The sequence below is a fragment of the Prevotella sp. P4-119 genome, from assembly GCF_002251345.1.
GTDB lineage: Bacteria > Bacteroidota > Bacteroidia > Bacteroidales > Bacteroidaceae > Prevotella.
On the sequence record NZ_NPJB01000087.1, the window covers coordinates 1 to 51109 of the forward strand.

Consider the following 51109-nt stretch of genomic DNA (forward strand, 5'->3'; position numbering starts at 1 on the left):
TTTTGTTCAATCTCCCCATTGACAGAATGGTAAGTGTGGAACCGATAGATATACCATTCCGAGAGAACCCGGAATTTGACTCCGAACATTTCTTTGATGATGTCATAGGAGTCAGCAAGAATATTCACGAGAGAGCAGAGCGTGTCAAGTTTTGGGCAAATGCAGAGCAGAGCAGGTATATCAAAACAAAGCCTCTGCATTCCTCTCAGTGCATATTAAGTGAGAATCCTACGGACGGAAGTTGTATTTTCTATATTGATGTGGTGATAAATTTCGAGATGTATTCTGTGTTTATGTCCTATGGTGCGGGAGTAAAAATCTTATCCCCACGTAAGTGCTTGAACCATATGAGCCAAGTGCTGAAAGCTGCCGCCTCTTTGTACGACCAACGTGTATAACGTTATTAACTATACGAATAGGAAGATTAGCATGGATTATATTTGCTACTTTTGTAAGCGAAAAATTTCGAAATAAGTAATGAAGAAGAAAATCTTGTATAGAAACGATATAAGTAACAACTTTGCTGAATAAGAAAATGACCGAGCAAGAACTGCAAAACAAGATAGGTGCAATGCACTTGAGATTTTTGGATGATCAAGTACATTATGAAGAGTTTGTAAATGTTCTGATGTGCTACTCTGAGTCATCAGACAATTATGGACAATCTGTAACTGCTGCACTGCGAGACGGATTGACTAATAGTGAACACTATTTCAGAATGGAGAGTGCCATCTCTCCACGATCCATCGTGATTGAGAAAAAGAGTAAAGGCTTGAACGTTTCTAAGGCAGACATAGAAGGCTGTTATTCTCTATGTTTTATCCTCGATGACGAAAGAAAACTAAAGATGCACTTCGATAGGAAACTTAGTCATTTGCTCTACATTCTCATTCTCCTCTGTTCTTTAAAAAACGGCTTTTTGGCCGATTTCTTTCTGTCAGAGGACAATTTGCGCACTGTTATACAGTTAATCAAGTTGATTTATCCTCATATGGATGAGAAATCTGCCAGGCTGATGGCCAAGGAACTTGCTTCCGATCGTTCTTTTTCTGATATCCTGCAGAAAATGAAGGCTCCGCTGGGTGATTGCCTTCGGCAGGCGCAGATAGTAGATGACTTGTATTGGTATATGCCTTATGCTGTCAAACTGAAAAAGAAAAGGCTGTATAAAGTTCATATCCCACAGCCCCAGATAGTCTGTCCACCAGAATTTCTTTCCATCATAGATGCCCTTCCTGATGCCTCTGAGTTTGTTTCAGAAGGATTAGACATAGAGGAACGAGATATGGAGAACGACTTTGCTTGGGCTAAGGTAGCTGCGGCGCAAGGTAAGGCAGATGGGTTGTATAAATTAGGTGTGTATTATGGAACTGGCGATGTGGTATCTCAAGACTACAAGAAGTCAAAATACTATTTTGAGTTGGCTGACCAAAGAGGCTGCTTAGATGCCACTTTCGAGTTAGGTGTTTACCACATGTTTGGCTTTGGTGTCAAGAAGGATATCCGCAAGGCACTCGCCTATTTTGAGCGTGCTGCCGCTAACGGTCATGCAGAAGCTGCTGCCTACGCAGGACAAATCTACAAGTGTGGTACGAATGGTGTGAAGGTGAATCACCAGAAAGCATTCAACCTATATATGATTGCAGCAGAGCGCAATCAGGAAGAAGGTATGATGTACGTGATACTTGGATATCTGCTTGGTGAGGGAGTAAAAGCAGACATTGACAAGGCCTACGAATGGTTTCTGAAGGCAGAAGCCTTAGGGTACGAAAGGATTAAGACAATTTATGGCATACATTATTTCAACCAAGGTGATAAAGAGTCGCTCGACAGGGCACGCCAACTGTTTAGTGACGGTTGCAAAGCCGGCATTCCCCAAGCGTTCTTTTTTATGGGGAAAATGATTCATATGGGTTGTTGCAAGACGGACAATGTCAAAGAAGAAATGAAAAAATGGTTTTTGAAAGGTGCATTGTGTGGTGAACAGATGAGCATTTTGGCGGTGAAGAAGTGTTTTCCTGTTGAATATGCCAAATGCCAGGATAGTCTTGAGAATCAGTTGTCCATGCGCGATATCTTCATCAGTCAGGTGCAGTTGATGGGCAATATGTTTTGGGACACCTTCATCCAGTTGGTCGATGCTTACAGGGAACGATGGCATGAGCACTATCTTGCTGAGATTTGCAAACAGTTGAACATCCACAAAAAACCTGACGGTAACGATAATAACAGGGTACCAGAGCGACGTATTACTATCAGGAAGTCTAAAGGAGGCAAACTTCCTTATGAGATTGTTTTAACCCTGTTCAATGGTGACGAGATTGTCATTGATAAGATCAATCCCAAATGTCTCACCCTATTCTTACTAACTATCATCTGTTCCTACAAGAACGGCTATACTACTATGATGGCTACAGACAAAAACTGCAGGCCGATATTGAAGGAACTGGTGTATTTGGTCAATGGTAATAGTATCAGCAATCTCGATGACTATGTGGAAGGTATGATGGGGTATGAGAAGGATGAAGAGAAAAAAATAAACGAGGACTACTATAAGCAATATTCTAATATGACTAAAAAAGCCATTAAAAATGCTGTAGGAGATCGTGATGATGCCAATTACTACCTTTTCAGGTTTGACAGAATTTCAGGAAGGAAGATCTTGAGGCATATTTTTCTTGATACTCATAATATCGATATTCCGCACGAACTCATGCACCTGGCAGTTAGAATGCCAGATGCTCTTGATGTTGTACAACATGCAGAATATCAGATTATTAAATAATAAACCATAGCAGAAAATCCTTAAGTTTATACCTATACAGTTTGCCGTTTTCTTAGGAATGCGGCTACTCTTTTACTACCTTTGCAGCACGAAATCCAAGGACATTCTGAGGATACATATTAATAAAAATGAATTCATGATAGAGGAGATTAAGAAAACGATTGACGCAATGACAACAGACGAGATGAAGCAGCGTCTAACTGAATACATGGCCGCAGACCAGCAGTTGATTCCTCGTCCTGTTGCGGTTGAAGTCAGACCCAGTGTCGCCAACAGTAGCAGGTGTCGTTACGACGTACTGTTTATTAATGAGAACGGTCAGGAGACTGAGGTGAAATTTCATGACCGATATTCGCGTCTTCTTTATATTTACACCTTACTCCACCCACAAGGCTATCAGCGTCGTATGGCAGCTGCCAACAACTATAAGGAACTGCAACAACTCTACAGCTTGCTCTATTTCAAGGATAGTGATGCTCTGGTGAAGACAGTCGAAAGTACCGATTTCGACCACTTCTTCAGTCATTATATCGCCCAATCGCGCAATGCCATCCGCCAGGCTACACCTCATGCCTCAGACTTTGCCATTGACCGTCCGCAGTCGCACGACGGAAAGGTACTTATCCCATTCGTGGCACAGGGTGGCACAGTCATCCTTGCCAGTTCGCTTCGTAACCAAATGTCTAATCTTTAATTATTATCACACCATGTATCAGAACGGCAGAAACATTACATTTACCGACCGCAGCAACAGTTGTGTTGACATGTTCCTTAAGGACATCAGAAAATCACAGCCCCTTACTAACAAACAGGAATACGACCTTTGGCTTCTCATGCGTCAGGGCAACAAACAGGCTCGTGACAAGTTCGTCCTTGCCAATCTGCGCTATGTGGTGACTGTTGCCAAGAAGTATCTTGCCTCTGGCACATCCTTCGAAGACCTTATCATGGCAGGCTCGTTGGGCATTACAAAAGCAGCAGACAAGTTTGATGCTAACAGGGGAGTTCGTTTCATAAGCTTTGCAAAATGGGACATCGAGAGCGAGATACAGAAGGTGGCATACAACCACTTCAAACACAAGAGTGCTACCCTGTCCTTGGACGAACCAATAAATTCTGATAAGGATGACTCATATAGTCTGATGAACAGTCTGGCTTCGCCTTCAAATGTTCAGCCTGACTGGCAACTCCGCTATGACGATTCTCTCTTTGCGCTAAAGATGAGGCTTGACACCCATTGGCAGGGCGCAGGTGAGATGTTGGACGATTACCTTTCCATGATGGATAAGGGATTCACCGCTTCTGACTTTGCTCGTAAGTATCATTTGAACGACCGACAAAAGCGCTGTTTCCTTGATATTGTGCATACCGAGGGTCGTCGTTTAAGGCTTGTAGCATAAGACAGTACTCAGTTGTTATAGGTATAAATGAAAGGGGAGTATTGAATATATTTCCTATCTTTGCACCAGAATATTAAAAATTGTTTGATATGGCTATTAGAAAGAAACCGGCACGCAGACTTAAATCAGAAATCGGAGGTCATGGAGATTTCTCAGAGGAGACTATGGACAAGTATAAGGAACCTGACATTTGGACCGTCATCACAGCACTCGATAGAATTCTCGACATGGCTCAGCACTCTCAATTGTCTGACGAATTTTGGGAGTCTGTTAAGAATCCATTGGCTTTCCTCAATAAGGAGTTGGACTTAACCAATATTCAGATTGTTGCTCTGGCAATGCTCGTCGAGTCAGGAGAACCGATGTCCTGGAAAGACATGAGCGACTATCTCGGCTGCTCCCGATTGTCTGTCATGGTATATTCTGAGGAGATTGAAGGATTGGTGACCAAGCGCTGGGCCGTTCGTAAAGACGTCCGTGATCTTTATGGTGTTCATGAGGGGCTTGTCTTGGTGCGTGGTGTCGTCACGGCTCTCCGTCATAATAAGTCCTTTGTCCCAGAGAAGATTGATGGTTTCACCGAACAACAGTTTGTTGATCGGCTGGAGAGACATGTTGGAAAGAATATCAACGACCCCCGTGCTTCATTTGAGGATGATGAGGAATGGATGCTTGAATTTGCCAAGGCGAATTCGCATCTTCCTCTCTGTCGTGAGGTTCTGAGGTTTAATAATATTCATGTCCAGTCGCTTCTGCTGTTGATCGTTGTTGATTATGCTCAGTGGGAAGGATCTGACAGTGAGGGACTTACCTTACAGGCCATCGATAGTCTTTATCCTGATGAGTATGAATGTGACTTCATGCGTGAGGAACTTACTAAAGGGACTCATCCTCTCATCCAATGCGGTTATGTAGAGCATAAATGTGATGAGGGCCAGGCCGATACAAACCAGTATATGCTCACACGTAAGGCAAAGACCGAACTCCTTTCTGCTTATACCCCCAGTCACTCAAGATGCAGAAATATGAAATCTGCTGACCGTTTTCTGAAGGGACATGCGACAATCAAGGAGAAATCGTTGTTTTTCAATATTTCTGATCAGAAGCAGATAGACCGTCTTACCCAACTGCTCAGCACTGAGAGCTTGCCTACTATTCAGAAGCGACTTGAGGAGCAGGGTATGCGTAAGGGCTTTGCCTGCCTGTTTTATGGCGCTCCTGGCACAGGAAAGACCGAGACCGTCCTTCAGATTGCCCGTCAGACGGGACGCGATCTCATGCAGGTGGACATTGCCGGACTGCGCGATAAGTGGGTCGGAGAGAGCGAAAAGAACATTAAGGAGGTGTTTACCCATTATCGCAGACTGTGTCATACCAGTGAGGTAATGCCCATTCTGTTCTTCAACGAGGCCGATGCCATTATCAACAAGCGTACTGAGAATGTGGAGCACTCTGTCGATAAGATGGACAATGCCATGCAGAATATCATTCTGCAGGAGATCGAAGCCCTCGACGGTATCCTCATTGCCACCACCAACCTGACAAGCAATCTCGATAAGGCTTTTGAGCGTCGTTTTCTCTACAAAATGGAGTTCCATAAGCCAAATACGGAGGTGAAAACCAAGATTTGGCGCTCCATGCTGAAGGACATCAGTGCAGATGATGCTCACCAGTTGGCCTCTCATTTCGATTTTTCAGGCGGTCAGATCGAGAATATTGCCCGCAAACGCACCGTTGACTACATCCTCTCTGGCAAATTCGCCTCTTTGGGTGAGATTGAAGACTACTGTCGTGCAGAACTCCTCGTCAACAAAAACGCCCGTCGCATAGGTTTTACATCATAAACAATAATATAAATACTATATAAGTATGAAGAAGCTTGTCAGCCCTCAGGGACTCATAGACGGAAAATATGAAGATCCCAATTTGTCAGAGGCAATCCACGAAAGAGTGGATAATAAACTCACAGTATCTTACCGTCATGACTTTGGGGAGGATATCCAGGTTACTCCCCAATTATCCTACGAACTTGTCAATGGTCAAGTCACCCTCATCGAACTCTCTTATACTATAGAAAATCCAACTCCTGAACGGCTGGAGAAATTCTGCTTTGAGTGTGCGATTTTTTATCTGCTCAGCGGTTTCGAAGTGGTTTCAGAAGAAACCCCACGTGTGCGTATCCGTGTCACAGATCTATACGATATGGCAGGACTCATTTATGCCCTTGATTATCAGTCTGTCAGCTTGTATAATATTATGTGTCCCGTTGGTTTTAACGAAGACTCATTGCCGAAATACCCTGAAGTGATGGAGTGGGATACGCATGACGACGGAAGTCTTGATGAAGTTGACGATGAGGATGATGACCCCTTCGTTGTTGATGACAAGGGAGTGGCATATTCTGAAGATGGAAAGGTTCTGAAGTTCTGTCGTTGCACATTTAACGAGCCTTATTATGAAGTGCCTGACGGAGTGGAGGAAATAGAGGATTTCGCATTTTATTCTTGTCGTCACTATATTAAACTCTCCATTCCTCGTTCAGTCCGAACCATTGGTGGCTCCCTTTTCGCCAATGGCGGATATATCGTTATCAGATAAGATAGATTGTGTTTGTTGAAAGCTTTTGACATTTTTGATAAAATAATATATGAAAATTATGAAAATAGCAGGAAAGAGATTGGCAGAGATTATAAAGAAAAGTGTGGGAAGCACTCTTGTTGGACCATCATGGAAAGAGGTGCGTTATTTTCATCCTGAGGGGAAAGATATGCCTAACGGCTCTCATTATCAGCGTGGCTACTTTATTTGTGAATGTAAAACAAATGCAAGCAGTTTTGTTTTAGACGAAGAGGTTCATGATCTCCAATATGAGCAGGAAAGATACAGAGGTGGTGTCATTGTGTTTCCTACCGATATAAATGCTGCTGAAGTGGACGATAATCAGTTGTCTCATAAGATAAAGCGACTGATAACAGTCTTTAAATACCACCCTCAAAAAGATTCTATACTTCAAGGTGTTGTGAAGATATTTGACAACAAAGAAGAAAATTGCATCGGTGCATTCAGTGTCGGGCATTACTTTAAAGGCAAATACATCGGTGACAAGGGAAACGTGTATAATGAAAAATCAATAGCCATTGAAATAAACGGCCTCTCAAGCAAATCTTTGCTGACCATTGCAGCGATGATAGCTCGAAAACTGCGACAGGAAACGGTATTGGTAAAAGACTTGAATAAAAACAAAATCTATACCGCTGCTTCAATACCAGATGATGCTGCTTCGGATGCTGAGTCGGAAAAGTAAGGAATGATTCAAAACCATTATGGGGCAAATCTTATATAATAGTAAAAAAAACGTAATAATTCAGCATGAATGCTATGATACAGCAGAGTTTTTGCTAACTTTGCGGAAATATTTCACTTATTTACGACCGAATGAAGATACTGCATACAGCCGACCTGCATTTGGGGCAGGTCATCTACCAGAACTACGACCGGAGTGATGAACATCGCCACTTCTTCCATCAGCTGGAACAATGGTGCGAGGAAGAAAAGCCAGACGCTTTGCTTGTGAGTGGCGACGTGTTCGACATTCAGCAACCGTCTGCCACAGTCAAGAAAGCTTTTACCGACTATTTCGTCCATCTGCATCAGGTATGTCCTCAGATGCACATCGTCATCACAGCGGGCAACCACGACTCCGCTTCACGCATCCAGGCAGACAGCTCGGTCTGGAAACTGGCCAATGCACACCTGATAGGCACACCTCCTGCTGTTGACAGTTTGGAGCAGGCTGACGGTTGGCAGCATCAATACATTATCAAGCTTGATCATGGCTATGTGGTTGCACTTCCCTATATGGCAGGTGAACGCAAAGGCATCATCCAGTCCATACTCGACAAGGTGACGGAGGACAATACACTTGGCCTGCCTGTAGTGATGATGGCTCACCAAGCCGTCACTGGACTCGACATCACAGGTCACGGCTTTGACATCGGCACTTTGCGCACCATTGATTCTGATGCGATGGGGAGCGGTTTCGACTATCTGGCCTTGGGACATATTCATAAACCCCAGACCATCGGTCATCTGGAGGATGCAATGAGCGACGAGGTGTGCTATCATGCCCCTGTCATCCGCTATTCCGGCAGTGCCCTTCATGTCAGTTGTGATGAGGCCTATCCGCATACGGTCAGTCTTGTGGACATTGACCAACATCAGGGTAGGGTACAGATCCGCCAGCTTCGCATTGATGAACTGCGCCATTTCCATGTTCTCCCTTCAGACGGCACATCCTTCACTTCGGCAGATGAAGCCTTGGACGCCATGAAAGCATTTGTTGCAGAAGGCCAACGTGGCTATATCCGTTTCCGTTTCGACGTGAATACAGGCCTGCCGTCTAATTTCGGCCAGATGGTCTATGATGCGCTCCTTCCTTACGATGAAGAGTGGCGTTACAACCCAAAGATGTTGTGGACTGGTGTGAGCGCTGATGATGCATCGGAAAAGGAGAAACTGGTCTTTGAGGTAGCTGAGTTGCAACAGATGACCGACCCTATGGTGTTTATCGAGCGCACATTAAACCAATATCCAAACCTTGACCTTGACGATGTTCGTCAGGCCTTTGAAGAGGTGAAGGCAGAAATGCTGCTTTTGAGTGAAGAGAAACAGGAGAAGAAACGTCAGAAAACAAAATCCGTACAGCCATGAGATTGAAAGAACTGCATATCCGTAATATCGCCTCTATCGAGCGTGCCGACATTGACTTTGAGCACGGACTCAACGATGCCGTGACAGACACTCCTGCCTCTATCTTCCTGATTGCAGGTGATACGGGAGCTGGCAAATCCGTTATACTTGACAGTATTTCGATGGCTCTCTATAAGACCACCCCGCGAATAGATAATACTGCCAATAAGAAACTGAACTCATATACCGACAATGAGGGAGAAAGTCTTAACATCAACAGTCTTGAACAGTACACTCGTCTGGGCATCTCCGAGAAAGACGAGTGCTATAGTGAAGTGGTCTTCGAAGGCAATGACGGCAAAATCTATCATGCCCGTCTTACATTGGGAATGGTAAAGAGCAGAAAAAAGGACGCGGAAGGCCATTATATCATCAAGCACAACACTCCCGTCTGGCATGTAAAGACGGACGGTGACGACTGGACCAAAGCTGACGAACAAATCATTGAAAATGCTGTTGGACTCAACTTCCAACAGTTTGGACGCATGGCGATGCTTGCACAGGGGCAGTTTGCCAACTTTCTTACAGGAGACAAAAAAGAACGTGAGGATATCCTGGAGCAGCTGACCAACACGCAGCACTTCACTGCCTATGGTGAAGCCATCAAGAGCATCTTCGACAAAGCCAAGGCAGCGCAGACCACCATACAGACTCAATACGACACAGAGAAACCTCACACATTGAGTGACGAGGAGGTGGAACAGTTGACCAAAGACCAACAGGCTGACCTGCAACAGCAGGAAGCACTGGAACAGAAGATCAAACAGCAGGAAAACAAGCTGAAGCTGATTGATCAGGTGTTGCAAAACGAGAAGATACAGGAGGAAGCCCGACAGAAGAAACAATGTCTGGAAAACATCGTGGCTGGCGAGGAATATCAGCGGAACAGAGGTCTCTTCACAGACTGGGATGCTACCTCTGCCCAGCGTCAGACTCTTGTCAGTCTCCAAAGAGCGGAGCGTGAAGAACAGGCGGTCAGAGGTGAACTTGAGGCTTCGCACAACCTTTTTTTGAAACTTTCTGCTGATCTCGTCGCCAGACGAAACCAACTGAAAGTACTGAATGATTCCATCAGTAAGACACAAGAGTGGATAGACCTGCACAGGCAATACGACGCGCTGTTTGCCAAGGCTGGCGAGATAAAATTGAAAATAGATCAGTATCTTTCCAATCTGGAGAAGGCCGCTGAGACAGACCGCTCTATTCAGGAAGAGAATGTAAAGACAGAACTTCTCAAAAAGGCAGACGAAGAGGCTGCAAAACAGGCAACGGAGGCAGACAGGGCTGTTAAAGCTAAAGAGGAAGAGATAGAGCGGCTGAATAGGCAATGCGCAGCCCTCAACCCACAGCAGATCAACGACCAACTTAGTCGGTCGGAAGCTAAAAAACGCTCTCTTGAAGACCTTCGCAAACTTTACGACACCTTGTCGGCCAACCAAAAAGAAGCCGATGAACTCAGAAATGAGATGAAGGCAGGAAAAGCAGAATTGGCAAGGCTTCAAGAGGATAAGGAAAAAGCTGAATCAGACTTCCAGACGAAGAAAACCGAATCAGAGTTGGCTGACAAGCATCTGACAACCATGAAGATGAGCGTAAGCGACACCATTGTCCACCTGCGTCATCGCCTGCACGACGAACACACAGAGATCTGTCCGCTTTGTGGAAGCAAGATTGACTATAGCCACCTCGAAGACGATTTCAAAGGTATTCTGACTCCTCTTGAACAAGAGCAGGAAAAGGCGGCTGCCGCACTTGTGGCTGCAACGCAACGGCGCGACGGGTCCAGAGATGCGTATCTCAAGTTATACGGAGCACTGCAGGGGAAAGAGCAGCAACTGGCGAGGGCTGACCAAAAAATCAAAGACGACCGTCACAGTATGGAGGTCATGGCAACAGAGATGGAGCTGGACATCACCCAACTGCCCACTCCGCAGATTGCGCATGCGCTTACAGGTGTGCTCGCTGACATCGAAAGGCAGAAGGCCTCACAGAGAGACGTTGAACGGCTGCAAAAAGAGATCAACAAACTCTTCCAGGAGAAGAAACCCCTTGATGCTGCCAAGATCAATGCCGAGAAGGTGAAGGCCAAAGCAGAGAACGATGTAAAGACCAATGCAGAGGCGATTAAACGCTTGAAGATGGAGCACGCTGCGATACTTCAGAACTGTGAGCTTGCCAAGACAGAGATCGGTAAACTGCTCTCCGGCTATGCCGATGACTGGCAGGCAAATACCGATGCCACTTGCAAGAAACTGGAAGAAGATTCCAGGGAATATACTGCCCATCAGAAACAGTTGTCCGACGATACTGCAAAGCGCAACCAGGTTTGCACGCTGATTGATGCAATCTCAAAGATTTGCGACAATATCATTCTGTCGTGTCCCGACTGGCAGATTGCGGAGCAGCCTCAGTCCTATTCCTGCCGTGATATCAGCGCCGAGTGGACTGCGTTGATGGGCAGAGTGTCAACACTCACTTCGAAATGCAAAGAGTGCAGACAGACGATAGAGGGTTCCAGCCATGCGCTCAACAGCTTCTATCAAGAGACTGGCAAGACGGCAGAGGCGCTGTTTGCGCTGATGGACAAAGAGCATCAGGTGGCTGCCGCCCGAAAGTTTGTCGGCGATACCGACGCCCAGTTGAAGTCGCGCAACGATGCCATCGGCGATGCCCAAAAGCAAATCGACGATGCCCTTGCGGCACTTCACGTCGGCAGTCGTTCCGAACTGCCCGACAGGCAACAACTGGAAGGGCAGAAGGCTACCGCCAATACGCTCCGCGACGAGATTCTGTCTAAGATAGCACAGACCAGAAGCCAACTTGAAACCCATCAGACCAACATTAAGAAACTGAAAGAGATTGAGTTGGAACTGGAAGCTGCTAAGCAGCGTTTCGCACGCTGGGATAATCTGAACCGCATATTCGGAGGCACCCGATTCCGCACACTGGTGCAGACCTATATTCTGCGTCCGCTGCTCAACAATGCCAACATCTATCTGAAACAGATAACCGACCGCTACCGGCTCACCTGCAGTGAAGACAACGAGCAGCTGAGCATCCTTGTGCTGGACCGTTACAACAAGAATCAGGTGCGTAGCGCCACCGTCCTCTCCGGAGGCGAGCGCTTCATGATATCCCTGGCACTCTCGCTGGCATTGTCCTCGCTCAATCGGCCCGACATGAACGTCAACATCCTCTTCATTGACGAAGGCTTCGGCACCCTTGACGAGAAGAGCCTCGACTCTGTGATGCAGACGCTCGAAAAGCTTCAGGAGATAGCAGGACAGACGAATCGCCGTGTGGGCATCATCTCTCACCGTGAAGAGCTCGAAGAGCGTATCCCTGTGAAGATACAGGTGATCAAGAAAGGTGAGGGGCGCAGTATGGTGGAGATATCAAATGCATAACCGAGTCATAACCGTAAAGCAGAGGCTTTGAACCGCTGCCCCCTGCCTGATGATCAGGAGACGACATCACATTTCAACGGTAACCATTATGAGCGGACCAGTATGGTTCGCTCTTTTTGTTTTGACGAGTCCGTCAGAGCCCCTGATGGGTTATAGGTATAAATTCCCCGTCTGGTTAGAAAACAAATCGTACTTTTGTATCATAATCAAAAAAACAAGAAAGATGATGATGAATTTATTGCTAGAAAGTGTGGTTGTGATAGTTCTTGAGTTTATAGCCAAATGTCTGCTTTGGCCCTTTATGATCGCTTTGTTCATAGTGTGCATAGCAATGATCCTGGCACTTATTGCCGGAATCGTATTTCTCGTAGGAGCGTTGATAAAAATCGCTATAGAGAAGATCGTCGAAGACTATAAGTCTGACGGCATATTAGGGGCATTGAAAACAATCCTCCTGATATGTTGCGGTGGCTTCGTATTAGTCCTTATTTTCCTTCCTGATATTATCGAGTGTTGGGAAAATATCACCAAAGGCTACAGGGTCTGGGAGGGTGATGTTGACGGCAAACACATCAAGATGCAAATGCGCAGAGGTCCCTTGTACGACGAAAAATAAAACCGCTGGGCTGCCCGTCAGCTGAGAAATGCCAACGGGCATGCATCAAAAAAGGCGAGGGGAGCAATATACTCCCCTCGCTGGTGCTTGGTCAGCGATCCAGCCGCCTGAACCTCGCAAGTCCGTTTCCTGACAGTTCTCCTTATTCTAAAGGAGAGTTGTCAGAATGTTACCATTGCCGACCACATGGAAAGTGGCGTCGAGGGTCTGGTTGCGTCCAGGGTCATAATAGCCAATGACATGAAAGTTGCTGTTGCGCAGACACTGGCGTCCGCTTGATTCTACGTCGATGTAACCCAAAACATGGTTGTTACGGTCTTTTAATGTTTGTCTAGACATAACTGTATAATTTTATTAAAACATATCATTGTCATAAGTGTTGTAAACATAAACGTCAACATATTCCTCGTCGTCTTCTATTTTGTCTTTGGGAACAAACTCGCCAGTATCTTCGACGATATAGCCCTCGACGCCGTCTTTGTGGAATACCACCTCTTCGTTGTCGTCCAGATCAACCTTGTCGTACTCCGGCACCACGACCTTTAAGGTGTTGAGATCGAGAGCGCCGTATTTTCCGTCACCCTCAAGGAGGACGAAATCGTTCCATGGCTCGTGGCATGCCGTAAGCACGTTAGGGACAAGCACCGTACCGTTGCCAGTGACAAGACCAAACTTATCCTTCATACCGTCCCAATAAGCCTGATACATCGTTGCGTAGGGATAGCAGACGAGCGCATCGAAACGGAAATCGGTGAAGACATGGTCAGAACCGTCGGCAGCAACGATGCCATACCTCCCGTCTTTCTTGGCGCCTAGCGTGGGATAGTCGAAGAGGTAGCGGTCGCCCACGAAAGTAAAATCTTCATAGTCTGCCGGAACCAGAATCTGTCCTACAGCATTCTTAACCCCTTTCTTGCCGGTGGCAGGGTCTGTAAACTTGTAGTTGGTCCAGTCGTAAGACGAGAAGAGCTTGTCCAGCCGCTCTTTGGCTTCGTCGCGAGCGTCATCGGAAAGTAGGTGTGCGTCATGCAGTTTCGCTTTCAGTTGTTCAATCTCATTCAGCTGATCTACAGTTGGTCTTGGTCTTTTCTGTTCTTCTTTCATTTTAAACTATTATTAATTAAAAATCTCGCTGCAAAGATACGAATCTATTCCGAACCAGACGGGATTTTTATACGTATAACGCATCGGGTGCGAATTATAATAGTTTTTTTCTCCCTGCTTCCGTTAAGTCAAAAAGAGCAAAAAGCCAATTTCCTTCATCTCACCTATAGTTAAACCGCCCTCTTGGCATATGGAGGTTGAGCTCCATAACCTTGGCAGCGTTCGGGGTAACATAACCAACTATCTGTTCCAGGGAAGGCAGGCCTCTCAGATACCGCGTCAGCAAATCATTGTCATCGATGATAATTCTATGATCAGGGATTCTTACTCGCCGAATACTGATTTTTTTCTTCTTAGGACCTATATCCAACGCTTTTGTCTCTAAGCTACACCAATAAACAGATTTCAAGTCCATAGAACTTCTCTTTTCAATGGCATCTTGGGCATGAGTCCTGCTTACAGATATCTTATGTGAGTCTCTCGACATCGTATCCACCCAAACATCACCGCCTGATCTGAATACCTCATCATAGATTTGTTTGATAACCGATTGGGAGGAGTTGAACGAGAAAAACTTTGTGGGTAGTCCCCCCACAGCCTTTTGGCAGAGAAGCGTTAGCATATAAAACATCTTATCTCCGCGATAGCCAAAATTCAAAGGAAAGCTCTCTCCGTTATCCTTGACAACCAGTATGTCATAGTCGCCATTAGCATCAGCTTGTTTCTTCTTTTTCGTTGGCTTGACAACTATATTGAAGTCAGGTGGAGTGATATTCTTAACATGTTTTTTTTCAAAGTCTTGCAATTCAGGCTCGTCATTGTCAAACTCGGTGTGAATAAAGTCAGTGAATATAGCTTCCGATTCTTTCAAGCTGTTGTAATCAAGCGTATCCTTAATAATGATGTTAAGTTGATCTTTTTGCGGTCCATTTAGTTTGTTTACAAAACACCTGATAAATTGTTGGGCAACATTAATATCACCCGTGCAAGTCATGTGAGTAAAATGGTTTGACATGTCTATTAATTCCTTTAGATTGCCATTGAATATACTCATGACAAAATCACAAAACTCCTGGTTGCCGTATTGGAAAAAACGCCTGATAGTATTCACATAACTTTGACTTTTTCTGGAGCGGAGACCTGCCATAAATTGTTCCAGCTTGTAATTCATATAGTCAAAGTCATAGTTTTCCCCCTTAAAGAAAGTTTCTGTCATATAGCGGTAATCGCCCAATTTCATTGGCATCACCCTCGCAACAACATCCGAGTGAGTAATGAGGTTGTAGAGCTGCGGATCTACAGAATCATCCACTGACTGATGGGCAGAAGACGGCTCATACGGCAATAAGACAATATCGTAGGTCTTACTTTTCCTCTGCATCTCTTTGAACTGTTCCAAGTAAGGCTTCGTCTTTTCGTTGATAAAGATGAAAACCTGATTGGGATTTAAGTTTAACGCATATTTTTCCTCATTACATTCTATTGTTGTCATAACTCACAGATTTTATAATTGGTACAAAAATACAAAGAAAAGGGCAGATGGGCAAATTTCGGTTATCAAGATTGCCTTATTTTAACATAGTCCCTTCTTCGCGCGTGGTCAGATGCTGTTGTTATATCTATAAAAAAGGAAGCCTCAATAGTTTTATTTTCATAATTTTGCGACCAACATCAAAACATTATACCGCATTATGAAACAATTAAAGATTAACCCAAGTATCACAGATCGTTCTGAAGAGTCGCTCAATAAGTATCTGTTAGAAATCAGCCATATCCCTATGGTCAACACAGACGAAGAAGTGATACTCGCCCAAGCCATCCATGCAGGAGGAAAAAATGGAGAGAAGGCCAAGAACAAGCTTATCACTGCCAACCTCCGTTTTGTTGTTTCTGTCGCCAAACAGTATCAAAACCAAGGAGTGCCCCTTACCGACCTGATCAACGAGGGCAATATTGGCCTTATCACAGCCGCAGAGCGGTTTGACGAAACCCGTGGCTTCAAGTTTATTTCTTACGCTATTTGGTGGATTCGTCAGGCAATCCTTCAGTCCATTGCTGCCAATAGCAATATGGTGCGACGTCCTCAGAGCCAGATAGGAATCAGTAGTAAGATAAAGAGTGTCACGAACAATTTCCTCCAAAAGAATCAACGGAAACCATCTGATGCCGAACTCAGCGAAATCATTGCTTTGGAGACTGACAAAATCAGGAAGGCCATCCTCTCTGAAGCACATATTAGCAGCATAGACGCTCCCATCAACGAGGATGAGAGTTCCACAATGCTTGACACACTTGTGTCAGGAGCAGACTACGATGCAGACAGAACCGTCGATTATGAGTCGATGCAAAGTGATCTGATGCAAACGCTTAGCGCGGTTCTTAACGACAGAGAGCGAACAATCGTTATGCAGAGTTTCGGCATAGGCTGTCACGAAAGAGCACTCGACGATATAAGTTCCGACCTTGGGCTTTCTCGCGAACGTGTCCGTCAGATTCGCGAGCGTAGTCTTGACAAGGTGCGTAAAAGTAGAAAGTCGAGATTCCTTCTTAGACACTTAGGTTGAACCGCATGGAAAAGAAACACCGATCGTTGCCGACGTTCATGGTCGGCATACGACCAGTGTTTTTGCTTTTCAAAAACTGTAATACTGTAACTGTAACGCAACATTTTTGCGTTTTACTGAAAAATGCCGTTTTCGGCTCTTTTCTTTACAGCACAGAACATCTTACCCATGATCTTACCACAGATTCAAGCCCAATAAACGAATAGTGCTCCACCTATCTGCCTTATATTCAGCAATATACAATAACCGCCAATATTTATACTCCAAAATTAGACTTTGTAACGTATTGATACACAGAGAAATGTAACAAGGTGACGGACATTTCCATCACAAGTTGGCGACAAGTGGAACAACCTATTGTTTTTCTTCGTACCTTTGCACCGTGGTTCAAGAGAGAATCACTTTCGCCTCAACATTCCGTCCGCACACAGACGTGGGCAACTTCTAATTAAGTCACCAGTGAATCCGCATTAAATCCCAGAATTTGGGGATAACGATGGGACAAAAATGGGAGAAACAGGCTACTGAAAGGGAGAAACCTCACGATGTGGGAATGGGTGCGATATTGCTAATTTATTGATAAAAACATACTGGTCGAGAAAACGAAGGATGAAATCTAAGGATAAGATCCAAGAAAATAATATGGCAATTCGTAATGGGCTTCTCAAGAAGTTGTGTGGATCGCCAGAACTGTTGACTTTCAAAACCGTAAAATGGAGGTATCGCGATAAGCGAGAAGATGACATAGGAACACACTCGCAAAAGTGACAGTCAACAAAAACAGATCAGACGATACCATCGGTTCAAGCGTTACAATATAACAGTTTCCATAAACCGCACAACGGATTTGCAGATTTCTTTATTCCTCCAATTTTGCGTTTCAAGGCGTTACAGTTACAGTATTACAGTTTTGAAAAACCAAAAACAGGGCGCGTCTTATGGCTTTATCTGATCTGCCCGATTCCAACCACTACCCGATAGCAGAGGACTCATCCTGATGAGATTACTGTTTCTTGCGAAAATCCAACGACAGTCAGCGAATTGTCGGGAAACTGATGGGAGAACAGCAATACTGTTTCAGACCGTCCCTGCCATGTGCAACTTCTTGATGTTCAGTTGGTTGGATTTGCTGAGTCCTTGTTACTCTTCCACTCCGTAGGAGATACACCATACAGTTCGCGGAAGGAATTGATGAAATAGGAGAGGTTTTTGAAACCTACACGGGCGGCGATCTCGTTGACGCGCAGCGTGGTCGTGGTGAGCAGCTTCTCGGCTTGTCTGAGCCGGACGTTGCGAATGAAGATGCTGGCTGACTGGTTGGTCTGGTCTTTCAGCTTGCGGTGCAGACTGGCACGGCTGATGCCTACCTCTCGGCATAGCACATCGACGGAGAAATCGCTCTCGCTGAGGTGGCTGTTGATGGATGCCATGACGCGCTGCATGAATATCTCGTTGGAATCTTCTGTCTCGACTGCCTCCAGCTTGTCGTCTTGCAACTGCTTGCCGTGATAGGTGTTGTAGAGTTGCTGGCGGAGGAGAATGAGGTTGCTGATGCTCTGTTGCAGGATCTTGATATTGAAGGGTTTGGTGATATAGGCGTCGGCGCCGATGCCAAGACCTTGCAACATGGATTCTTCGTCGGCACGGGCGGTGAGGAGGATGATGGGGATGTGGGCAAACTGGATATTCTTTTTCAGCTTGCGACAGAGGGCGATACCATCCATCTCCGGCATGGTGACATCGCTGATGATGGCATCGGGGGCATAGCGGAACACGAGGGCAAGGGCTTCTTTGCCGTTGCGGGCTTCACGGATGTGGTAGCTGGATGAGAGGGCACTGCAGAGGTAGTTTCTCACTTCATCATCGTCTTCCACGATAAGCAGATGGCGGGAGGTGTGCGACTTCTGCAGACTGGCGGGAGCGGTTTCCTGCGCCTCGTTGCTCCTGATCGGACCGATGGGTTCTTCCTCTGTGGCTTGCGCTGCGAGATGCTGCAGACGCTCGGCATTGCGGAGCATCAGCCGGTAGGTGGCTTGGCGGTCGGGGTCTGCATCGGTGTCGATGAGCTGGGTCAGCGGACTGATGATGAGCGACATCGGAGTGCGTATCTTGTGGGAGATGAGGGCGAGGGCTTTGACCTTCTCGCGACTCTTGATCCAGAAGAATACAAGGGCGAAGATGAGGAGGAGGAGGGCGGACAGCAGGAGACGCGTCAGCCAACTGTTCCACCACGGACGACGGATGTCTATCTCTACCTGTTTCACTTCCGATCGCTTGCCGTTGTACTCCACGGCATAGCGGAGGATGTGGCTGCCTGCATCGAGATTGCTGAAGGTGACCAGGTGGCCGCCTTCGGGGATGGTGGCCCATGGCTCGTCGTCTAAGGAGTAGGCATAGGTGCACTCGGCAGGAGCATCGGTCTCTTCGGACGAGAGTTCGATGCTGAACGAGTTGTTTTCGTAGGCTATGCTGAAATGCTGCGACTGGTAGATATTGTCGGTCATGACGGGTCCGCCGCCGGTGAGGGTTCGGGTGTTTGCCGGCACATTGTTGATATACAGGGCTGTGAGGCGGGGGTGGAGCACGTACTGATGGCGGGCAATGGCGGAGGGCTGGAAATAGGTGATGCCGCCGTGACCGGCAAACCATAGTGTGCCGTCGGTATCTTTCAGCAGGGCTCCTTTCGAGAACTCGTTGCCTTGCAGTCCGTCGCTGACGGAATAGTTGGTGAAGATGTTGCCCAGCTCGTCGAAGCACGACAGACCGGCATTGGAGGAGAACCAGATGAGGCCGCGCTCGTCTTCGCTGATGGCAAAGACGGAATTGGAGGGCATGCCGTCGGAGGTGGTGTAGGTCTTGGTGTGGTCGCCATCCACCACAAGGAGGCCGTCGGATGTGCCTACCCACAGTCTGCCGTGGCGGTCTTCATGGATGGCATAGACTATGCGCTGCTCGCACAGGTGGCGATGCGTGGTGATGTTGTATATGCCGTTGAAGGTGCCTGCCAGCACATGGCCGTTTGACAATACATAGAGGCAGTTGACGTATTTGTTGATGACGGGACTGCTCACCCATGAGAGCGATTTCTTCTGCATGTCATAGCAATAGACACCATAGCCCATGGTGCCGAGCCATATCCTGCGGTTGCGGTCTTCTCTAATGGCAAAGACGTTGGCTTGTTCGGGAAGTCCGGGCACGGGGGTGAACACACCGCCTGTGCCGCTATAGCAGGGGTAGCCGAACGACCCGATCCACGTCCGGCCGTCGGAGTCTTCTATCACGCTGTTGATGATTGGGGGGACGCCCTGAACAAGGTGTTGGGACGATGATCCGTACAGACGATAAAGACCATCGCCATCGGTGCCGACCCACAGACCACCGTCTTTGCCTCGGCATAGCGACAGGATGCAGTGAGAACCGATGATGTTCTTCTGTGTGGTGCGCGAACCGATGTAGCCAAACATGCTTCTGCGCTGGGAAACCATGACAACGCCCTTCTGATACAGCGCTATCCATAGGTTGCCCCTGTGGTCTTTCTCTATATGGCGCACCTTCTCCAAACTTTGAGAAAAGCCTGGTATGTCGAGGGGATAGTCGCTATAGGTGTGACGTTGCTCGTCGTAGAGCTTGAGCCCCTTACTGTCGGTGCCAAGCAGCAGGTGGTTGTTGTCGTATCTCATGAAGGTACGGACGTTGAGCTCGCGAGGCAGTGAGGCTATGATCCTGTTGGGAAAATAGGGCTTTTCCGTCTGGCGCACCTCCACCTTCTTATTGCCAGACGTCAAGATCTCACACGACATACCGCCTGCACCATAGAGGCGGCCGTCGGGAGCAAGGTGCATCACATTGATGCTTGCATTCATCGGCCTGCCATCGGGAAGGGTGGCGAGAGGGGAAAAATCGTCGCTGTCGTATCGGTAGATTTGCACGCCTTTATAGGTGCCGACAATGAGATTGCCGTTGGCATCGGCAATCAGCGAACTCACATAGTTGCTGGCCAGCGAATGGCAGTCGCCCTTGCGGTGCTTGTAGGTGGTGATTTTCACTCCGTCATATCGGTTTAATCCGTCCTCGGTGGCAATCCATATCAATCCGTATCGGTCTTCATGCAGGAAGGTCACAAGACTGCTCGTCAGGCCTTTCTCCGTGGAAAGAAAGGTGAAAGCCTGTCCACTGGCATGTACTGCAAGGAGCAGCAACAGACTGATGGATGCTCCGATTCTGCCAAGGTAAGCAAACGAAAGATGTGATGCATGGACGTAATCCATGATATATTTTGGGTGATTCATGCCTATTCGTTTCAGGTTCGTACGGATTTTGATGGGCAAAGTTAGTGAAAAATGTATGAAAGGGCAAATATAATTCGGCTTTTTCCAACGGAAATGTTGCAAGTTATGTGGAAATGTTGTAAATTTGCAACCTCAAACAACAATATCACTCGGGGTTGACTGGATTTGACAGCGGGCTGAGATGGTATGTAAGCATGCGGAGTGACGACTGTAAACTCCATAATCCATTCGGTCAAAAATTTAATTGGCGAAAACAAATACGCTCTCGCTGCCTAATCGAAGTACAGTAGATTACTGGCTTAATTCCCTTACTAGGTGAGGGAACGAGACATCGCTCTTCTGGATGTTGTTCCGAATCAGGAAGGTATAGCGGTGCAGGATAATCGGAAATAGTCTGCGTGGAGCTCCGACAGGCAGATGAAATTCAGGAGATAAGGTCATGATTGGTGGTCCAGGTCTTGTCATGATTCGAAAAACAAAGGCTGGAATAAGCATGTAGAAAGCATATGGTTTCCCTGTTTGGACGAGGGTTCGACTCCCTCCAGCTCCACTCCTATGAGTTCCAATCGTTAACAACTAATGGTTGGGACTTTTTTTATGAATATGGACCGAACAGCAGACTGCTGGCATGACGGGAAATGGATTTTCAGACGGAGATGCAACATAAAGATATCATTCAAGGGTTTCGCGACGGTACTCCCATTGCCATGGGGTATTTTGCCGTAGCTTTCTCACTGGGCATCATTGCCAAACAGGCTGGACTGACGGCGGCAATAGGATTCGTAAGCAGTTTCTTTACTCGTGCATCGGCTGGCGAATATGGGGTATATACGCTTGTGGCTGCTCAAGCGACATACGTAGAAATCGTTGCCATGTGTCTGGTGGTCAACTTGCGCTATATGCTGATGAGCGCTGCGCTCTCGCAGAAGATTGCCCCTGGAACGTCGTGGATGCATAGGGTGCTGATGGCTTGCTGTGTCACCGATGAGGTATTCGGCATTTCTATTGCGCGTAAAGGCTATTGCCCACCGGCTTATACCTATTCGGCGGCATGGGTATCTACGATGATGTGGGCTTCGGGATGTGCGGCTGGTATTGTGGCTGGCGGAATGTTGCCTTCTGCGATCGTTGCTGCGCTTAGCGTGGCGCTCTACGGTATGTTTCTTGCCGTTATCATGCCCGTTGCTCGCAACGACCGTTATGTACGCTATGCTGTTGCTGCGAGTTTTGTGTTGAGTGGTATTTGTAGCGTGGCACCGGGGATAAGCGGGTGGAGCAGTGGAACGAGAACCATTGTGCTGACCATTCTTATCTCGGCTGTTGCCGCTTGGTGGAAACCTGTAAAGACGGAGGAGCAATATGGACAGGCATAATATCATCATCTGCATCCTTTTGGCCATCATCACTACGAATATGATTCGCGTGATACCGATGTTGCTGATCAAAGGACAGATCAACAATCGTTTTCTGCGCAGCTTCCTTTATTATGTTCCTTATGTCACGTTGGCGGTGATGACCTTCCCTGGCATCATCCAGACTACAATGTCGCCTATATCGGGCCTTGTTGCTCTTATAGTTGGCATTGTTGCGGCTTGGCGGCGTATGGGACTCTTCCCAGTAGCTGTCATTTGCTGTACTATCGTCTATCTGCTGGATTGCCTGATTCTATAGTTCTGAATGGGAAAGCAAGAAATCGGTCATTAGGATTATCATCAACCCTAATGACCGATTTAAGTTTTATCCCATCCTTTTACTTGGTTTCCTGAGAAATACGGAACTATTGCAAGAGGATGGATTGAATGATGGTGGCTGAAGCTCCTGTACTTCCTGTGTGTTGCAGATGGAAACCGCCATAATGGTTGGGGTGGGGCATGGTGGCGGTCAGCGTTTGTTCCTGTAGTGCCACTGAATCGGACGTTGGAGTCACAGGTGAGGATGCTATAGTAGCGGTCAGCTGACTGTCAACAGATTGTAATGTGATGGAACAACGGCCCTTGAAAAGGTCACAACGGGTGCCTTCTGTCAATGGGGTGACTTGACCATTGGCATATTCCACAAGACTGACTACTACGGAATGGTCGTAGTCGGGGGTGCGCTGCAGTCGAAGGCCATAGCCGGTGAGTGTTCGGGTGTCGAACTTGATGCAGATGTCGAGATATTGTGTGGTGGCGCTGCCAAAACCTTGACCGCCGCTCTTGCAGGGAACAACAACAAGATGGCAACGCTGATTGCCTACAGAATCATGCCCTTCTGCGGGGGTGTACATCATGCGTGCGCCCTTTTGCAGTTGCATCAGGCCCCAGCAACCTTCTGCACCATCTATGCCTTCTGCATATCCCCAACTGCTACGCGTATTGTCGGCAGTCCAGTCGCGGTCCATCGTGTCAAGTGGCTTGTAGCAGTCGAGTGTCCATTGCCCACTGATAATGGCGGTCTGCGGACCGATGGCAAAGGGTGGCAGACTGACGGGTAATGCTGCGGTAGGTTGCGGCACGTTGAGGGGCTTTCCATTGAGGGTGCAGCCTGTCATTACACAGCGATGACGAGGATCCGGACGCTTGGTCCATTCGATAGTCAGCATAGGATCGTCGCTGGTCCAACGACAGTCGGTCATACTAACGGGACCGCTCGCCTTGGTCAGATATTGGGTGCCCTTCGTCTTGCTGTGTAGGTCGCAGTCAATAAACGTCGCACCTTGGATGCCGTCGGTAGTGTAAAAGGGTTTGCTGCTGAATAGCGTAAAGCGACACTGACGATAGATGCCAGTTCCGCAGAGAGCATCGTCGGTACATTCGAAATAGCAACGCTCGAAATTGGTGTGTGGTGCTCCGACAAACGGGCAGAGGTTGAGGCGTGAGATAAAACGGCAGTTGGTCAGGGTGTAGCGGTCACCTTGGCAGATGGCCAACTGTGCCTGTACAATGGCGTTTCGTCTTTTGGCGCGGTTGAGCTTTGGATTGCGGGGATATTCAAGATCGACATTGCAATAGTTGCCAAAGGTGATATTGTCGGCTTTGAAATCAGATCCGATAAAGTGGAACATGGTGAAGTTGCCATCTGCACCTTGGGTTTGTCCGCGGTTGCATGCCAATACTACGTCTTCGGCTTTGTCGCTCATGCCTATCATGTGCACTCTGTTGATGGTTACTTCGCAGCCGTAAGGGGTGGTTTCGCCTTTGCGAGGCATGCGTATGGCTTTATCGTCGGGATTGTCAATCCAATAGACAGAGGGCTCGATATAGATTTCTGTCCATGTCGTGTCGGTTGACGACTTTTGTTCGGCGGCACGTAGCGCTTCTTCAATAGTGCGGAATGTGTTTCGTCGAGCATTGGTAGGTTTGCTTCCCACCAGCAGTCTGTGCTCGTTGGTGGTGAGGGTGTTGCCTTGATAGGTGAAGCGCGTTTGCGCCTCTGTGCCTATACTGACGGCCAGTCCCATCAGAAGCAGTAGTTTGTTTGTAAAGTGTGACATGTGTAGATTGTTTTTATAGTTCTGTTGTAAGTTGTTTCAGTAGTGATTCGCAGGAGTCTTCGAGTAGTTCTATCACCAGTTCGAAGTCGCGCCCGTCTCCGTAATAGGGGTCGGGGATGGTGGCATTATTGTGGTGGCGCAGAAAGTCGGACATCAGTAGTATTTTCGATTCGTCTTCTGCGCTACGGGCTTTGGCTTTGATGGCTTTGAGGTTGTCGTGGTCCATGCCGATGATATAGTCGAAACGGGCAAAGTCGTCGCTTGTCAGTTGGCGAGCTCTTGTGCTGAAGTCGTAGCCATGGCGTGTGCCACATCGTCTCATTCTTGCATCGGGCAAGTCGCCCACATGCCAAGGACCTATTGCTGCTGAGTCAATGATGAAATCGTCAGTCAGTTGCTGTTGGTTGACGAGGTGTTGGAATATTCCCTCTGCTGCTGGTGATCGGCAGATGTTTCCGAGGCAAACGAATAGTATTCTCTTTTTGTTCATAATGTTTTTATCTTATAATGATGATGTGGATGTTGTATGCTGAAAATCTGTTGTGGTATTATATATAATATGTACGCGCGTATAGAGATTTTGTTGTGTTAGTATGGGAGTTTTCGTGCTGTTTCTGTGTTTGCATGATAGCTTTGTGTCGTTTGTTTGATATAAACAATAAAGCCTGCAAGTGTTGAAACTTGCAGGCTTCGGTTTAGTTGGGTGCCCGGTGGGACTCGAACCCACGACATTCAGAACCACAATCTGACGCTCTAACCAACTGAACTACGGGCACCATCTGTGCTCTCATCTGGAAAGCGAGTGCAAAGGTACGTGATTTATTCGAGATTACCAAATAAATCGCGCACTTTTTTACACTTTAGCTTTATTTTCTTCCAAAAAGGAGCGTTTGCGCGATGCCTGACCGTCTGCAAGGCTTATTTTGCAGGAGCGGCAGGTGCAGGAGTTTGTGCAGGAGCAGCAGGTGTTTTGGCATCCTGTACTGGAGTTTCAGACTTGCTTTGGCTGGCACCGAAACCTGGCAATGTGTTGGGGTTGGCTGTTGATTTCTCAACATTCTCCATCACGGAGCTGTCGGTAACGGCAGTAGGAGCTACCCATGCGCATACGATGCTGAAGAACACCATTGCGATAGCAAGTCCCCAAGTGGCTTTCTCGATGAAGTCGGTTGTCTTGCGTACACCGGCCAATGAGTTGTAGGAAGAGAAGTTTGATGAAAGACCACCTCCTTTAGATTCCTGGATCAGTACGACGAGAATCATCAGTACTGCAGCCAGGAGGATCAGAATTACAAATAATGTGTAAAGTCCCATGTTGTTTTACTTTTTGTTTTTATTACTGTTTATTATTAATTTCTCTAAGAATCTTATCTGGTCGGCAAAGTATGCGTTCTTTCCTGGGAATTGCGTGCTGAGCCTTTGTATGATGTCGAGTGCCTTTTGGTAGCGTCCTTGTTTGATATAGATGCGTGCCAAGGTCTCGGTGAAGAATTCTTCTTCGTTGTCGCTGCTTTGCTCTGCTTCTGGTTTGGCATTGGCGGGTTGTGCTGCTTGTTGGCTGTTTCCTTCGCCGTTGTCTTCTTCGTCGGCTATATTGTCGCGCATATCGCCTAATGCAAAGCGTCCTTGTTCTTTTTCAAGGAAGTTGTCGATGAGGCTTTGTCCCTGCATCTTTGGCAGTTCGTTTCCTGTTTGTTCTTCCTCATCTTCACTTTCCAGAAGATACGCTACGTAATCGACGGTAGCGTCTGCTGGGGTGGGGCGTCGTTTCTTTTTCTCTGCTTCTGGCTCCTCGCTCGGAATGGATCCAAGAAAGGTGTCGATGAGTGCGATGGTGCGGTCGCCATCGGGTGCTGTTTCAACGGGCTTCGCTTCGTGATTCCAGCGGTAGTGTGCGCCTTCCACCACATTGAACAGCGTGCGTCTGTCGGTGATATATACTGCTGATCTGCGCAGTTCCTCATCGAATGATGGGTCGTGGAGCAGATAGAGGTTCTGCAGCATCAGCAATCGGATGGTCTGGTAGTACGGGTGTAATGCCAGCATGGCTCGCAACTCATAGAGTGTGTCGCGGTCCATTCTCTCCGGATTATTGATGAGCTCTGCAATATTTATCATGCTTTAAACCTTTTGTGTTAACGGTGACTTTACCAGTTGGCCACTGTGGCATTGAATATCTGTTCGCAGAGTTCTTTCGACATTTGTGTCACGAGTTCCTCCTGTACGGAGTTGAGTGACTTTGTCGTTTCGTATGTTGCCGAGGCCGTAAACTGGCGCTCGAAGTCTTCGTTGTGGTTCACATTGTTGGTGAAACGCACATTGACCGTCATTGAGAGTTCGGTCTGTGCAGAATATCCTTCAGCAGAAACAGATTTGTTTCGCTGTTGGTATTGGGTGATTTCGCCTTCTATTTTTAGGTCGCCGTTGCGCTTTACCTGTTGCAGACGGGTGTGGTTTGCAAACTGGTCTTTCAACTGATTGTTGAATAATGGTCCCATCGGGCCCCATACATAGCTGGAACGTATAGGGAAATCGGCTATCTGGATGCTTTTAGTTTTTGAATAGTCGATGCTGGCACCATTGAATTTGTAGCTTACCGAACAGGCGCAGAGCAGCATGAGTGCCACAACGGCAATTCCGCGAAGCATAGGAGCTGCGAGGTGTCGGATGGTGGTATGTGTGAATAATGGTTTCATGCTCTGTTATTTCTGTTTTGTTATTTGTTGTTGGATGGTTTGTCCAGTCCGTATTGCTTCAGTCTGCGGTAGAGAGTTCGGTCGCTGATGCCCAGCTCCAATGCTGCTTTTTTTCTGTTACCTCCATTTCTTTCCAGAGCCTTTTCCAGTGCCTGTCGACTCCAGTCGTTGAGATTGAGGTTTTCTGGCTCTTTCTCTGGCTCAACATATTCTTCTGCCTCTGCGACTTCCATTCTTGGTTGGATGGGCTGTATGGTATTGATGGTTGCCAGTTGTGTGGTGGCAATACCGGTTGTGTCATTCGCCGGTGTGGGCTGTCCGTCGTTTATTTGTTTTTTCAGCGTGCTTATCTCTCGTCGCATATCGTTGACATTACTGCGAAGTTCGAAGAGTATTTTATAGAGAATCTCTCTTTCGTTTTCGAAGCTATGATCATCCTTTGTGCGGATAGTTGCCAGTTGTGTGGTTTCCTGATCCTGTGGGATAAACCGCATGATAGCATCTGCTGTGATTTGCCGGTCGGTGCTGAGTATTGAGATTTGCTCGGTGATGTTTTTTAATTGTCTTACATTGCCAGGCCATTTGTATTTCATCAGCACTTGTTTTGCTCCTTCGGTCAGCACAACCTTTTCCATGTGGTATTTCTCTGCCATCTGCATGGCAAAGAGACGGAACAGCAAGATGATGTCCTCGCCGCGTTTGCGGAGTGGTGGCATTTGAATGGGGATTGAGTTGAGGCGGTAGTAGAGGTCTTCGCGGAAGCGTCCCTCTGTAATGGCCTGTCGGATATTGACGTTTGTTGCAGCTACGATGCGGACGTCGGTTTTATGCACTTCGGTAGCTCCTACTGGTATGTATTCTCCTGTTTCGAGCACGCGTAACAGTCGGGCTTGGGTTGCCAAAGGCAGTTCTCCTACTTCATCGAGGAAGAGTGTTCCTTTGTTTGCCACTCCGAAATATCCCAGTGAGTCGTTGATGGCTCCTGTGAATGATCCTTTCACATGTCCGAAGAGTTCAGAGTCGATAGTGCCTTCTGGAATAGAACCGCAGTTGATGGCGAAATACTTCTCTCTGCGGCGTGGTGAATTGTCGTGTATGACGCGTGGTATGATTTCTTTTCCCACTCCGCTTTCTCCAACAATAAGCACGCTTAAGTCTGTCGGCGCCACTTGTAGTGCGACGTCGAGTGCATGGTTCAGACTTTCGCAGTTGCCTACGATGCTGTAACGTTGTTTGATGGTCTGTAGTTCAGAACTCTTCATTTAGCGGACAAAGGTACTAAATAAATCTGACATTATGGCATATCTTGCTGAAAATTATCGCTCTTCTTGTGTTTTGCGGTTGATTTTTATCATCAGCAAGCCTATTCCTGTCCACACCAATTCGCGTATGCGTACGATGAGTGCCACAAAGATTCCTGCGGATGCTGTCATTCCCAGGCCGCCTGCCGACATGAGGAATCCGCCTTCGCGTCCTCCCAACTGTAAGGGTATGAAGAACAGTAGGTTGGCGAACAAACTTGTGAATGCCAGTATGAGAATACATTGCAGATAGTTGGCAGATGGCGTGATGACCAACAGTACGAAGAATATTTCCAATGCTGATGCGATGCGGCAGGCCAGCTCCAAAATGACGGCTCCTACGAAGGTGTTTTGGTTTTGGTTGTGGAGTGCGGCAATCTGCTTATCTACTTCGTGTAGTCGTTCGGCATTGCGTTCCACGAAAGGTTGTGCCCAGCGTTTTACCAAGGGGAAATGGCTTAGTAACCGCATGAGCCATACGGTGATACCGCGCTTGTAGCCTTTCAGGAAGAACCAAATGGCCAACAGGCAGAATGTGGCTATGATGGGTAATAGAATCCACATCAGCGTGGTCATGGGTTGTGTCAGTATGTAGAGTGCACATGACAACAGCCAGAACCAGAAATGGGAGAAGATATGGGTCATCGTGTGTAGTATGACTGACGAGGTGGCCCGTTCGGTTCCGATTTTTGGCTTGAGCATCATGATTTTATAGGGTTCGCCTCCCATTAGTCCACCTGGTGTGGCATAGTTGAGTGCAAAACCGCTAATGGTCACTTTATATAGCCACCAGAATGGTGTGGGTTTGCTATTCCCTGTGTTGGATGTATCTTTCGTTGTCTTTGGCAAGGGTGCTATTGCGCTGTTGTTGTTTGGGTTCTGTTCTTCTTGACTTTTGACGATAAGCCACCATGCTGCCGTATTGAACAGGTATAGGAATGCCCATAGTACGATGACAGCTACGGCCCAATATCCTGCCCGTTGCAGTCCTGCCCATGTTGCAGCAAAGTCAAGTTGTGTCACCATCAAGGCGAGCACAATGAGTCCGAAGATGAAGAATCCGTTTTGCCAGTGCTTACTCATTTATTGCTTGTTGTTTGTCTTCGGTCTTGCCTTTTACTTTGGGAATAGCAAAGCGCACTTTCTCGCTGTCGTCGCGCTTCTCGTGGTAGAGCTTGGGTAGTGGGTTCTGCATGGGTTCGTCGTAGAACTGTCGGTTGCGGAACACGTCAATAGCGGTGTAGATGGCTTGACGGAATGAGTTCTCGTCGGCTTTGCCTTGTCCTGCAATATCGTAGGCTGTACCATGGTCGGGTGATGTGCGCACGATAGGTAGTCCTGCGGTGAAGTTCACTCCGTTGTCGAGGGCGATGGTTTTGAATGGTGCCAATCCTTGGTCGTGATACATGGCGAGGACGCCGTCGAAGTGTGAATAGGCTGCGGTTCCAAAGAATCCGTCAGCAGGGAATGGTCCGAAAGCTTGTATGCCCTTCTTCTCCAGTTCTTCAATGGCAGGGATGATGATGTCTTTCTCTTCGTTGCCCAACAGTCCGTTGTCGCCGGCATGGGGGTTGAGTGAGAGTACTGCTATGCGTGGACTGGAGATTCGGAAGTCGCGTTTCAAGCTGAGGTTGAAGATAGAGGCTTTCTCTACGATAGCTTCCTGGGTGATGGCTTCTGCTACGTTGCGTATGGGCAGATGTGTGGTGACGAGAGCCACTCTCAGGTCTTCATTCATCAGAATCATCAATGCTTTGTTTCCTTCTCCCACGCAGGTCTCGATGTATTCGGTATGTCCGGGGAAGTGGAATCCTTCACCTTGTATGGTGGCTTTGTTGATTGGTGCGGTGACGAGTACGTCATATAAGCCTGAGCGATAGTCGGTCATGGCGCGGTCGAGTGCCATTAGTGCGGCCTTTCCAGCCTCTTCTGAAGGTTGTCCGAGCTCTACTTTTACTTCGTCGTCGAAGCATGCTAATATGTTGAGCTTACCATCGCAGGCATCCTCAGCTCGTTCTATGATGTTGAAACTGGTTTCCAAATTGAGTGCTTTACGGTGGTAGGCGGCCAGTTTTGGCGAACCGTATACGATAGGGGTACAGAGTTCGAGAATGGTTGGGGTGGCAAATGTTTTGAGGATTACCTCGTATCCTATGCCGTTTGTATCTCCATGCGTGATAGCCACGCGAATCATTTTATCTTCCATTGTGTGAGTTTGTTATTGTGTAAGTCTGTTAAAGTCGTTATTGTGTAAGTCGTTATTGTGTGGTTTGCTTTTCTTTCTTGTTCTGGTGTGCGGTGGAGAGTAGTCCACAGGCTGCAAAGATGTCTTGTCCGCGGCTGGCGCGTATGGTGGTAAACACTCCGTGTTGTGTCAGATAGTCGCGTAGCTGTTCCATGCGAGTCTCATTGGCTCCAGGCAACTTGACATTTGGGATTTCGTGAAAACGAATCAGGTTGACGCGACATTCCAGTCCTTTTACCAAGTTGATGATTGCTTTGGCATGTTCCATCGTGTCGTTGAGTCCACCGAAACAGATATATTCAAACGAGCAACGTCGCTGATGTGAGAAATCGTATTGTCGCAGCAGTTCTACCGTTTCTTCGATAGGCATTGCTTTCTCTGCAGGCATCAGTTGCAGACGCTGTTCGTGGAGTGGCGAGTGCATGGATATTGCTACGTGGCAATCGCTCTCGTCGAGGTAGCGCTTCAACTTGTTTCTTACGCCCACCGAACTTACTGTGATGCGTTTTGGACTCCATTGGTATCCCCAGTCTGCGGTCATTATTTCGCATACGCGCAATATGGCATCGAGGTTGTCCATCGGTTCGCCTTGTCCCATAAACACAATGTTTGTCAGGGTTTCGGCCTCTGGCATGGCGTAAATCTGGTTGAGGATGTCTGCCACGGTGAGGTTGCCTTCCCATCCTTGCTTGCCCGTTTGGCAGAATAGGCAGTTCATCTTGCAGCCCACCTGGCATGATACACAGATTGTGGCTCGGTCGCCATCGGGTATATAAACGGTTTCAACAAACTTCCCTTCTCCACAACTGACAGGAAATAGGTATTTTACAGTACCGTCGATACTGCGTTGGCAATCTATGGGTTCCCAGACGCCTACTTCGTATTCTTCAGCCAGCCGCATACGGTTTTGCTTCGAGATGTTGGTCATCTCGTCTATGCTTTTGGCATGTTTCTCGTAGAGCCATTGGGTTATCTGCTTAGCGGTAAATGCTGGCATTCCAAACTCAGCGACCACAGTCTTGAGTTCGGTGGGCGTCAGTCCGAGCAGTCTTTTTTTTGTTATGTCCATTCTTTCGGGTTGCATTATAGCTTGCAAAGGTATGAAAAAATGTCGAGAAAGACGAATTCTGAATTACCTTTTATATTCTTTTTACTGCTATTTTTGTATAAAGGGGGTTCTTTGCATATTCTCTTAAATGATTTATTTGTGAATTTTATAGCAGGTAACAACCATTTTTCGATGGAAGATTTGTTTTCCGGACTACAATATTTGTTGTTTCTGAAGAATAAAATTGATTGTTTATTCGCGTGCGCGAGAATAATGGCAAGAAATCACCATTTGACAACAATAATTCTGTAATCAGGCATCATGATAGTCGTTAATTTACTATGGTTTGTTCTTTGTTGGTTTTATGTGTTAAGTTATTGTGTTATAGTATGATGTACTTTTTTGTTGTCTGATAATTGCTTACTTGACGTATCTTCTTTTCGAGCGCGCGTGAAAAAAGGCTTATATGATCATGCAGTTAGGATTCGTAGGTGGATAAACATTACCCTTAATCGCTTATTTGAGTTCAACATGCTTAATATGTATCTGGGTAGTAGCTCCTATCTGACTCCCCCTCCATTAGTAAGTTTTTGGGACTTACTTGGAACTTACTTGGGACTTGCTTCGTACATGAAAAGGATAGAAATATATCCCGACGGCATCCCGAATACATCCCGAAGCCGAGCCGTAAAATGTATTTTGGGCTATGCCTTTACTTCGTTCTTTAGTTCGGAAATAAAAGAAAAACTTCGTTTCTCTTTGTATTTCTCTCGGTTTGCACTACCTTTGTAGAAAATAAATAAAAAAAAAGAAAAATGAGACAGAAAATAGACTGCTTCGTGGCTTGCCACTCACTTGCGGATATTGCCGAAAAAGTGGAACAACTACAGCAAAGCACAACAGTAAGCAATATATTTCTTTTAGTCAACGGAGACTTGGCTGAACAACAGCCACCCAAAGGATGTACACTCCTTCGTGTGGAAAACCTCACCAGTAGTGCATTGGTGAAACAAGTGGCGCAACATGCTTCCGCTCCCTATGTCATGCTAAGCGTGAAACCCAATTCTGGAACTTTAGGCAACGTCGCATTGGAACGTATGGCGCTGGCAGCAGAAGATACCGGAGCCGTTATGGTTTATAGCGACCGCTGGCAAATGGAAGAAGGTAAGCGTACCGCACATCCCGTGATCGACTATCAAGAGGGTTCTCTACGCGACGATTTCGATTTCGGTAGCATCTGGCTGTTGCGCAACGAAGCCTTGCAACAATATATGACCGATGGACCTTCTGCCGACTATCAATGGGCAGGACTCTATGACTTGCGATTGGCATTGAGCCGACAAGGACTCTTGTTCCACCTCAACGAATATCTCTATACCGAAGACGAAAGCGATTTGCGAGCATCAGGTGTCAAGCAGTTTGACTATGTCAATCCTGCCAACCGCGAAGTGCAGATAGAGATGGAACGCGCCTGCACAGCACATCTGCGTGCTGTCAACGCCATGGTGGATACTACACAATACGAAGATATCGACTTCCAAGAACAGGAATTTGAGGTTGAAGCCTCGGTCGTTATCCCGGTTTTCAATCGTGCCAAGACCATCTGCGATGCTGTGAAGAGTGCATTGGCACAGAAAGCCGACTTCAATTTCAATGTGATTGTGGTGGACAACCATTCGACCGACGGTACAGGACAACTCCTGGCGGATATGGCAAAGGCCGATAAACGCCTCGTGGTCATCACTCCAAAACGTCATGATCTCGGTATTGGCGGATGCTGGAACGAAGCAATCAACAGCCAATGGTGTGGACGCTTTGCCGTACAGCTCGATAGCGACGACCTCTATTCGTCACCCGCTACGCTGAAAACTATCGTAGAAGCATTCTATAAGCAGAAGGCAGCCATGGTGATTGGTTCCTATCGCATGTGCGACTTTGAACTCAACACCTTACCGCCAGGACTTATCGATCATCACGAATGGACTGACGAAAACGGACCAAACAATGCACTCCGCATCAATGGACTCGGTGCGCCACGCGCCTTCTTTACCCCATTGCTCCGACAGGTGCAGTTCCCCAATACCTCGTATGGCGAAGACTATGCTCTCGGCTTGATGTTCTCGCGCCACTTCCGTATCGGACGTATCTTCACCGAACTGTATCTCTGCCGCCGTTGGGGGGGCAACTCAGACGCAGCACTATCTGTAGAGAAAATCAACGCCAACAATCTCTATAAAGACCGTCTGCGCACCATGGAATTGAAAGCACGCCAGCGGATGAACCAAGGACTGCACGACAGGATGGAGCAGTCTGCTCTGATGCGCTTCTTCAACCGACAATTGGCCGTGTGGGATGAAGTGTGCCAACGCTATCGCGAACTGACAAGAGTAGAGACTCGCGAACTGTTGGCCGACAATCTCTCGCTCCAAGTGCAATGGAATCCAGCGCGCATCCGATCTACAGGAGCGAAGATTGATGCTAAATCGTTGGCAGAAAGACCTTGCTTCCTCTGTCAGAAGAACAGACCCAAAGAACAGATGCACCATACAATCGATGGCGATTACGAACTCTTAGTCAATCCGTTCCCCATCCTCCCCATCCATTTCACACTACCTACCTTGCGCCATCAGCGACAAGCCATCCTGCCTATGTACGATGAACTGCTCCACCTGGTGTGCCAGCATCGTGATTTTACCTTATTATATAATGGACCGAAATGTGGCGCATCGGCACCTGATCATGCCCATCTGCAAGCCATCTGTAGCGGTAAGTTGCCGTTGCAACGTTCATGGCAACGACTCAGTCGCAGCTTGATAGAAGTGGTGAGCGATGGTGAAGAGGGCATCTGGCAGATACCCGAATATCCCGCAGCTGCATTCCTCGTGCGCAGCCATTGCGAAGAGCGAGGCTGCCAGTTGTTCCGTCGCTTGTATGACAGTTTGCCGATGCAGGCAGACGACACCGAACCGATGATGAATATCATAGCATGGAAACAAGGTGACGCAATCCTCTCTGTCGTATTGCCACGCAGAAAACATCGCCCAGACTGCTATACTGCAACAGGCGAACAACAATACATCATCAGTCCGGGTGCCGTAGATATGGGGGGACTCATCATCACACCACGTGAGGAAGACTTCCGTAAACTGACTCCAGAAAAGGCATCAGCCATCCTGCAGGAAGTGACTCTCACCCCCGATGAGGTGGCAGAAGCCATCCGCAAGATGAAAGAGGCAAGAGTCTCTACATCAACACAGAAGGAACACGGCGTACAGCCTGATGTCACCGTGGGAATTGTAAGCGGACAGAAAATCGCCTTTGCTCTCAACGCACCATATATGGCAAAAGGAGAACTCATAAAAGGCGAACAGGTAGTGGAATTTTCTGAAGGCGGAATCCTATGGCGAGGCATGCAATATCGCGAACTGACCTTCACACCACAAACCCCAACAGCGTCGTTCTCGCTCCATGATGTGACCATCGGTGTTAATTTCCATTGGGAACGAAAAGAGACACAGGTATTCCTCGGCACACTACGCCTTGTGGTCGAATCTGATAAGATAACAGCCATCAACCAACTGCCTGTGGAACGCTATCTGGCCAGCGTCATCTCCAGCGAGATGAAGGCAACGGCTGGTGTGGAACTGCTGAAAGCTCATGCCGTTATCTCCCGGTCATGGCTCTTGGCGCAGATGCGCAGACGGGAGGAAGCTGGACAACGCAAAGATGGTTTCTTCTCGTTTGTCAAGAAAGACGACGAACTCATCCGCTGGTACGACCGCGAAGACCATACCATCTTCGATGTTTGTGCCGACGACCATTGCCAACGCTATCAAGGCATCACCAAACAAACCAGTCCGGCTGTAGAACAAGCCTTGCAAGCCACACGAGGACAAATCCTATGTTATGGCGATGAAATATGTGACGCACGATTCTCGAAATGTTGCGGTGGAGTGACCGAGGAATTTCAGTATTGTTGGGAAGATACTCCGAAACCATATCTCGTTTCAGTAGAAGACCCCTTCTGCAACACCAACGATAAGGCCGTACTGGAACAAGTACTCAACGACTACGATCAAGAGACCAACGATTTCTATCGCTGGACCGTGGAGTATTCTACAGAGAAACTCTCCCAACTGGTCAGCGAGAAACTCAAAGAAGACTTCGGCACCATTACCGACCTCATTCCTTTAGAGCGAGGCAAGAGTGGACGTATATGGAAACTCAAAATAGTGGGTACGAAGAAAACCTTCACTATCGGTAAGGAACTTGAGATACGTCGGACCCTCAGCGAGAGCCATCTCTATAGTTCTGCCTTCGATGTAGAGAAAACTGAAACAGGCTTCCGACTGCATGGACGCGGTTGGGGACACGGCGTCGGACTCTGTCAGATAGGAGCCGCCGTCATGGGACAACAAGGATATAAATACGATGAAATACTGCTTCACTACTATCGTGGAGCCGAAATTAAAAAGATATACTGATGTTACACAACAAACGAATGTCGCCGTGGACATGGGTTCCATCGCTCTATTTTGCCGAGGGAGTGCCTTATGTGGCTGTGATGACCATCTCACTCATCATGTACAAACGTCTCGGCTTGTCAAATGCCGATATCACACTCTACACTTCATGGCTCTATCTGCCATGGGTCATCAAACCGCTCTGGAGCCCGTTCGTGGATATACTCCGATCCAAACGCTGGTGGATAGTGGCGATGCAACTGCTCATCGGGGCAGCCTTGGCTGGTGTGGCGTTTACCATACCAGGTCCATGGTGGTTGCAAGGGTCGCTATGTTTCTTTTGGTTGATGGCGTTCGGTAGTGCTACCCACGATATTGCTGCCGACGGTTTCTATATGCTCGGTCTTGACCAACACGAACAGGCATTCTTTGTAGGAATCCGCTCCACCTTCTATCGCATAGCCACTATTGTGGCATCAGGACTGTTGGTAGGTCTTGCCGGTGTGTTACAGGTCCTCACTCGTAGTATTACCTATGCATGGAGTCTGGTATTTTATTTCATGGCAGGACTCTTCATCGCCTTATGGCTCTACCATAGTTGGGTATTACCACGCCCCAGCGAGGATAGCGATAAAGTGCGTCGTACTATGCGCCAGATAGCAGATGAGTTTGTGGCCACAGTGGTGACATTTTTTAGAAAACCGCAGATGTGGGTGGCTATCTGCTTCATGCTATTCTATCGTATGCCTGAAGGACTGTTGGCTAAGGTGTCGGCATTGTTCCTTGTTGACTCCGTACGCAATGGCGGACTCGGTCTTTCCGATGTGGAATACGGATTAGTGCAGGGCACAGTAGGAATCATCGGACTGACCCTCGGTGGAATACTCGGTGGAGTAGTGGCAAGTCGTGACGGATTGAAACGATGGCTCTGGCCTATGGTAATGGCGATCACGTTGCCCGACCTTGTCTATGTCTATCTCTCCTATGCCTTACCCTCCAATCTGTTGATCATTGATATATGCGTCTTTGTTGAGCAGTTTGGCTATGGATTCGGCTTCTCTGCCTATATGCTATACCTTATATATTATAGCCGTGGCGACCATAAAACTTCCCACTATGCGCTGTGTACTGCCTTCATGGCTCTGTCGATGATGATACCGGGCATGTTTGCTGGAGCCCTGCAAGAGGCTGTGGGCTATCCTGTGTTCTTCCTCATCGTGATAGGGACTTGTTCGCTGACTTATATCGTGACGTGGTTTTTGGATGTTGATCCCGAATTTGGTAAGAAACAATCCTAATTCGTAAGAATACAAAAAAGAATAGAAAGCGGCAGGATTTCCCAATCGTGCCGCTTCTTTATTGATTGTGTTAATAATGGAAAAGAAATTTTGAAGTGGTACTCGTACAGCCACTTCATGCTTATCATTTGCAAAGATAGCAAAATTTAATCAAATACCCATGAAGAAAATTGTGAAAAAATCTATTCTATGATATTTATCATAAATCGACTAATAGATTCTTGTAGGACTCTATCTCTAAAATCGTGTTTCTGAGTTGAAGGGCAATAAGGGATAAATATATTTTCCTACAGAAGAATAGGGGTTTCCCTATAGAAAAAAGGGAAATATGTTTTGTATTTCTCTCGATTTGCACTACCTTTGTTTCCAGAAACTAAACGATATATGATTATGAAACAAACATTGACTTACACCCTGATGGCCATCTGCACCATGTTTGTGATGACCAGTTGCGATTCGGATACCGATTTGGCATACGACCTCGATGGCGTATGGAGTGGAACACTCTCAAGCGAGTTTTATGACTATCGCTATGGTCAGCACATGACTGATACCTACGAAACAGAGATAACCTTTGTACAGGAAGGAGACTTCTCACGTGGTGGTACGGGGTATGAAATTGACTACAACCTCAACACAGGACGCAGTAGTCAGACTTATTTCGATTGGACGGTAAGAGGTGGCAAAATATATATTGACTACGATGATAATACAACCGTGGTAGTTCGCGACTATGATATCTACACTGTGGGTAGAACCCCACACTTCCGTGGATATTTCGACGATTACTATGATGGTTCAACACTCGCCGCTTTCAATCTGGTAAAGGTGACAAGAACAAGAGCTGCCGGAGACAGACAGTTTATCATGGTACCGAAAGATGAATTTAAATAATATCGTTATATAAGAGAAAAAGGAAAGAGGACCCAAACAGGCCCTCTTTTTTTCTCAGTCTTTATCCGACCTCAGTCTAATCCAAGAGGAATTTATATCCCCAATCCACCATTGAATGATACATCGACCGCCCTCGACTGTTGAATGCGTGAATGGGGTGGAACATCGTGTGTAACCCAGATGTTACCGCCTATCACACTATCGTGGCCAATAGTGATGCGTCCAAGTATCGAAGCATTGGAATATACTGTCACATGGTCTTCTATAATCGGGTGGCGTGGAACGTTAAGCACATTACCCTGCTCGTCGTATTTGAAACTCTTTGCACCAAGCGTAACACCCTGGTAGAGCGTGACATGATGGCCGATAATACAGGTTTCGCCAATCACAACACCAGTGCCATGGTCAATAGCAAAATACTCTCCTATGGTAGCGCCGGGGTGTATGTCGATACCAGTCTTGGAGTGTGCTTGTTCGGTGATGATACGCGGTATGACGGGAATATTCTTCACGTGGAGGGCGTGGGCAATGCGATAGTGGGTCATGGCATTGACCACTGGATAACAGAAGATTACCTCACCGTAGGTTTCTGCGGCAGGATCGTTGTCGAACATGGCTTCCACATCGGTATAGAGCAGACGCTTCAGCTCTGGCAGTTCATCGATAAATTCTAAAGTCAGCGTCTCGGCTTTGCGTTGCACTTCCTCTTCGCCCATCTGCTTGCAGAACTGTAGTCCACGGGCAATCTGTTCCTTCAACTCTTTGTATAGGTCTTCCATCTTTACACCGATATAATAGGAACGGATTTCCTCCTGTGGTTGTCGTTGGTAGAAATAGTCGCTGAAAATGATGCTTTTCACTAACGTCACAATGTTGCGCACACTCTCTACAGAGGGCAGGGGAGCGTTACCTTTCGGCATCATACTGTCTTCTTTCTCCGAATGTCGTGAGAGGATGCTGACATTCTTTAGCAGTATCTCATTAATGTTATCATTTGTCATTATTGTGCTGTATTTTGTTTTCAAAAGTGAATATTTCTTGCCGTTTTTATTTCATTTTATCTGCAAAGGTAAGCATTTCTCATCAAATATGTGCATAATATCCTTTTATATTGCATTTTCTCTCAGCCTTAGTTGCTACAAAAATTGGTGTTTTTCTTATTTGAACGTTGCCTTTGACCTGCGGTCCAAGGTAGGCTGCACCTAACCTTTTGGTTTCCTTTCTCCTTGAAAGGCATAGTTCAAGCGAGCTTGACTCTGCACTTTCTTCGTTCGTCAGTTCGGAAATAAAAGAAAAACTTTGTTTCTCTTTGTATTTCTCTTGGTTTGCACTACCTTTGTATCGATGAAGCGAGAAATACTAATTATTATGGTATGGTGCTTGACACTACTGACAACTTCTGCACAACCGGCAGGGGTGAGACTCGATACGCTTCAAGTGAAACATATCGATGGGCAAGGAGTGACACATACAGGAACAATTGTTTGTAATCATACAATAACAGATGACCTGCGTGAGATATTTGCAGAACTATACCGACAACGATATCCCATAGAACGCATTCGCCCTATCTCAGACTATGGTAACGACGATGAACAATCCATGCGGGCCAATAATACTTCGTGTTATTGCTATCGTAAAGTGGCAGGAAGTAAAACACTCTCTAAACATGCGCGAGGATTAGCTATCGACATCAATCCTCTCTACAATCCATGCGTGCGACGCCGCAAAGATGGAACGCTCTATATACAACCTTCTACTGCCCGCAGATATGCAGACCGTCGGGCTTCCTTTCCCTATAAGATAACAGAACGCGACCTATGCTATCGTCTGTTTCGTCAACATGGTTTTGTCTGGGGAGGACATTGGCGTACAGTAAAAGACTATCAACACTTCGAGAAATAGTCATGTTTTGCTATCTTAGGAGTTGCTTATCTTTCTATCATTTGCATAAGGTGATGCCGTAATCAACATTTTTTATGGAAATCACTATGAATATGATGTTTCTTTGTCTTATTCTTAATTACTAAAATATAGTACCATTGTTATCTGGTAAAAATGAGACGGAGAGTGCCTTCTATTTGCCAGAAAGTAATAACTTATTTTATTAAACGATATGATACAACGTCACGAGATTTTACAGTAACCTTACGGACAATTTTGTTTTTTAAATTTGTTTTGCCCTCCATCTTATGTGTCCAAAGGTTATAGACTTTATATATGTTCGTATTGAAAGCTGTGCTCATTTTACTCACTTGCGAATCAATAAAATTGAAATCTTGCCAATTTAGTTCACACACAATGTTATTCTGTGTGGGATTAAGAATGGTGAAAGCCCAATCGCCACCTGCCAAAGGCTTAAACCAGAATTGTAGTCCATCACGGTCGCAATAGTGCAGACCTTGAATGCCAAGTGTGTCTTGATTGATTGCTATCATCTCCTTGTTCATAATAATATTGCGAGTAGCCTCACTCATGTTGCGTAGGTCGTTTCCAAGTATCAGTGGACTGGCCATCATACACCACATGGTAAAGTGGGCACGATCCTCGTTTTCTGTCATACCATTGCCCACCTCCAGCATGTCGGGGTCGTTCCAGTATCCCTTGCCTGCATACTGACGCAATGAGTCGTTGAATTGGATGCACTGCATCACACCAAACTGGGTGTAGCCTGGGAATACACGCAAAGAATCGAAATGACACCATATATCGGGTGTGGTACGCCATGAGTGGCCAATCTCACGAGCCCATTTCCAAGGTTGACTATTGCCCCATTCGCACATACTTAGGAAAATAGGACGACCAGCAGAACGGAGAGCGTCGCTAATGAGTTGATATGCTCCTTGGGGATTCACATTGGTGGTATTACACCAGTCGTATTTCAGATAGTCCACTCCCCAACGGGCATATTGGATAGCATCTTGAAATTCGTGTCCGAGTGATCCTGGTCTGCCTGCACAGGTTGCAGAGCCTGCATCACTATAGATGCCAAGTTTAAGCCCTTTGCTGTGAACATAGTCGGCCACGGCCTTTATGCCGTTTGGAAACTTTATCGGGTCGGCCTGAATAAACCCGTCGGCATCACGTTTCCCATGCCAACAATCATCGATATTGATATAGGTATAACCCGCATCGCGTAGCCCTGTTTCTACCATCACATCAGCGATGCCCTTGATGATGTCCTCAGAGATATTACCTTGAAACTTGTTCCATGTGCTCCATCCCATTTGAGGGGTGTCTGCCAAATGTTCCCACTTCTGTGCCTTGCAAGGCATTGTCATCATGGTAAGTATGCCAATGATGACGATAAATTTGTTTGATAATTTCATAATAATATAATATTTGTTTAAGTTTCTAAAAAAACTGTTTTTGTTTCACTTTACTTGTGGGTAAGAATGTTACGGCTACAGCTCCTCCCTTTGGGATGTTTTTGAGTGATGTCGTTTTCACAACTCTGGGGTGTTTGCCTGTGACGCGTTCAATATCATCGGCCAGCATATTTGCGGTAATATTTACGACTTTATACTCTTTAGTATCGGTATATATCACAGCTTCGCTTAAAGGGAAATAATCTTGTATTCTGGCCTCTGAAACGGCTGGCATGCTCTTTTTGACAGGTAGATATGTTGTCACGTTTAGGTGGTTGCTGATGTGTGGTATTGCTTGATTAACTGGTGGCATGTGGGAAGTCCCAGGTGTTTGGGCATCCGATGGCATGACAACGATGATAATCAATAGTAATAAGACAAACAGTTTTAGTTTCATACGTGATGAAGATTATATATATTGACTACAAAGTTAAGAAAAAAAAACAAGAACTACAAGCAAATACCATTATCTATGCTAAAAAAATATATATGTGCCCAAAGCCGCAGTTGTTGTATATAAAACGCTGAGGGGTAGAAGCAATATGCTGACAAAATTGTTGATTGCTAATTAACGATGAGATTATTTGAAATTATTGCTGGCTACTAGAACTTTTGCAAACAACATATATTGGGGCAGATACTTCTCACGAGGTATCAGTCCTTTGGTTTATCTTTGTTTTTGTTAGAAATAATAATATCATGAGCGAAGATAGTCATTTTACTGGACAACAATAAAAAACATCATTTCATTTGCTGAATTCAAAATAAAATCCTACTTTTGTTGCTTGTCAAAATGTGGGTAAAGTAGAAATCATAATGAATAAGATGAAAAATATGGCAGTTGTTGTGTGCTTAGCTATGTGTCTTGGTACACGAGGACAAAATGAGATAAACGTAAAAAGCCTGGCAGAAGGGGACTTGCTCTTCTGTGTGGCAGAAAACGGTAATAACATTACCGATGTGACAACAGGACTTGATGGAAAACAAATAGATCATGTGGCGATTTTCCATAAAGACAAGGGGGCGGCATTTGCACTTGAGGCGATACACCAAGGGGTGTGCCTCACTCCAATAGATAGTTTTATGGCAAGGCGACAGACTGTGGTGGTGGCGCAACTCAAAGATACTACTGGTGTGGCACGCTCGGTGGAACGGGCTATGCAGTTTATCGGTACACCATACGACTTCAATTTTATGCCGTCAGATAGTGCGATGTATTGTAGCGAACTGGTGCAAAAATGCTATAGGACACCGCATGGTGAACTGGTGTTTAATCCCATCCCCATGTCGTTTCATGACAAGACGGGAAAAGTGACTGCCTATTGGAAGGAGTATTATGGTCGCCAGGGTTTGGAAGTTCCGGAAGGAAAGCCTGGAAGTAATCCGGGCAACTTGTCGAGAAGTGAAAAGATTGTTGTTCGGGGGAAACTGCGACAATAGCCAGTTGATATCAAATTGCTCCATAATCGAAAAAGTTTTGGTTTTTGTAAAAATTTCGCCCACTACTACCATCTATATCGATGTATAAACGGAGTTGCTGATGTTTATCATCACTTTTTCAAACCTTGATAACATTTTTATCAAATGTTGGATAATACTTTTGTCAAACGTTGGATAATACTTTTGTCAAACGTTGATAATACCTTTGTCAAACGTTGATAATACCTTTTTCAAACGTTAGAAAAAACTCTTGCCAAACAATGGAAATACCTTGGCAAAACGTTGTCTTAAAGAATATCAATCTGTTATATTCCTAAATGACATTCTTTCTTTATTTTTATGGATAGTTTATGAGCATCGCGGATACGCCTACGAAACTGCAGCTCAAGTGGTGACAATGAGTGACAAAAGCTTTCTCAAATGTTTATGCTGATGAGGCTACTCGGTGAGATGGTTGGTTGATAGGGTTGTATTTGTGATGAGGAAATGAAAATCCCAAGCGTCATGGACTTCAATAAGCAGAAGCCATGCGCTTGGGATGGGGGATAAAGGACGAACGGCTATCGGATGAACAGCAGTTCGCGGTATTTGGGTAGCGTCCATAGTCCGTCCTCAACAATCATTTCGAGATGGTCTATCTCGTAACGGATGGCATCCATATGAGGTTCTACAGTATCGTGATAGGCGATGGCACGCTGTTGGATGGACTCGATATGATTGGCTACACGACGGGCATCGGTTAGTTCTTCTACCAGTTGTTCAATCTTCTCGGTGCGCTCTGCAATCTCTTCAATAAGTTTCATATTGCGTGAGGAGAGTCTGTCGGCCTTTTCTGCACTAAAGACGTCTTTCATGCCCTGCACGTTTTTAATGAGTTTGCTTTGGTAGTGGGTAGAGACAGGGATGATGTGGTTCATGGCGAGGTCGCCCAATACGCGTGCTTCAATCTGCACAGTCTTGACATACATCTCCCATTTTACTTCGTTGCGAGCTTCAAGTTCTTTGCGGTTCATGACCTTAGTCTGTTCGAACATGCGGACGCTCGACTCGTCGAGGTAGCGCTCGAATATGATGGGACATGACTTTTCGACGTCGAGACCACGTTGACGTGCCTCTTCTACCCATTCGTCGGAATAGCCGTTGCCATCGAAGCGCACGGGTTTGCAGGTGCGTATATCTTCGCGCAGCACATCGAGAATAGCAGAAATTTTGTTTTCGCCCTTGTTGATGAGTGCATCGACACGCTCTTTGAAAGATACGAGGGCTTCTGCCATCGCTGCATTGAGTGCTATCATGGCCGAGGCGCAGTTGGCTGCGGAACCGGGAGCACGGAATTCAAAGCGATTGCCGGTGAAAGCAAAAGGCGATGTGCGGTTGCGGTCGGTATTGTCGATGATGAGGTCTGGAATCTGTGGAATATCTATTTCCATGCCCTGTTTGCCCTTTAGGTTGAAGAGCTCGTTTTTCTCACTCTTTTCGATATGGTCGAGGAGTTCGTTGAGTTGCTTGCCCAAGAATGACGAGATAATGGCAGGTGGTGCTTCGTTGCCCCCCAAACGGTGGGCATTTGTGGCACTCATAATAGATGCTTTCAACAGTCCGTTATGATGAAAAACAGCCATCAAGGTCTCAACGATGAATGTGACGAAGCGCAGATTCTCCTCAGGAGTCTTAGCTGGTGCGTGGAGTAGTATACCATTATTGGCAGACAAGCTCCAGTTGTTGTGCTTGCCCGATCCGTTGATGCCGTCAAAGGGCTTCTCGTGGAGCAACACTCGGAATCCGTGTTTGCGGGCCACCCTTTTCATGAGCGACATGAGCAGCATGTTGTGATCGACAGCCAGATTGCACTCTTCAAAGATGGGGGCTAATTCAAACTGGTTGGGGGCAACCTCGTTATGGCGGGTCTTTACAGGGATGGCCAGTTCGAGAGCTTGTATCTCAAGGTCTTTCATAAAAGCCTGTACGCGGTCGGGGATGGTTCCGAAATAGTGGTCATCCATCTGTTGGTTTTTCGCACTCTCATGTCCCATTAGGGTGCGACCTGTCATTAGTAGGTCTGGGCGTGCAGAATAGAGTCCTTCGTCAACAAGGAAATACTCTTGTTCCCAACCCAGATTGACCTGCACTTTATTGACATCGTCATAGAAATACTGGCAGACATCTGTTGCAGCTTTGTCTACGGCATGGATAGATCGTAATAGCGGAGCCTTATAGTCGAGGGCTTCGCCAGTATAGGCAATGAAGATGGTGGGGATACAGAGTGTGTCGTCGATGATGAACACCGGACTTGTGGGGTCCCAGGCAGAATAGCCTCGTGCCTCGAATGTGTTTCTTATACCGCCATTGGGGAAAGAAGAGGCGTCTGGTTCCTGTTGTACCAACAGTTTTCCTGAGAATTTTTCTATCATTCCGCCTTTGCCATCGTGTTCTACGAAGGCATCGTGTTTCTCGGCAGTTCCTTCGGTGAGTGGCTGAAACCAGTGGGTATAGTGGGTTACCCCCATCTCTTTTGCCCATTGTTTCATGCCAGCCGCTACGGCATCGGCTATGGAACGGTCCAATCGGGCGCCGTTGTCCATCACGTCGATCATCTTGTTGTAGATGTCGGCAGGTAGGTATTTATACATCTTTTGTCGGCTGAATACGTATTTGCCGAAATACTCTGATGGTCTCTCGCTTGGTGCCTCCACATCGAGTGCATGCTTCTTGAAGGCTTCTTCTACCACTTGGAATCTTAGATTGTTTGCCATATTCTGTTTGGGTTGTTTGTTGTTTGCTTGTTGAAGAGAGTTGATTGTCAGTCGATGAACCGTTTGATGATATCATCGTAATGGTCTATGCGTCGGTCGCGAAGGAAGGGCCACCAACGGCGTACCTGTTCGGAGCGTTGCAGGTTGACATCGATAATGGCTGTGGTTTCGCTGTCGCGTGGTGCTTCGTAGAGCAGTTCACCTTGCGGGCCGGCAACAAACGAGGTGCCCCAGAACTGTATTCCGTTGGTTTGTTTGCTGGGGTCTGGTTCGTGGCCGGTACGATTGACGGTCACTACGGGTAGTCCGTTGGCTACTGCGTGGCCACGTTGTACGGTTTGCCAAGCCATGCGTTGACGTTCTTGCTCATCGGGTGTGTCGCTACTCTCGTAACCGATGGCGGTAGGATAGATCAGCATATCTGCTCCCTGTAGTGCCATCAGGCGTGCTGCTTCAGGATACCATTGGTCCCAGCAAACCAGTACGCCAAGTCGGCCTACAGAGGTCTGGATGGGGTGGAACCCCAAATCGCCTGGTGTGAAATAGAATTTCTCGTAGTATGCTGGGTCATCGGGGATATGCATTTTGCGGTATTTTCCTGCTATAGAACCATCTTTCTCTAATACTACTGCCGTGTTGTGATAGAGTCCGGGTGCACGTCGTTCAAACAAAGAGGTGACGATGACCACTTGGAGTTCGCGTGCCAATGCTCCGAAGAAATCGGTAGAAGGGCCTGGGATGGTTTCTGCCAAGTCGAATAGATCGACATTCTCGGTCTGACAGAAGTATAGCGAATTGTGGAGTTCCTGCAGAACGATGAGTTCTGCACCCTGTTTGGCGAGCGAACGTATGCTCTCTGCCAGTCGTTGGCGGTTGTCTTGTATGTCCGCCGTATTGTGCTGTTGAATGATTCCTGTTTTCATCTTAGTAATACTGCATGGTGCAACAATGTAACGATCCGTGTTGCCGGATGACAGCGCGACAGTCGATACCAATGATTTCTCTATCTGGGAAGGCCTTGCCGATGGTGCTTATGGCTTCTTGGTCAAGGTCCGGTTGGTTGTAGGTGGGTACGAGGACGGCGCCATTTATCACCAGGTAGTTGGCATAGGTGGCAGGTAGTCGCTCGCCATCATCATAGATGGGACGTGGCATGGGTAATCGGAGCAATCGGTAGGGATGTCCGTCGATGGTGGGTAGCTGCTGGAGTTCTTGCTCCATGAGCAACAGGTCGGGATGTTCGTCGTCGGCCCCTATATATAATAAGGTGTCGTTAGGAGCTATGCGTACCAGTGTATCAATATGTCCATCGGTATCGTCCCCTATGAGCGAACCATGGTTGATCCAGACGATGCGTTCTGCTCCGAGCCATTCTTTCAGTTGTTGTTCTATCTCTTGTTGTGTAAGAGGTTGGTTGCGATGTGGCGCCATCAGGCAACAGGTGGTAGTGAAGATAGTGCCTTTGCCATCGCTTTCAATACTACCGCCCTCAAGAACGAAATCGAGGTGTGACTCGTAAATGCCTTTCACCAGCTGTTGTTCGTAGAGTTGTCGGTTGATATCGTTGTCGAGTTCTGCGGCAAATTTCTCGCCCCATCCGTTGAATTTAAAGTCGAGCAGAATCAGTTGGCCGTTTTCTTCTACGGTAATGAAACCATGGTCGCGTGCCCATGTGTCGTTGTGTGGTATGTCATCGACTACGATAACGGTTTCTCTGCTTTCTATTTCTCGCTTCATTTCCTCATATACTGCGGTGATTTCTGGCAGTATAGGAGCCCAGTCTGTATCTTTGTGAGGCCATGTCAGTTGTACCGCACTTTGCGGTTCCCATTCGGCCAACATTCGTCTCTTACTTTTTATCATGAGTGCAAAGGTAGTGCAAATCGGGAGAAGTACAAAAGAAAATCACGAATATATTTGGCTTTTTATTCACTATATTGTATCTTTGCCATCAAAAAAACAACCGATGTTAGAATTACACCATGTAAAGATTGACGGACTCTTGGCTGATTGCTCGCTGACAGTGGGCGATGGTGAGATGGTTGGTGTATATGGTGAAGCAGGGACAGGAAAGACCACTTTGCTTCGGGCTGTGCTCGGGATGGTGTCTATCGACGGAGGGCATATCAGTATCGATGGTGAATTGCTAACTCCATTGTCGGCTCCTTTTTTTCGGCGCGCTACAGCTTATGTGCCGCAACAACTGTCGCTGGTAGAGGGCTATGATACAATAGCACAATGTGACGCAACGGTAAATTCGCTGAAAATCAATAGTCGAGAAACTTCAGTACAAGAATCTTCTCAAGGTGAAGAAGATGGTCGGACTTGGCCGCAACTTACTGCAGACGAGCAGTTTCTGTCGCTTGTGCATCGTGCCGTTGGCTTGCGAAAGTCGCTCGTCGTTGTGGATGAACCTTCGTCACAAATATCAGAAGCAACACGACAGGCAGCAGACAAAATGCTTTTGGAAGCTGCTCGCAACGGAGCATCGGTATTGGTTGTTAACCCCCAAATTGCTCAAAAGCAGATACAACTATGAATAGTATCATCTTTCAGTTGTTGGCCGGACTCATGCTGTTGGCCATTCCGTTGACCGTCTTTTATAAGAACGACCGCCGACTACTCTATCGTCTGCTCACTACAACAGGTTGTTGGGCTATTGCCATGTTGGTGCTGGTCGTGGTATTTAATTTTGTGTTTCAATCAGCCGTATGGTGGCTTGACGTTCTGTTGCTACTATTGTTGGAGGTTATAGTAACGATGGTTTGTTGCCGAAAAAAGTGGCTTGTTGTACCAATATTAATAGGAGTGGTTCCTGTTACGTTTATTGTGGGGCTTCTGGTGATGGTGATTATGGGTCAGAATCCCTTCGGTAATATTTGGTTTTGGGTGCCTGTAATGGCTCTGCTTCATGGCGAAGCCTTGAGAGCGAGTAGGAGTGGGTTACTCACTTATGCTTTTAATCGCAAGGTACATGCCAGTATGTTTGAGTATTTGCAGGGAAATGGTGCAACGCAAACAGAAGCCTTGCGCCCATTTCTGGTGCGAGCTATGAGTAAAGCACTTAATCCGTTGCTGACCAAGATGCGCGATACTGGACTCGTGGCAGTTCCTGCAATACTTTGTGTGTTGATGCTCAGTGGGATGCCTCCAATACAGGCAGGTATTTTCGCTGTAGTAGCCACTATTGGAATGGTGTGTTGCTCGGTGTTGTCGATACTGCTTTCTGTTATGGTCTATGAGTGGCTTCGACGCTGAGTGAGGCAGATGGAATATTGATATAGCATAAATAAACGGTATGGAAAACTAAAAAAAAAGCATGGGTTATTGTAATTCCATGAATTTTTTGTAATTTTGCAGACCTAAACAAAGTATAGTAATTTCAATACAAGCAATACAATGGGAGGTTTTTTCGGTACGATCTCGACTAAGGACTGTGTAAACGATGTGTTTTACGGTACAGACTACAATTCGCACTTAGGAACCAAACGCGCAGGATTGGTGACTTTTGATGAGGAAAGCGGTTTTCATCGCTCTATCCACTCGTTGGAACGCCAATATTTCCGTTCGCGTTTCGAAGATGAACTTGACGACTTTAAGGGGCATCAGGGACTGGGTGTTATTAGTGATACAGATCCACAACCCATCATCATCAACTCTCACTTGGGACGTTATGCAGTGGTCACAGTGGCCAAAATCAATAATCTTAGAGAAATAGCTGATGAACTGTTGGCCAACCGCATGCACCTTAGTGAAATGTCGGCGAATGTCATCAACCAGACAGAACTCGTGGCATTGCTTATCAATATGGGAGACTCGTTTGTGGATGGTATCAATAAGGTTTATCAGAAAATACAGGGCTCGTGCTCGATGTTGATTCTTACCGAAGATGGTATTATTGCCGCACGTGACTTCCTTGGACGTACCCCTATCGTTATAGGAAAACGTGATGATGCCTATGCAGTATCAAGCGAAACGACAAGTTTTCCCAATCTTGACTATCAAGTACTGCGCGATGTAGGTCCGGGAGAAATCGTAAAACTGCGTGCCGACGGTATCGAAGTGTTGCAAAAACCTATGAGCCGTTGTCAGATATGCTCGTTCCTGTGGGTGTATTACGGATTTCCTGCCAGCGACTATGAAGGAATCAATACTGAAGCAGTACGCGAGAAGAACGGACGCATTGTGGGTGAGAAGGATACTGAAGTGGAAGCCGACCTCGTTTGTGGTATTCCCGATTCGGGAGTAGGAATGGCACTTGGTTACTCACACGGAAAGAAAGTACCATACAAGCGTGCTGTATTGAAATATACTCCAACATGGCCACGTTCGTTTACTCCTGGCAACCAGAAACGTCGTGACTTGGTGGCACGCATGAAACTCATTCCCAACCCTGCCATTTTGAAGGATCAACGTGTTGTTTTCTGTGATGACTCTATCGTACGTGGTACCCAGTTACGCGACAATGTGCGTACCTTCTTCGATAATGGTGCAAAGGAAGTACATGTACGTATCTCTTGCCCACCATTGGTGTATGGTTGTCCGTTTATCGGTTTTACCTCACAGAAGAGCCCTCTTGAACTCATTACCCGTCGCATCATCAAGGATTTTGAGGGCGATGAAAATGCAAAACTGGCAGAGTATGCAAAAACAGATTCACCAGAATACAAGCGCATGGTGCAGGAAATAGCCAAGCAACTGGGACTGACGAGTCTGAAATTTGCTCATGTGGAAGATCTTGTCGAATCTATCGGATTGCCCAAAGATCGGGTCTGCACCCATTGTTTTGATGGTAGTAGCTATTGTCATGAGCATGACAATGATCCAGAATAATCGTTAAAAAATGATAATGTTCATCGGAAGGACTATGTCTTTCCGATGAAAAACAGTAACTTTGCATATTGATAAAATATCATAGAAGCGTGAAAATACAGCAAGTGCTTGACGCCCTTGAACAGTTCGCGCCTCTGCCCTTACAGGAAAGTTGGGATAATGCTGGCCTGCAAGTTGGATTGACAGAGGCGGAGGTTTCAGGGGCATTATTGTGTCTTGACGTCAACGAAAAAATTGTTGATGAGGCAATAGAAAAAGGCTCACCCGATAAACCTAGGGGGGAATATTCTTTGATTCTACAGAAAATTTATATCTTTGCACCATGAACAATCAAGGACTATTAGCATTGGCACAGTTAATTCTGCCATCAGAGATACTTTCAAA

General features: G+C 46.6%; 41 protein-coding genes, 1 tRNA gene, 1 other RNA gene and 1 pseudogene. 24 read left to right on the forward strand and 20 right to left on the reverse strand.

Going from position 1 to position 51109, the window contains the following annotated elements; translation table 11 throughout:
- From CIK89_RS11015 to CIK89_RS11055, 10 genes are all read left to right on the forward strand, one after another.
- Window positions 1-398 (forward strand): YafY family protein (locus tag CIK89_RS11015; RefSeq protein WP_144007410.1); only part of this gene is annotated, 398 nt, incomplete at its 5' end.
- A gap of 137 nt (window positions 399-535) precedes the next feature.
- Window positions 536-2785 carry a tetratricopeptide repeat protein gene (locus CIK89_RS11020; RefSeq protein ID WP_094391420.1) on the forward strand — a complete coding sequence of 750 codons (2250 nt, stop codon included), beginning with the start codon at window positions 536-538 and terminating at the stop codon, window positions 2783-2785.
- A gap of 136 nt (window positions 2786-2921) precedes the next feature.
- A complete protein-coding gene (locus CIK89_RS13615) occupies window positions 2922-3479 on the forward strand; it encodes a hypothetical protein (RefSeq protein WP_158215018.1) in 558 nt (185 codons plus the stop codon).
- A 13-nt stretch (window positions 3480-3492) separates the two neighbouring features.
- The gene (locus CIK89_RS11025; protein WP_158214623.1) at window positions 3493-4185 is read left to right on the forward strand and encodes a sigma factor; all 693 of its coding nucleotides are present in this window, start codon (window positions 3493-3495) and stop codon (window positions 4183-4185) included.
- An 89-nt stretch (window positions 4186-4274) separates the two neighbouring features.
- Window positions 4275-6029 carry an ATP-binding protein gene (locus tag CIK89_RS11030; RefSeq protein WP_094391422.1) on the forward strand — a complete coding sequence of 585 codons (1755 nt, stop codon included), beginning with the start codon at window positions 4275-4277 and terminating at the stop codon, window positions 6027-6029.
- A 25-nt stretch (window positions 6030-6054) separates the two neighbouring features.
- The gene (locus CIK89_RS11035; protein WP_094391423.1) at window positions 6055-6783 is read left to right on the forward strand and encodes a leucine-rich repeat protein; all 729 of its coding nucleotides are present in this window, start codon (window positions 6055-6057) and stop codon (window positions 6781-6783) included.
- A 58-nt stretch (window positions 6784-6841) separates the two neighbouring features.
- On the forward strand, window positions 6842-7489 hold the full coding sequence (locus tag CIK89_RS11040; protein WP_144007412.1) for a hypothetical protein: 648 nt from the start codon (window positions 6842-6844) through the stop codon (window positions 7487-7489).
- A 131-nt stretch (window positions 7490-7620) separates the two neighbouring features.
- Window positions 7621-8895 carry an exonuclease SbcCD subunit D gene (locus CIK89_RS11045; protein ID WP_094391425.1) on the forward strand — a complete coding sequence of 425 codons (1275 nt, stop codon included), beginning with the start codon at window positions 7621-7623 and terminating at the stop codon, window positions 8893-8895.
- Entirely contained in the window at window positions 8892-12341 is a 3450-nt protein-coding gene (locus CIK89_RS11050; protein ID WP_094391426.1) for an SbcC/MukB-like Walker B domain-containing protein, read from the forward strand. The genes CIK89_RS11045 and CIK89_RS11050 overlap by 4 nt, the downstream gene beginning before the upstream one ends.
- A gap of 223 nt (window positions 12342-12564) precedes the next feature.
- The gene (locus tag CIK89_RS11055) at window positions 12565-12957 is read left to right on the forward strand and encodes a hypothetical protein (protein WP_144269563.1); all 393 of its coding nucleotides are present in this window, start codon (window positions 12565-12567) and stop codon (window positions 12955-12957) included.
- A 147-nt stretch (window positions 12958-13104) separates the two neighbouring features.
- On the opposite strand, the gene CIK89_RS11060 is transcribed toward CIK89_RS11055, so the two are convergent.
- From CIK89_RS11060 to CIK89_RS11070, 3 genes are all read right to left on the reverse strand, one after another.
- Window positions 13105-13296: a hypothetical protein gene (locus CIK89_RS11060; protein ID WP_094391428.1), complete on the reverse strand. Its 192-nt coding sequence runs from the start codon at window positions 13294-13296 to the stop codon at window positions 13105-13107.
- Window positions 13297-13311: 15 nt separating this feature from the next.
- Window positions 13312-14061 carry a hypothetical protein gene (locus tag CIK89_RS11065; RefSeq protein WP_094391429.1) on the reverse strand — a complete coding sequence of 250 codons (750 nt, stop codon included), beginning with the start codon at window positions 14059-14061 and terminating at the stop codon, window positions 13312-13314.
- A 160-nt stretch (window positions 14062-14221) separates the two neighbouring features.
- Window positions 14222-15553: a hypothetical protein gene (locus CIK89_RS11070; protein ID WP_094391430.1), complete on the reverse strand. Its 1332-nt coding sequence runs from the start codon at window positions 15551-15553 to the stop codon at window positions 14222-14224.
- A 199-nt stretch (window positions 15554-15752) separates the two neighbouring features.
- Between CIK89_RS11070 and CIK89_RS11075 the strand changes: the two genes are divergently transcribed.
- Both CIK89_RS11075 and CIK89_RS13955 read left to right on the forward strand, forming a co-directional pair.
- Entirely contained in the window at window positions 15753-16625 is an 873-nt protein-coding gene (locus CIK89_RS11075) for an RNA polymerase sigma factor RpoD/SigA (protein WP_094391431.1), read from the forward strand.
- Window positions 16626-17267: 642 nt separating this feature from the next.
- Entirely contained in the window at window positions 17268-17393 is a 126-nt protein-coding gene (locus CIK89_RS13955; RefSeq protein ID WP_256387831.1) for a hypothetical protein, read from the forward strand.
- A 344-nt stretch (window positions 17394-17737) separates the two neighbouring features.
- On the opposite strand, the gene CIK89_RS11080 is transcribed toward CIK89_RS13955, so the two are convergent.
- Window positions 17738-20914: an AraC family transcriptional regulator gene (locus CIK89_RS11080; RefSeq protein ID WP_094391432.1), complete on the reverse strand. Its 3177-nt coding sequence runs from the start codon at window positions 20912-20914 to the stop codon at window positions 17738-17740.
- A 151-nt stretch (window positions 20915-21065) separates the two neighbouring features.
- Here CIK89_RS11080 and ssrA point away from each other — a divergent pair.
- The 3 genes from ssrA (at window position 21066) to CIK89_RS11095 (ending at window position 22585) form a co-directional block, all read left to right on the forward strand.
- Window positions 21066-21467: a transfer-messenger RNA gene (gene ssrA / locus CIK89_RS11085) on the forward strand.
- 103 nt (window positions 21468-21570) lie between these two features.
- Window positions 21571-22287 (forward strand): AzlC family ABC transporter permease, encoded by a 717-nt coding sequence (locus CIK89_RS11090; RefSeq protein WP_254046254.1) that lies wholly within the window; start codon window positions 21571-21573, stop codon window positions 22285-22287.
- Window positions 22274-22585, forward strand: coding sequence for an AzlD domain-containing protein (locus CIK89_RS11095; RefSeq protein ID WP_094391434.1), 312 nt, complete (start codon window positions 22274-22276; stop codon window positions 22583-22585). The genes CIK89_RS11090 and CIK89_RS11095 overlap by 14 nt, the downstream gene beginning before the upstream one ends.
- Window positions 22586-22691: 106 nt before the next feature.
- On the opposite strand, the gene CIK89_RS11100 is transcribed toward CIK89_RS11095, so the two are convergent.
- The 10 genes from CIK89_RS11100 to rlmN form a co-directional block, all read right to left on the reverse strand.
- A complete protein-coding gene (locus CIK89_RS11100) occupies window positions 22692-24386 on the reverse strand; it encodes a hypothetical protein (RefSeq protein WP_144007413.1) in 1695 nt (564 codons plus the stop codon).
- A gap of 13 nt (window positions 24387-24399) precedes the next feature.
- Window positions 24400-24876, reverse strand: coding sequence for a low molecular weight protein-tyrosine-phosphatase (locus CIK89_RS11105; protein WP_094391436.1), 477 nt, complete (start codon window positions 24874-24876; stop codon window positions 24400-24402).
- Window positions 24877-25088: 212 nt separating this feature from the next.
- Window positions 25089-25162, reverse strand: a tRNA-His gene (locus tag CIK89_RS11110).
- A 142-nt stretch (window positions 25163-25304) separates the two neighbouring features.
- Window positions 25305-25700: a preprotein translocase subunit SecG gene (gene secG, locus CIK89_RS11115; RefSeq protein ID WP_094391437.1), complete on the reverse strand. Its 396-nt coding sequence runs from the start codon at window positions 25698-25700 to the stop codon at window positions 25305-25307.
- A 6-nt stretch (window positions 25701-25706) separates the two neighbouring features.
- Entirely contained in the window at window positions 25707-26501 is a 795-nt protein-coding gene (locus CIK89_RS11120) for a hypothetical protein (protein WP_094391456.1), read from the reverse strand.
- 32 nt (window positions 26502-26533) lie between these two features.
- The gene (locus tag CIK89_RS11125; RefSeq protein ID WP_094391457.1) at window positions 26534-27034 is read right to left on the reverse strand and encodes an LptE family protein; all 501 of its coding nucleotides are present in this window, start codon (window positions 27032-27034) and stop codon (window positions 26534-26536) included.
- Between the two features lie 68 nt (window positions 27035-27102).
- The gene (locus tag CIK89_RS11130) at window positions 27103-28344 is read right to left on the reverse strand and encodes a sigma-54-dependent Fis family transcriptional regulator (protein ID WP_094391438.1); all 1242 of its coding nucleotides are present in this window, start codon (window positions 28342-28344) and stop codon (window positions 27103-27105) included.
- Window positions 28345-28398: 54 nt separating this feature from the next.
- Window positions 28399-29466: a lysylphosphatidylglycerol synthase transmembrane domain-containing protein gene (locus CIK89_RS11135; protein ID WP_094391439.1), complete on the reverse strand. Its 1068-nt coding sequence runs from the start codon at window positions 29464-29466 to the stop codon at window positions 28399-28401.
- Entirely contained in the window at window positions 29459-30589 is a 1131-nt protein-coding gene (pdxA, locus tag CIK89_RS11140) for a 4-hydroxythreonine-4-phosphate dehydrogenase PdxA (protein WP_094391440.1), read from the reverse strand. Before pdxA ends, CIK89_RS11135 begins: the two co-directional genes overlap by 8 nt.
- A gap of 52 nt (window positions 30590-30641) precedes the next feature.
- Window positions 30642-31697 (reverse strand): 23S rRNA (adenine(2503)-C(2))-methyltransferase RlmN, encoded by a 1056-nt coding sequence (gene rlmN / locus CIK89_RS11145; RefSeq protein WP_094391441.1) that lies wholly within the window; start codon window positions 31695-31697, stop codon window positions 30642-30644.
- 794 nt (window positions 31698-32491) lie between these two features.
- Between rlmN and CIK89_RS11155 the strand changes: the two genes are divergently transcribed.
- The 3 genes from CIK89_RS11155 to CIK89_RS11165 all read left to right on the forward strand — a co-directional run bounded on the left by CIK89_RS11155 (window position 32492) and on the right by CIK89_RS11165 (window position 38331).
- Window positions 32492-36160, forward strand: coding sequence for a DUF4922 domain-containing protein (locus tag CIK89_RS11155; RefSeq protein WP_094391443.1), 3669 nt, complete (start codon window positions 32492-32494; stop codon window positions 36158-36160).
- Window positions 36160-37437 carry an MFS transporter gene (locus CIK89_RS11160; RefSeq protein ID WP_094391444.1) on the forward strand — a complete coding sequence of 426 codons (1278 nt, stop codon included), beginning with the start codon at window positions 36160-36162 and terminating at the stop codon, window positions 37435-37437. The genes CIK89_RS11155 and CIK89_RS11160 overlap by 1 nt, the downstream gene beginning before the upstream one ends.
- Before the next feature lie 390 nt (window positions 37438-37827).
- Window positions 37828-38331 (forward strand): hypothetical protein, encoded by a 504-nt coding sequence (locus CIK89_RS11165; protein WP_144007204.1) that lies wholly within the window; start codon window positions 37828-37830, stop codon window positions 38329-38331.
- A 92-nt stretch (window positions 38332-38423) separates the two neighbouring features.
- Here the strand turns inward: CIK89_RS11165 and epsC are convergent, their stop codons facing one another.
- Window positions 38424-39332 carry a serine O-acetyltransferase EpsC gene (gene epsC, locus CIK89_RS11170; RefSeq protein ID WP_094391446.1) on the reverse strand — a complete coding sequence of 303 codons (909 nt, stop codon included), beginning with the start codon at window positions 39330-39332 and terminating at the stop codon, window positions 38424-38426.
- Between the two features lie 343 nt (window positions 39333-39675).
- Here epsC and CIK89_RS11175 point away from each other — a divergent pair, with 343 nt between their 5' ends.
- Window positions 39676-40236 (forward strand): M15 family metallopeptidase, encoded by a 561-nt coding sequence (locus CIK89_RS11175; protein WP_254046255.1) that lies wholly within the window; start codon window positions 39676-39678, stop codon window positions 40234-40236.
- Between the two features lie 194 nt (window positions 40237-40430).
- Here the strand turns inward: CIK89_RS11175 and CIK89_RS11180 are convergent, their stop codons facing one another.
- Both CIK89_RS11180 and CIK89_RS11185 read right to left on the reverse strand, forming a co-directional pair.
- Window positions 40431-41660, reverse strand: coding sequence for a glycoside hydrolase family 27 protein (locus CIK89_RS11180; RefSeq protein ID WP_094391447.1), 1230 nt, complete (start codon window positions 41658-41660; stop codon window positions 40431-40433).
- A 25-nt stretch (window positions 41661-41685) separates the two neighbouring features.
- Window positions 41686-42096, reverse strand: coding sequence for a hypothetical protein (locus CIK89_RS11185; RefSeq protein WP_094391448.1), 411 nt, complete (start codon window positions 42094-42096; stop codon window positions 41686-41688).
- 419 nt (window positions 42097-42515) lie between these two features.
- Here CIK89_RS11185 and CIK89_RS11190 point away from each other — a divergent pair, with 419 nt between their 5' ends.
- Window positions 42516-43139 carry a YiiX/YebB-like N1pC/P60 family cysteine hydrolase gene (locus CIK89_RS11190; protein WP_094391449.1) on the forward strand — a complete coding sequence of 208 codons (624 nt, stop codon included), beginning with the start codon at window positions 42516-42518 and terminating at the stop codon, window positions 43137-43139.
- 560 nt (window positions 43140-43699) lie between these two features.
- Here CIK89_RS11190 and CIK89_RS11195 read toward each other — a convergent pair.
- The 3 genes from CIK89_RS11195 to CIK89_RS11205 are packed head-to-tail and all read right to left on the reverse strand — an operon-like array spanning window position 43700 to window position 47755.
- Window positions 43700-45892: a glutamine synthetase III gene (locus CIK89_RS11195; protein ID WP_094391450.1), complete on the reverse strand. Its 2193-nt coding sequence runs from the start codon at window positions 45890-45892 to the stop codon at window positions 43700-43702.
- 47 nt (window positions 45893-45939) lie between these two features.
- Entirely contained in the window at window positions 45940-46815 is an 876-nt protein-coding gene (locus tag CIK89_RS11200) for a carbon-nitrogen hydrolase (RefSeq protein ID WP_173824990.1), read from the reverse strand.
- 1 nt (window position 46816) lies between these two features.
- Complete coding sequence (locus tag CIK89_RS11205; protein WP_094391451.1) at window positions 46817-47755, reverse strand: agmatine deiminase family protein; 939 nt, start codon at window positions 47753-47755, stop codon at window positions 46817-46819.
- Window positions 47756-47858: 103 nt separating this feature from the next.
- Between CIK89_RS11205 and CIK89_RS11210 the strand changes: the two genes are divergently transcribed.
- The 4 genes and pseudogenes from CIK89_RS11210 to CIK89_RS11225 form a co-directional block, all read left to right on the forward strand.
- Window positions 47859-48431 (forward strand): ABC transporter ATP-binding protein, encoded by a 573-nt coding sequence (locus CIK89_RS11210; protein WP_158215019.1) that lies wholly within the window; start codon window positions 47859-47861, stop codon window positions 48429-48431.
- Complete coding sequence (locus CIK89_RS11215; RefSeq protein WP_094391453.1) at window positions 48428-49150, forward strand: ABC transporter permease; 723 nt, start codon at window positions 48428-48430, stop codon at window positions 49148-49150. Before CIK89_RS11210 ends, CIK89_RS11215 begins: the two co-directional genes overlap by 4 nt.
- A gap of 141 nt (window positions 49151-49291) precedes the next feature.
- The gene (locus tag CIK89_RS11220) at window positions 49292-50725 is read left to right on the forward strand and encodes an amidophosphoribosyltransferase (RefSeq protein WP_094391454.1); all 1434 of its coding nucleotides are present in this window, start codon (window positions 49292-49294) and stop codon (window positions 50723-50725) included.
- A gap of 89 nt (window positions 50726-50814) precedes the next feature.
- Window positions 50815-50985 (forward strand): annotated as a pseudogene (locus CIK89_RS11225) (Nif3-like dinuclear metal center hexameric protein); the annotation flags it as partial.
- Window positions 50986-51109 lie beyond the last annotated feature (124 nt).

Coding starts and splice junctions, on each gene's coding strand:
- CIK89_RS11040 (WP_144007412.1), top strand. CDS start 6,842: ATGAAAATAGCAGGAAAGAGATTGGCAGAGATTATAAAGAAAAGTGTG.
- CIK89_RS11125 (WP_094391457.1), bottom strand. CDS start 27,034: ATGCTTCGCGGAATTGCCGTTGTGGCACTCATGCTGCTCTGCGCCTGT.
- CIK89_RS11075 (WP_094391431.1), top strand. CDS start 15,753: ATGAAACAATTAAAGATTAACCCAAGTATCACAGATCGTTCTGAAGAG.
- CIK89_RS11165 (WP_144007204.1), top strand. CDS start 37,828: ATGAAACAAACATTGACTTACACCCTGATGGCCATCTGCACCATGTTT.
- CIK89_RS13615 (WP_158215018.1), top strand. CDS start 2,922: ATGATAGAGGAGATTAAGAAAACGATTGACGCAATGACAACAGACGAG.
- CIK89_RS11180 (WP_094391447.1), bottom strand. CDS start 41,660: ATGAAATTATCAAACAAATTTATCGTCATCATTGGCATACTTACCATG.
- CIK89_RS11175 (WP_254046255.1), top strand. CDS start 39,676: ATGAAGCGAGAAATACTAATTATTATGGTATGGTGCTTGACACTACTG.
- CIK89_RS11185 (WP_094391448.1), bottom strand. CDS start 42,096: ATGAAACTAAAACTGTTTGTCTTATTACTATTGATTATCATCGTTGTC.
- CIK89_RS11035 (WP_094391423.1), top strand. CDS start 6,055: ATGAAGAAGCTTGTCAGCCCTCAGGGACTCATAGACGGAAAATATGAA.
- CIK89_RS11045 (WP_094391425.1), top strand. CDS start 7,621: ATGAAGATACTGCATACAGCCGACCTGCATTTGGGGCAGGTCATCTAC.
- CIK89_RS11100 (WP_144007413.1), bottom strand. CDS start 24,386: ATGTCACACTTTACAAACAAACTACTGCTTCTGATGGGACTGGCCGTC.
- CIK89_RS11065 (WP_094391429.1), bottom strand. CDS start 14,061: ATGAAAGAAGAACAGAAAAGACCAAGACCAACTGTAGATCAGCTGAAT.
- CIK89_RS11020 (WP_094391420.1), top strand. CDS start 536: ATGACCGAGCAAGAACTGCAAAACAAGATAGGTGCAATGCACTTGAGA.
- CIK89_RS11205 (WP_094391451.1), bottom strand. CDS start 47,755: ATGATAAAAAGTAAGAGACGAATGTTGGCCGAATGGGAACCGCAAAGT.
- CIK89_RS11090 (WP_254046254.1), top strand. CDS start 21,571: ATGCAACATAAAGATATCATTCAAGGGTTTCGCGACGGTACTCCCATT.
- CIK89_RS11155 (WP_094391443.1), top strand. CDS start 32,492: ATGAGACAGAAAATAGACTGCTTCGTGGCTTGCCACTCACTTGCGGAT.
- CIK89_RS11135 (WP_094391439.1), bottom strand. CDS start 29,466: ATGAGTAAGCACTGGCAAAACGGATTCTTCATCTTCGGACTCATTGTG.
- CIK89_RS11195 (WP_094391450.1), bottom strand. CDS start 45,892: ATGGCAAACAATCTAAGATTCCAAGTGGTAGAAGAAGCCTTCAAGAAG.
- pdxA (WP_094391440.1), bottom strand. CDS start 30,589: ATGGAAGATAAAATGATTCGCGTGGCTATCACGCATGGAGATACAAAC.
- CIK89_RS11200 (WP_173824990.1), bottom strand. CDS start 46,815: ATGAAAACAGGAATCATTCAACAGCACAATACGGCGGACATACAAGAC.
- CIK89_RS11215 (WP_094391453.1), top strand. CDS start 48,428: ATGAATAGTATCATCTTTCAGTTGTTGGCCGGACTCATGCTGTTGGCC.
- CIK89_RS11050 (WP_094391426.1), top strand. CDS start 8,892: ATGAGATTGAAAGAACTGCATATCCGTAATATCGCCTCTATCGAGCGT.
- CIK89_RS11220 (WP_094391454.1), top strand. CDS start 49,292: ATGGGAGGTTTTTTCGGTACGATCTCGACTAAGGACTGTGTAAACGAT.
- epsC (WP_094391446.1), bottom strand. CDS start 39,332: ATGACAAATGATAACATTAATGAGATACTGCTAAAGAATGTCAGCATC.
- CIK89_RS11055 (WP_144269563.1), top strand. CDS start 12,565: ATGATGATGAATTTATTGCTAGAAAGTGTGGTTGTGATAGTTCTTGAG.
- CIK89_RS11025 (WP_158214623.1), top strand. CDS start 3,493: ATGTATCAGAACGGCAGAAACATTACATTTACCGACCGCAGCAACAGT.
- CIK89_RS11130 (WP_094391438.1), bottom strand. CDS start 28,344: ATGAAGAGTTCTGAACTACAGACCATCAAACAACGTTACAGCATCGTA.
- CIK89_RS11095 (WP_094391434.1), top strand. CDS start 22,274: ATGGACAGGCATAATATCATCATCTGCATCCTTTTGGCCATCATCACT.
- rlmN (WP_094391441.1), bottom strand. CDS start 31,697: ATGGACATAACAAAAAAAAGACTGCTCGGACTGACGCCCACCGAACTC.
- CIK89_RS11060 (WP_094391428.1), bottom strand. CDS start 13,296: ATGTCTAGACAAACATTAAAAGACCGTAACAACCATGTTTTGGGTTAC.
- CIK89_RS13955 (WP_256387831.1), top strand. CDS start 17,268: ATGGCAATTCGTAATGGGCTTCTCAAGAAGTTGTGTGGATCGCCAGAA.
- CIK89_RS11190 (WP_094391449.1), top strand. CDS start 42,516: ATGAATAAGATGAAAAATATGGCAGTTGTTGTGTGCTTAGCTATGTGT.
- CIK89_RS11080 (WP_094391432.1), bottom strand. CDS start 20,914: ATGAATCACCCAAAATATATCATGGATTACGTCCATGCATCACATCTT.
- secG (WP_094391437.1), bottom strand. CDS start 25,700: ATGGGACTTTACACATTATTTGTAATTCTGATCCTCCTGGCTGCAGTA.
- CIK89_RS11210 (WP_158215019.1), top strand. CDS start 47,859: ATGTTAGAATTACACCATGTAAAGATTGACGGACTCTTGGCTGATTGC.
- CIK89_RS11105 (WP_094391436.1), bottom strand. CDS start 24,876: ATGAACAAAAAGAGAATACTATTCGTTTGCCTCGGAAACATCTGCCGA.
- CIK89_RS11160 (WP_094391444.1), top strand. CDS start 36,160: ATGTTACACAACAAACGAATGTCGCCGTGGACATGGGTTCCATCGCTC.
- CIK89_RS11070 (WP_094391430.1), bottom strand. CDS start 15,553: ATGACAACAATAGAATGTAATGAGGAAAAATATGCGTTAAACTTAAAT.
- CIK89_RS11030 (WP_094391422.1), top strand. CDS start 4,275: ATGGCTATTAGAAAGAAACCGGCACGCAGACTTAAATCAGAAATCGGA.